This is a genomic window from Spirosoma areae (genome assembly GCF_054781775.1).
This window is the reverse complement of sequence record NZ_BAAGTT010000016.1, coordinates 230687-288357: the sequence shown is the minus strand read 5'-3', so window position 1 is coordinate 288357 and position 57671 is coordinate 230687. Positions and strand designations below refer to the sequence as shown.

43 protein-coding genes (2 of these 43 running past the window's edge) are annotated in these 57671 nt (G+C 52.3%); 28 read left to right on the top strand and 15 right to left on the bottom strand.

Annotated elements, in window-relative coordinates; translation table 11 throughout:
- The 5 genes in view from ACYVI1_RS07265 to ACYVI1_RS07245 are tightly spaced (at most 54 nt apart) and all read left to right on the top strand, a layout consistent with a single transcriptional unit that may run on beyond the window.
- Positions 1-96: the 3' portion of a helix-turn-helix domain-containing protein gene (locus tag ACYVI1_RS07265; protein WP_460908303.1), read on the top strand. Its footprint begins 87 nt before the window's first position; 96 of the gene's 183 nt are visible here — the last part of the coding sequence; its start codon lies off the left edge, out of view; its stop codon occupies positions 94-96.
- Positions 96-338 (top strand): helix-turn-helix domain-containing protein, encoded by a 243-nt coding sequence (locus ACYVI1_RS07260; protein ID WP_460908301.1) that lies wholly within the window; start codon positions 96-98, stop codon positions 336-338. The genes ACYVI1_RS07265 and ACYVI1_RS07260 overlap by 1 nt, the downstream gene beginning before the upstream one ends.
- A gap of 54 nt (positions 339-392) precedes the next feature.
- Positions 393-734 (top strand): hypothetical protein, encoded by a 342-nt coding sequence (locus ACYVI1_RS07255; protein ID WP_460908299.1) that lies wholly within the window; start codon positions 393-395, stop codon positions 732-734.
- The gene (locus tag ACYVI1_RS07250) at positions 731-1852 is read left to right on the top strand and encodes an efflux RND transporter periplasmic adaptor subunit (RefSeq protein WP_460908297.1); all 1122 of its coding nucleotides are present in this window, start codon (positions 731-733) and stop codon (positions 1850-1852) included. Before ACYVI1_RS07255 ends, ACYVI1_RS07250 begins: the two co-directional genes overlap by 4 nt.
- Positions 1849-5001, top strand: coding sequence for an efflux RND transporter permease subunit (locus ACYVI1_RS07245; RefSeq protein ID WP_460908294.1), 3153 nt, complete (start codon positions 1849-1851; stop codon positions 4999-5001). Before ACYVI1_RS07250 ends, ACYVI1_RS07245 begins: the two co-directional genes overlap by 4 nt.
- An 11-nt stretch (positions 5002-5012) precedes the next feature.
- Here the strand turns inward: ACYVI1_RS07245 and cmk are convergent, their stop codons facing one another.
- Together cmk and ACYVI1_RS07235 are read right to left on the bottom strand one after the other, a co-directional pair.
- Positions 5013-5735 carry a (d)CMP kinase gene (cmk, locus tag ACYVI1_RS07240; protein WP_460908292.1) on the bottom strand — a complete coding sequence of 241 codons (723 nt, stop codon included), beginning with the start codon at positions 5733-5735 and terminating at the stop codon, positions 5013-5015.
- Positions 5736-5813: 78 nt separating this feature from the next.
- A complete protein-coding gene (locus tag ACYVI1_RS07235) occupies positions 5814-6383 on the bottom strand; it encodes a GNAT family N-acetyltransferase (RefSeq protein ID WP_460908290.1) in 570 nt (189 codons plus the stop codon).
- Positions 6384-6571: 188 nt separating this feature from the next.
- On the opposite strand from ACYVI1_RS07235, the gene ACYVI1_RS07230 reads away from it, so the two are divergent.
- The 6 genes from ACYVI1_RS07230 to ACYVI1_RS07205 all read left to right on the top strand — a co-directional run bounded on the left by ACYVI1_RS07230 (position 6572) and on the right by ACYVI1_RS07205 (position 13055).
- Positions 6572-8761 (top strand): TonB-dependent receptor, encoded by a 2190-nt coding sequence (locus tag ACYVI1_RS07230; RefSeq protein WP_460908288.1) that lies wholly within the window; start codon positions 6572-6574, stop codon positions 8759-8761.
- Positions 8762-8780: 19 nt separating this feature from the next.
- Positions 8781-9434, top strand: a complete 654-nt coding sequence (locus tag ACYVI1_RS07225) for a hypothetical protein (protein ID WP_460908286.1) — start codon at positions 8781-8783, stop codon at positions 9432-9434.
- 98 nt (positions 9435-9532) lie between these two features.
- On the top strand, positions 9533-11008 hold the full coding sequence (locus ACYVI1_RS07220; protein ID WP_460908284.1) for a histidine kinase: 1476 nt from the start codon (positions 9533-9535) through the stop codon (positions 11006-11008).
- Positions 11009-11024: 16 nt separating this feature from the next.
- The gene (locus ACYVI1_RS07215) at positions 11025-11807 is read left to right on the top strand and encodes a LytR/AlgR family response regulator transcription factor (RefSeq protein ID WP_460908282.1); all 783 of its coding nucleotides are present in this window, start codon (positions 11025-11027) and stop codon (positions 11805-11807) included.
- Positions 11808-11921: 114 nt separating this feature from the next.
- Positions 11922-12257, top strand: coding sequence for a translation initiation factor (locus ACYVI1_RS07210; RefSeq protein ID WP_460908280.1), 336 nt, complete (start codon positions 11922-11924; stop codon positions 12255-12257).
- An 81-nt stretch (positions 12258-12338) separates the two neighbouring features.
- Complete coding sequence (locus ACYVI1_RS07205) at positions 12339-13055, top strand: SDR family oxidoreductase (RefSeq protein ID WP_460908278.1); 717 nt, start codon at positions 12339-12341, stop codon at positions 13053-13055.
- A 156-nt stretch (positions 13056-13211) separates the two neighbouring features.
- On the opposite strand, the gene ACYVI1_RS07200 is transcribed toward ACYVI1_RS07205, so the two are convergent.
- The 3 genes from ACYVI1_RS07200 to rsmA all read right to left on the bottom strand — a co-directional run bounded on the left by ACYVI1_RS07200 (position 13212) and on the right by rsmA (position 16218).
- Complete coding sequence (locus ACYVI1_RS07200; RefSeq protein ID WP_460908276.1) at positions 13212-13760, bottom strand: arsinothricin resistance N-acetyltransferase ArsN1 family B; 549 nt, start codon at positions 13758-13760, stop codon at positions 13212-13214.
- A gap of 215 nt (positions 13761-13975) precedes the next feature.
- Positions 13976-15328, bottom strand: a complete 1353-nt coding sequence (gene mgtE, locus ACYVI1_RS07195; protein WP_460908274.1) for a magnesium transporter — start codon at positions 15326-15328, stop codon at positions 13976-13978.
- A 71-nt stretch (positions 15329-15399) separates the two neighbouring features.
- Complete coding sequence (gene rsmA / locus ACYVI1_RS07190; protein WP_460908272.1) at positions 15400-16218, bottom strand: 16S rRNA (adenine(1518)-N(6)/adenine(1519)-N(6))-dimethyltransferase RsmA; 819 nt, start codon at positions 16216-16218, stop codon at positions 15400-15402.
- A 495-nt stretch (positions 16219-16713) separates the two neighbouring features.
- On the opposite strand from rsmA, the gene ACYVI1_RS07185 reads away from it, so the two are divergent.
- Complete coding sequence (locus tag ACYVI1_RS07185; RefSeq protein WP_460908270.1) at positions 16714-17658, top strand: hypothetical protein; 945 nt, start codon at positions 16714-16716, stop codon at positions 17656-17658.
- Positions 17659-17717: 59 nt separating this feature from the next.
- Here the strand turns inward: ACYVI1_RS07185 and ACYVI1_RS07180 are convergent, their stop codons facing one another.
- On the bottom strand, positions 17718-19436 hold the full coding sequence (locus ACYVI1_RS07180) for an Ig-like domain-containing domain (protein WP_460908268.1): 1719 nt from the start codon (positions 19434-19436) through the stop codon (positions 17718-17720).
- Positions 19437-19838: 402 nt separating this feature from the next.
- On the opposite strand from ACYVI1_RS07180, the gene ACYVI1_RS07175 reads away from it, so the two are divergent.
- From ACYVI1_RS07175 to ACYVI1_RS07140, 8 genes are all read left to right on the top strand, one after another.
- Positions 19839-21347 carry a hypothetical protein gene (locus ACYVI1_RS07175; RefSeq protein ID WP_460908266.1) on the top strand — a complete coding sequence of 503 codons (1509 nt, stop codon included), beginning with the start codon at positions 19839-19841 and terminating at the stop codon, positions 21345-21347.
- 95 nt (positions 21348-21442) lie between these two features.
- Entirely contained in the window at positions 21443-21886 is a 444-nt protein-coding gene (locus ACYVI1_RS07170) for a hypothetical protein (protein ID WP_460908264.1), read from the top strand.
- A 108-nt stretch (positions 21887-21994) separates the two neighbouring features.
- Positions 21995-23485 (top strand): hypothetical protein, encoded by a 1491-nt coding sequence (locus ACYVI1_RS07165; RefSeq protein ID WP_460908262.1) that lies wholly within the window; start codon positions 21995-21997, stop codon positions 23483-23485.
- Between the two features lie 107 nt (positions 23486-23592).
- Positions 23593-27027: a hypothetical protein gene (locus ACYVI1_RS07160; protein WP_460908260.1), complete on the top strand. Its 3435-nt coding sequence runs from the start codon at positions 23593-23595 to the stop codon at positions 27025-27027.
- 114 nt (positions 27028-27141) lie between these two features.
- Positions 27142-28491 (top strand): hypothetical protein, encoded by a 1350-nt coding sequence (locus tag ACYVI1_RS07155; protein WP_460908258.1) that lies wholly within the window; start codon positions 27142-27144, stop codon positions 28489-28491.
- A gap of 90 nt (positions 28492-28581) precedes the next feature.
- Complete coding sequence (locus tag ACYVI1_RS07150) at positions 28582-29169, top strand: retropepsin-like aspartic protease family protein (RefSeq protein WP_460908256.1); 588 nt, start codon at positions 28582-28584, stop codon at positions 29167-29169.
- Positions 29170-29348: 179 nt separating this feature from the next.
- On the top strand, positions 29349-30146 hold the full coding sequence (locus ACYVI1_RS07145) for an FkbM family methyltransferase (protein WP_460908253.1): 798 nt from the start codon (positions 29349-29351) through the stop codon (positions 30144-30146).
- Entirely contained in the window at positions 30112-31524 is a 1413-nt protein-coding gene (locus tag ACYVI1_RS07140) for a WG repeat-containing protein (RefSeq protein ID WP_460908786.1), read from the top strand. The genes ACYVI1_RS07145 and ACYVI1_RS07140 overlap by 35 nt, the downstream gene beginning before the upstream one ends.
- Positions 31525-31573: 49 nt before the next feature.
- On the opposite strand, the gene ACYVI1_RS07135 is transcribed toward ACYVI1_RS07140, so the two are convergent.
- The 3 genes from ACYVI1_RS07135 to ACYVI1_RS07125 form a co-directional block, all read right to left on the bottom strand.
- Positions 31574-32449, bottom strand: coding sequence for a hypothetical protein (locus ACYVI1_RS07135; RefSeq protein WP_460908251.1), 876 nt, complete (start codon positions 32447-32449; stop codon positions 31574-31576).
- A 75-nt stretch (positions 32450-32524) separates the two neighbouring features.
- A complete protein-coding gene (locus tag ACYVI1_RS07130) occupies positions 32525-33652 on the bottom strand; it encodes a hypothetical protein (protein WP_460908249.1) in 1128 nt (375 codons plus the stop codon).
- A gap of 6 nt (positions 33653-33658) precedes the next feature.
- Positions 33659-33994 carry a PKD domain-containing protein gene (locus ACYVI1_RS07125; RefSeq protein WP_460908247.1) on the bottom strand — a complete coding sequence of 112 codons (336 nt, stop codon included), beginning with the start codon at positions 33992-33994 and terminating at the stop codon, positions 33659-33661.
- A gap of 127 nt (positions 33995-34121) precedes the next feature.
- Here ACYVI1_RS07125 and ACYVI1_RS07120 point away from each other — a divergent pair, with 127 nt between their 5' ends.
- A complete protein-coding gene (locus ACYVI1_RS07120; RefSeq protein WP_460908245.1) occupies positions 34122-37820 on the top strand; it encodes a PAS domain S-box protein in 3699 nt (1232 codons plus the stop codon).
- A gap of 81 nt (positions 37821-37901) precedes the next feature.
- Here ACYVI1_RS07120 and ACYVI1_RS07115 read toward each other — a convergent pair whose 3' ends face one another.
- The 3 genes from ACYVI1_RS07115 to ACYVI1_RS07105 all read right to left on the bottom strand — a co-directional run bounded on the left by ACYVI1_RS07115 (position 37902) and on the right by ACYVI1_RS07105 (position 41288).
- Positions 37902-39032: a DUF5005 domain-containing protein gene (locus ACYVI1_RS07115; RefSeq protein ID WP_460908243.1), complete on the bottom strand. Its 1131-nt coding sequence runs from the start codon at positions 39030-39032 to the stop codon at positions 37902-37904.
- A 224-nt stretch (positions 39033-39256) separates the two neighbouring features.
- Entirely contained in the window at positions 39257-40108 is an 852-nt protein-coding gene (gene ypfJ, locus ACYVI1_RS07110) for a KPN_02809 family neutral zinc metallopeptidase (protein WP_460908241.1), read from the bottom strand.
- A 154-nt stretch (positions 40109-40262) separates the two neighbouring features.
- Positions 40263-41288, bottom strand: a complete 1026-nt coding sequence (locus ACYVI1_RS07105; protein WP_460908784.1) for an SDR family NAD(P)-dependent oxidoreductase — start codon at positions 41286-41288, stop codon at positions 40263-40265.
- Positions 41289-41530: 242 nt separating this feature from the next.
- Between ACYVI1_RS07105 and ACYVI1_RS07100 the strand changes: the two genes are divergently transcribed.
- The 3 genes from ACYVI1_RS07100 (at position 41531) to ACYVI1_RS07090 (ending at position 47276) form a co-directional block, all read left to right on the top strand.
- Positions 41531-42844, top strand: coding sequence for a T9SS type A sorting domain-containing protein (locus ACYVI1_RS07100; RefSeq protein ID WP_460908239.1), 1314 nt, complete (start codon positions 41531-41533; stop codon positions 42842-42844).
- Positions 42845-42963: 119 nt separating this feature from the next.
- Positions 42964-43731, top strand: a complete 768-nt coding sequence (locus tag ACYVI1_RS07095) for a cupin domain-containing protein (protein WP_460908237.1) — start codon at positions 42964-42966, stop codon at positions 43729-43731.
- A gap of 251 nt (positions 43732-43982) precedes the next feature.
- Positions 43983-47276 (top strand): CotH kinase family protein, encoded by a 3294-nt coding sequence (locus ACYVI1_RS07090; RefSeq protein ID WP_460908235.1) that lies wholly within the window; start codon positions 43983-43985, stop codon positions 47274-47276.
- A gap of 22 nt (positions 47277-47298) precedes the next feature.
- Here ACYVI1_RS07090 and ACYVI1_RS07085 read toward each other — a convergent pair whose 3' ends face one another.
- The 3 genes from ACYVI1_RS07085 to ACYVI1_RS07075 form a co-directional block, all read right to left on the bottom strand.
- Positions 47299-48306, bottom strand: a complete 1008-nt coding sequence (locus tag ACYVI1_RS07085) for an SMP-30/gluconolactonase/LRE family protein (protein ID WP_460908233.1) — start codon at positions 48304-48306, stop codon at positions 47299-47301.
- 92 nt (positions 48307-48398) lie between these two features.
- Positions 48399-49292, bottom strand: a complete 894-nt coding sequence (locus ACYVI1_RS07080) for an alpha/beta hydrolase (RefSeq protein WP_460908231.1) — start codon at positions 49290-49292, stop codon at positions 48399-48401.
- Positions 49293-49361: 69 nt separating this feature from the next.
- A complete protein-coding gene (locus ACYVI1_RS07075; protein ID WP_460908781.1) occupies positions 49362-50417 on the bottom strand; it encodes a sialidase family protein in 1056 nt (351 codons plus the stop codon).
- Between the two features lie 347 nt (positions 50418-50764).
- Between ACYVI1_RS07075 and ACYVI1_RS07070 the strand changes: the two genes are divergently transcribed.
- From ACYVI1_RS07070 to ACYVI1_RS07055, 4 genes are all read left to right on the top strand, one after another.
- Complete coding sequence (locus ACYVI1_RS07070) at positions 50765-53506, top strand: bifunctional YncE family protein/alkaline phosphatase family protein (RefSeq protein ID WP_460908228.1); 2742 nt, start codon at positions 50765-50767, stop codon at positions 53504-53506.
- A 161-nt stretch (positions 53507-53667) separates the two neighbouring features.
- Positions 53668-54156 (top strand): hypothetical protein, encoded by a 489-nt coding sequence (locus ACYVI1_RS07065; RefSeq protein WP_460908226.1) that lies wholly within the window; start codon positions 53668-53670, stop codon positions 54154-54156.
- A 247-nt stretch (positions 54157-54403) separates the two neighbouring features.
- Positions 54404-56899, top strand: a complete 2496-nt coding sequence (locus ACYVI1_RS07060; RefSeq protein ID WP_460908224.1) for a bifunctional YncE family protein/alkaline phosphatase family protein — start codon at positions 54404-54406, stop codon at positions 56897-56899.
- A gap of 240 nt (positions 56900-57139) precedes the next feature.
- A protein-coding gene (locus ACYVI1_RS07055; protein ID WP_460908221.1) for an NAD(P)-binding domain-containing protein crosses the window boundary here: on the top strand, positions 57140-57671 show its start. Its footprint extends 629 nt past the window's final position; 532 of the gene's 1161 nt are visible here — the first part of the coding sequence; it begins with the start codon at positions 57140-57142; its stop codon lies off the right edge, out of view.

The window sequence follows — 57671 nt, the reverse complement described above, 5'->3', positions numbered from 1 at the left end:
CTGAAGAAATACAATCAGCAAGGGCTAACCGCCTTACAAGAAGGCAAGCGAACCGGTGCCCCGCCCGTTTATCGGCCGAACAACTGGCCCAGTTAGTGAGTGAACTTAACAAAGGGGACGGACATCACGGATTCAGCAGGGCCGTTTGGACCCGCCCGCGAGTCAATACGGTTATTGAAAAATTATTCGGAGTTAGTTATGACCCGTCTCAAGTAGGCCGGATTTTGAAAAGAGTAGGTTGGAGCAGGCAGTTACCGAAACGCAGGGCTAGTCAGCAAGACACGCGAGCGGTTGCCCAATGGCGAGACGAGCGATTACCCGAACTCAAAAAAAGCTGAGGGGAAGGTCGCGTCATTTTACATGTGGATGAGTCGGCCTGCTATCTATTACCGATGCTGGGGCGGACTTGGGCACTCCGCAGTCAGACACCGGTTTTGCGGCAGCAAGCGGGTCGTGATTTGGACCATAACCTGCAAACAGAGCCGTCGTATTACGAAACGCTTTTGTATATCTATCCGCATCAGGGTTTGGTTCGGGAGCATTTGTTGGACGCCCTCAACATGCTGATTCTGGATGCGCTCGAACAATCCGCCAGCATTGCTTCAGTTATTAACGCCGTTTGTGACCAGGTGCTGGCCTATCAGTCCCAGATGAACAACGAGGAGTTGGCCAATACGGTGATGAGTCGTATCCGGCATTTTTTATACCATGGCGTTTTGGCCGTAGTCGCATGAGTGAATTTAAATGGGAAGGCTTCGTAAGCATGTTTGGTTTGTTGTTGGCTGGCCTACTAACCAACTGCCAGCCCACAGCTTCCACAGCCGGGCAAGCCGATAGCACCGGTTTGAATAAACCCGTTGCGGCTAATAACCCAATCGTCGTTTGCCAGTCCGTTCACGTTGGTACTTTCGCCCTCATCTCTGCCGCCACCGGTCTAATCCGAACACCCGCTCAAAGTAAACTGAGTTTCCGCATTGGCGGCACTATCCATCAGGTTCTGGTTCATAATGGGTCAACCGTTTCGGTGGGGCAGCTGATGGCCCGCTTAGATGACCGCGACCAGCGATTAGCTCTCCGGCAGGCGCAGGACCAATTAGCCGAGAGTCGCGTTCAACTACGCGCCTTACTTGCCGAATATGGCGGCACCGAACTCGATACAACAAGCATTAAACCCAACGCCCGTGCTTTTGTGCTCACTAAAAGCGGCTATTACAAAGCCCAAACTGCTATAGCCCAGGCCCGCCAGCAGTTGGAGTATTCCACCCTGCGGGCACCTTACGCGGGTATGGTAGCCAACCTGACCGCCAAACCGTATAATTTCATCACGTCCTACGAACCCTTCTGCACGCTGCTAAGCCGGGTAGGGTTAGTCGTTGAGTTTTCGGTGCTGGAAAGCGAACTGGTTGCGGTGCAGGTTGGTATGCCCGTGCAAATTATGCCTGTAGCCCTGCCCGGTCGTAGCTATACGGGCCAGGTTTCGGAGATAAATCCGTTTGTGAATGCGCAGGGGTTGGTCCTGGCCAAGGCCCGTATCACTCAGCCAGATAGCCGATTATTTGAAGGAATGAACGCCCGTATCAGTATAGAACGGCGGTTAGCCAATCAGTTAATTGTCCCCAAATCGGCAGTGGTCGAGCGGTCGGGCCGTAAAGTGGTTTTCACGGTTGAGGCCGGGAAAGCCAATCCAGCGGTTCCCCGTCGGGACCGGGCCAAATGGAATTATGTGACCATTGCCCACGAAAATGATACCGAAGTCGCCATTAGCGAGGGACTAAAACCCGGCGACCGCGTGATTGTTTCAGGCAACCTCAACCTGGGGCACGATGCGCCGGTGACTGTTCAACGTCCATGACCCGCTACCTCCTCCACCGCCCCATTGCCGTTTGTGTCGTCACGCTGTCACTGGCCTTGCTGGGAGTGCTGGCTTTCCGGCAGTTACCCGTCTCGCTCCTGCCCGACATTCCCGTGCCGGAAATCACGGTGCAGGTGAGCTACCCCACCGCTTCGGCGCGGGAGTTGCAGCGAACCATCGAGCAACCGCTCCGCAACCAGCTTTTGCAGGTCAATCATTTAGATGGCATCGAGTCAGTCACCCAAAACGGCCTGGCCGTTCTAACGCTCCGTTTCGACTACGGCACCAATATCCGGCTGGCGTATTTAGAGACAAATGAGAAAATCGACGGTATTCTGGGACAGTTACCCCGCGACCTGGAGCGGCCAAAGGTCATCAAAGCCGGAGCGGGCGACATTCCGGTTTTCAATCTGAACGTGATGCCCGGCCCAAACTACCGGGAGGATTTTCTGGCCCTGAGTGAGTTTTGCGAGAACGTACTGAAACGGCGCATCGAGCAACTGCCCGACGTGGCCTTAGTGGATGCAACGGGTCTGGCGCAACCCGAAGCGGTTGTACAGGTCAATCCGGGCAAGCTGGCAAGCCTGGGCCTGACCGCGCAGCAGTTGGCCGATGTGCTGAAGCAGGCGAACCTTCAGCCGGGCAATTTCAGCGTTCGGGAAGGGCCGTATCAGTACAACATCCGCTTTTCGTCGGTGCTGAAAACTCCGCAGGACGTTGAACAACTATATTTTAGCGTTGGCGGGTCGGCTGCATCGCAAACGGGAGCGGCTCAGAACGACCCACGGGTCGCGTATTTCGCCGACAACGTGCTGACCGCTCAGGAAACGCGCTCCGAATCGCCCCGCCGGCTGATTGCCCTGCGTGAAGTGGCAACGGTTTCCCTGCGCGAACGGCCACTCACGGGTGCCTATACGTTTAATGGCAAGAGAGCCGTCTGTTTAGCTATCGTCAAGCAGAGCGATGCCCAACTGCTACACCTGCGTGAAGAATTAGCCAAATTACAGGCTCAATTCAGGAACGATTACCCACAGGTTCAGTTTGCCCTTAGTCAGGATCTAACCGAATTACTCGATTTATCCATTAACAACCTCATCAGCAACCTGCTGACGGGTGCGCTGCTCACGTTCGTGATGATTTTCTTTTTTATGCGCGACCGTCGTATGCCGTTATTAATCGGCCTGGTGATTCCGGTTTCGATTGCCGTTACGTTCTTAGGTTTCTATCTGCTGGGGTTATCCATCAATATCGTGTCGCTGGCCGGGTTAGTGCTGGGCATGGGCGAGATTGTGGATAGCGCTATTATCATTCTGGAAAACATTGAGGAGAAGCGGGAAGCTGGCCTACCTGTCGAAGAAAGCTGTGTGTTGGGCACCGAAGAAGTTATTCGTCCCCTGTTCACGTCGGTGCTAACCAACTCAGCGGTGTTTCTGCCGCTCCTGCTGCTGAGTGGCCTGGCCGGGGCGTTGTTCTTCGATCAGGCGGTGTCGGTATCGCTCGCGCTGGGCACATCGCTGGTCTGTTCCTACACACTTATACCGGTGCTGTATTATCTGCTGTATCGACGGGAAACAGGCCCGAAGGCTGTTCAGATACCTACTCGGTTTATGAGGTGGTTAGACGTGGGGTATCAGGCGACATTTTCGGCGGCATTTCGGTTCAAATGGGCCTTGCTGGTTAGTTTGATTATTTTGCTGGGTGGAGCGGTCTGGATGGCCCTTCGCCTTGAGAAGCAGGGGATGCCCAACATCAGCCGAACCGAACTGGAAGTATTTATCGACTGGAACGAACCCGTGACCGTTGCCGAAAATGGCCGCCGAACCCAACGACTTATTCGTCAGTTACAAACCGCTCCTGAGTACGTCAGTGCGTTTGTGGGGCAACAGCAATTTCTCTTAAATCGCCAACTTCAGCAAAGCGAGAATGAAACCCTTTTGAGTCTACAAACCAATTCGGAACAGGCGTACCGGGGCCTGTCGGCTCAATTAATTAACCAACTGAAACAGCAGTATCCCGACGCAGTCGTTGCTGTTCGTCCGGCCCGAAACGTGTTTGAGCAACTATTTAACACCACAGAACCGGCGCTTCGGCTAAAAATCTATAATACGCAGGGCCAGCAACCTATCGACCTAACGATGGCCGACCGCATAGCCAGTCAATTAGCCTACTCGGAAAGTCGCACCTCTAACGTAGCAACAAACTCCACCGGGCAACAAAATCAATTGGTTGTGCGGTTGAGAGCCGACAGACTATTGCTCTATGATGTTGATGAAACTACCGTCATACAAACGCTAAAAACCGTATTCAACAACAATCAGGTCACAAATCTGCAAAGCGAGCAGCATTTTATTCCGTTGGTGCTTTCGATACCAGACAAGCTTAACGCTGGTACAAACTGGAAACAGTCATTCGTATCTAATCGGCAAAAGCAACCGATACCACTGCTAAACCTGATCGTCGTAACGCCCCAAAGCGATTATAAGCTATTCTACGCTGATAAAGAAGGTGCTTACGTACCCGTTGATTTCGGAGTTGACAGCCCCAATACAAAAATAGTACAGCATCAGGCAGACAGCTTGTTGCACCAGGAAACGGGGGTTTTGGCTGGGTGGTCGGGCCGCTACTTTCGTGATCAGACCTACCTGACTGAACTTCTGGCGATTGTGGCCGTTGCTATTTTGTTGCTGTTCTGCATTCTGACAGCCCAATTTGAATCCATCCAACAACCGCTTATTGTGCTGTTAATTATCCTGCTGGGCTTGGCGGGTGCAATCTGGTCGCTTTATCTGGCGGGCGAAAGTTTGAATGTATTATCCGCCATTGGCATGGTCGTTCTAATTGGCCTATTAGACAATGATTCCATTCTGAAAATTGATACTATGAATCGCGGTATAGATTCCATGCCGTTGATGGACGCAATCCGGTCAGCAGGGCAACGGCGGCTGAAATCGCAGGTGATGACATTCCTGACAACCGTGTTAGGGCTATTACCCGTGTTGTTCAGTGGCGGATTAGGGTCGGAATTGCAACGCCCCCTGGCCTTATCAGTGATCGGCGGTATGTGTGCTGGGGTGTTGGTATCCTGGACCGTAATTCCACTACTCTACTGGTGGATGGCCCGCCCTAAAGCAAATTCATCTGGCTCATAATCTACTGACTTTCAACCTCCATTCTTAATTTTCCCCTTACCTCTTTCCCGGTGCAGTTCAGCCAGCCGCCGGTCGGCCTGTTCGATAACCCAGTCGACCTGCTCCTCAATGGTCATGTGGGAGGTGTCGAGCAGGGTAGCATCGGGCGCCTGTACGAGTGGACTTTCGGCGCGGGTGGTATCAATACGGTCGCGCTTTTCGAGATTCTGAACGATGTCTTCCAGGTTGATCATTTCTCCCTTTGCCAGCAGTTCCTGCTGTCGGCGTCGGGCACGGGTATAGGTGTCGGCGGTCATGAATACTTTCACCTCAGCATCGGGGAACACCTTCGTACCAATATCGCGGCCATCCATCACAACCCCGCGTCGGCGGCCCATTTTCTGCTGCTGCGCCACCAGTGCCCAGCGCACTTCGGGAATGGCGCTTACCTCGCTGACGATGTTGGAAATATACATTTTACGGATTTCCTCCTCTACATTCAGGCCATTGAGGCAGGTTTCGTTCTTGCCGGTGCGGGGATTATGATTGAACGTGATGTGGATTTTCTCTAAGGCACTGACAACCTCCCGGTTACTGAACAGCGAAACGCGCTCCTGAATAAAAAACAAACTAACTGCGCGGTACATAGCCCCGGTGTCGATGTACCCATACCCCATTCGGGCGGCTACGGCTTTAGCTGTTGTACTCTTTCCACAACTGGAATAGCCATCAATGGCAATCACGATCCTCGGCATGAATAAACGTCCGCCGAAGCGGGAAGATTTGAGCAAAATAACCATAAAAACGGAGGATAATCAACTTAATCGCCACTGTTAGTAGTCATCAGGATTAACGAATGAATGCCCGCGATGTTCAGACCGGAGAATGGCAAAAATATGCTCGTCTAAATACGCGTTGTTTTTAACGGCTGCTTTTCGATGAACGGCTTCGTGCTGATAACCCGCCCGTTCGAGGACCCTCATTGACCCAATGTTACCTTCCAGAACACAGGCAAAAATGCGGTTTACCTGAAAATTTTTAAAGATATATTCCGTCATAATTGGCAAGGCCTCGGTCATAAGACCCCGCCCCCAATAGGCCTCACCGAGCCAGTAGCCAATTTCAGCATTGTAGCGATAAATATCATCTTTTACGGTGAAGCCAATATTACCTACCGCCTGCCGGTCGACCTCAACGGCTAAATTGTTGGGCTGCTGGTAGGATTTATTCGAGCGCACCCACGACTGAGCATCGCGAGGGGTGTAGGGGTGTGGGAAAAAGTCGCGGACATTATCCCAGATTCGCCGGTTGCTGGCATGGCGTACCAGTGATTCCTCATCGCCCTCGCGCCAGGGACGTAGTTGACCGGTAGTAAGCGGAAAGGTGATCAAGGTTGTCGTCAAGGGAAGCAGCGAGTTAATTACGTCACTAACAATGTATGAATCCAAATGTTAGCCCAAATTTATCCGGCTCTTGCCCTACTTCACTCCTCACTTCTTGCCTTTCGTCAGAAAAAGCGGGCCGCCAGTCGTTGGGCACAGTAGTTTTGGGCATCCAGTCAGCAACCGAATCGCCAGACCGCCGGAACGCCATGAAACCAATTTACTTCTTCCTCACCTTTGTTTTCACAACACTTGCCGCTTCGGCGCAAACCACATTGAGTGGCCGCGTAACCGACCAAAAAGGCAAGTCCCTGCCGGGCGCCAACGTGTTTCTGCGGGGCACCTACGACGGCGCCAATACCGACAGCACCGGGGCTTTCCGCTTCACGTCTACCCGCAAGGACACCGCCACGCTTATCGTTTCGTATATTGGCTACGAGCCATTCACCCAAAAAGTTACCATCGGGCAAACAACTCCATTCAGCATACGTCTAACCGAAGCAGCCAGCGAACTCAACACCGTTGTGATTACAGCCGGGTCGTTTGAAGCCTCCGATGAGAAGCGGATGACCATGCTCAAACCCATGGACATTGTCACAACCGCCGGGGCCGGGGCCGACATCACCGCCGTTATGAACCTGCTGCCCGGCACTCAGCGCGTTGGCGAACAGGAAGGCTTGTTTGTTCGGGGTGGGTCCAACGCCGAAGCTAAAGTGGTCATTGACGGCATGATTGTTCAAAATCCGTATTTCAGTTCGCTGCCCGACGTGCAGTCGCGGGGGCGGTTTCAGCCCTTCATGTTCAAAGGAACGTCGTTCAGCACGGGCGGGTACTCGGCACAGTATGGCCAGGCATTATCGAGCGTATTGTTGCTGAACACGACCGACAAAACGCAGAACGAAGGCCTTGGCGTAAGTATCAACTTAGCCAGCACGGGCCTTAACTACGACCATGCTACCGAGAAATCATCCGTTTCGGCAACCGCTTATTACGGCAATCTGAAACCACTTTTTGCGCTGGTTAAGCAAACCATCGACTGGACGCAGGAACCTGTCTTTGCGGGTTCGTCGCTCACGTATCGGTACCAGCCCAGCAAAACCGGGATGCTGAAGTTTTATGGCATGTATTCAGACAGTCACCTCGGCATGAACTTCCGCGACCCCGGCAGCGAAAACAATCTCACCGCGCTTAAACAACATAACCGCAACTTTTTCACGACCAGCACCTATTCCGATAGCTGGGCGGATGGCCGCTGGCTGCTGAATTCAGGGCTTTCGTACAGCTACGACACCGATGCCACCACCTACGACGCGCTTGACTTCGGGCGGTCGAGTGAGCGGGCGCAGGGCCGGGCTGTGTTAACTCGCTTATTCGGAGGCAATTCGCTGCTGTTTGGTGGTGAGGCTCATGTCATTTCATTGAAAAATAATGCGCTGGGTACGGCGTATTCCCTACATGACAACTATGGGGCGGTGTTCGCTGAAGCCCAGATTTATGCCAGCCGGAATCTGGCCGTGCAGGTGGGTCTGCGGGGTGAGTATTCGTCGGTAATTCGCCGGTTCAACCTGGCCCCCCGGCTCTCGATGGCCTACAAAACGGGAGCCTACAGTCAGGTGTCGCTGGCCTATGGACAGTTCTACCAAACCCCCGACTATCGCTACCTGTATCGCAACACTTCGTTGAATTACGAACGGGCCGACCATCTGATTCTGAATTACCAGATCATCAAAAACAAGCGCACGTTCCGGGTCGAGACTTTCTATAAAAATTATGCCCAATTAATTCGCGAGTTCACCGACCAACCCTACGACGCGAATCCCTACCGTTTCCCGTGGGGGCGTACCGACAATAACGGGAATGGCTACGCGCAGGGATTCGATGTGTTCTGGCGCGACCAGAAAACCGTGAAAGGACTCGACTACTGGATTACCTACAGCTATGTCGATACGAAGCGGTTGTTTCAGCAGTATGCCGTGAAGGCGACACCAACCTTTATCTCGAACCATAATGTGAGTTTGATTACGAAGCGGTATTTCGAGAAAATCAGCACGAGTATGGGCCTGACCTATACCATCAGCAGCGGTCGCCCCTACTATAATCCTAACCGTGGCGACGGTGGTGCGGCAACCCGACCGAACGAGGGTTTCCTTGCCGACCAGACGCCCGTTGTCAACAACCTAAGTTTTTCGGCCAGCCACATCACGAGCATCAGGAAAAATTTAGTAGTAATTTACGCATCGGTGGATAACATCCTGAACACCCAAAACGTGTTTACGTATCGGTACACGCCGGACGGCAAGACGCGCTACGCTGTTGGGCCGCAATCATACCGAAATTTCTTTGTCGGTGGCCTGATTATGCTCTCGAAGAAAGCCAAAGTGAATGTTAATGATGTCTAATTAAACCAAACAAATTTCCATGAAAACCCTTCTGATTCTCATCATCGCAGCCCTTGCCCTCAACAGCCCGGTTCTGGCGCAGCAGTCGGAGCAGTACAAGCAGGCCATGACGGCGGCTATCGGCACCATGAAAACCCAGAGCGAAAAAACGCCCCTTGCCGACCTTCAGTCCGTAGCCAACCAGTTCGAACGCATTGCCAGTGCCGAAGCGAAAGAGTGGCTGCCCCGCTACTATGCCGGTCTGATGTACGTGTATTTAGGCTTTTTGGGTAAAGACGAAGCCGCCAAAGACAAATTCCTCGACCAGGCCGACGTCAACCTGAAAGCTGCCGAAGCTATTACGTCCGACAACGACGAACTGGCTATTTTACGCGCCTACATTGCTCAGTCGCGCATGGTGGTTGACCCCATGAATCGCTGGCAGCAGTACGGCCCCCTGTTTCAGGCCGGTCTGGAAAAGGCGAAGGGTCTGAACGCCAACAATCCACGCATTTATGTGCTCGAAGGCACCTCACTGATGTACACACCGGAGCAATTCGGCGGTGGCCCCGCCACGGCCTGCCCGGTGCTGAAACAGGCGACCGAAAAATTTACTACTTTTAAACCAGCCAGCGATCTGTCGCCGATGTGGGGCAAAGAGCAGATTGAACCCATGCTGGCCAAGTGTAAATAAGTTTTCTGTTTGCAGTTTTCCGTTTGCAGTTGGTTCGCTATCCGAATAACTGCGAATAGAAAACTGCAAACGGAAAATTGTAAACAGAAAACGAACGAATGACCCGCGACCAACTCATCGGCACTATCGGCAAAAATGGCCGTCGCATCAAAATGCAGGCGTCTGACCTGGCTGGATTCGATTTCAGCGGCCTCGACCTGACCGGAGCCGATTTGAGTTTCTCCAACCTGACCCGTGCCAACTTTCGGGGGGCTATCCTGCGGAATGCTGACCTGAGTTTTTCGTCGCTCACCGGGGCCGATTTTACCGACGCCGACCTCTATGAAGCGAACCTGAATTTCAGTTCACTGGAAGGGGTAAATTTAACGGGCGCCAATGTAGAAGGAGCGACCTTTAGTTTTTCGGGCCGGACAAAGTATCCTGATGAAACCAAATTGCCCGCCGAGCCGATCACCCTGACTACCGTTCTGCAAAAGCCGGGCTGGGGCACACTGATTGGCATGGCACTGGGTGCACTACTAATTTATGGCTGCAACGCAGTCATTTATTTCTCGCATCTGATTTGGGTAGCCAAAGACCCGCTTATGGCCGGGCTGTATCGCTTTCTTATTGCCCAGAATATTGCCGACGGAGCCACTGTCTTCCTGATAACATGGGCCCTATCGGGTTGGCTGAGTCACCAGTTTCAGGCTATCTGGAAGCGCCATGTACTCATTAGTATAGCAGTGGTACTTAGTTTTTTTATTGTCAATACAGCTATGTACCTGACTTTAGGCAAGCCGTTTATTGACGAATTAATGAAGCGACCGGGTGGTATTGAGAAAACTGCACCCTGGTATATTTATGTGTTTGGCGACCTGCTGATTGCGAATATGTTCCTGTATGTTCTTCAGCAGGGGCGTCAGCTAACCCGAAAGCTCTCCGAGCAGGAGTTCAAGCTACTGAATTTAGAAAAGATGAAAACACGGGCTGAGTTAGATGCGTTACAGGCCAAAATCAACCCGCACTTTCTCTATAACGCCCTCAACAGCATTGCCAGTCTGGTACACGAAAATCCCGACAAAGCCGAAGAAATGACGCTTTTACTGTCGAAACTTTTCCGGTATTCGACCGGGCGCGATGGCGAACTTTTTGCCACCTTAGCCGACGAGTTAGAGATGGTCAGAACCTACCTGCAGGTGGAGCAGGTGCGATTCGGCAATCGGCTCACGTTCAGCGTTGAGGTCTCCGATCCAGCCTTAAATGAACTGAAGTTACCGCAATTTCTGCTACAGCCCATTGTCGAAAACGCCATCAAGCACGGCATTGCCAAACGCGCTGATGCGGGGCGAATCGACGTTAGGATTTACGAGAAAACCAGCGAATTGCATCTGTGCGTCCACGACAATGGCCCGGCTTTTCCCGACGATATGAGCGGAGGCTATGGCCTGCGTAGTATTCAGGATAAACTGAAGCTGCTATACGGCGATGATGCTCGTGTCGAACTGCAGAACTGGCCCCTCAAGCAGGTGTTGATCTCCATTCTGATGACCAAAATTCGGGGCGATCAGGCCGTTTTAATACCTAATGCTTAACCTCACCGCCCGCCTTATGACACTCCCGCTAAGAACCATACTCATCGACGACGAAGCCCTGGCGGTCAATCGCCTGCGTCGACTGCTGGATAAACACCGCGATGTATTTGAGGTTGTGGGCGACGCAGCCAACGGGGCCGAAGGACTATCGCTTATCGAAGCCCAACGGCCCGACGTGATTTTCTTAGACATCGAAATGCCCCTGCTCAACGGCTTCGAGATGCTTTCGAGGCTAACGGCCATGCCCTTGGTTGTGTTTGCAACGGCTTTCGACCAATACGCCATCCGGGCGTTTGACGAAAATTCAGTGGACTATTTATTAAAGCCTATCGAGGCCGAGCGGCTGGCCCGCACCGCGTTGAAAATAAGTGCGTTAGTGGCAAAGAGTGAGTCGACACAAATAGCCAGCAACCCCATGACCGACAATGTAATGCGCTTGCTGGCGCAGATGCAGCCGAAGAAAGAAATCTATTCGATCTCGGTCAAAACGGGCGAAAAAATCCGGTTAATCCCCCTCACCGATATTGCCTATTTTGAAGCTGAAGACAAATACGTGTTTTTGGCAACCCTGGACGGGCAGAAGTTTCTGACGACGTATACCCTGACAACGCTTGACGAAAAACTGCCCGACACGTTCGTGCGCGTAAGCCGGTCTGTGATGGTTAACCGGCATAAAGTTGCCGAAGTCCACAAGCACTTCGATGGCAAATTTATGCTGGCCCTGAGCGACAAAAAAGGCACAAAACTCACCAGCGGCAGTACCTATGGCGATGCCGTCCGCCAACTGCTCGACTTGTAGTTTAGGAGCTGGCCTTAATCCACTCATAACTTAATTCAAGTTATGAGTTACAGGGTGGAAGACTATCCGCTGATTCGGCAAATAAGGTTATTTTTGCCCCAAACCTGCCCTATCATGAGCAAGAAAACCCGAACCGGCATTATTTACTCCACCAACCCCGATTTCAATTACCAGTCCGACGAGCAACCGGAAGCGCAAACGCTGCCACCGGCCCAGCAGCATATTAAAGTCTGGCTTGTCAAGTTAGGTGGTAACAAAGTCGTGACTGCGGTGCGCGGGTTTATCGGTACTGATGCCGATTTGTCGGACCTGGGTAAACAACTGAAAACGACCTGTGGCGCTGGCGGCTCCTCAAAAGATGGTGAAATTCTGATCCAGGGCGACCACCGCGATAAAGTGCTGACGTGGCTCAGCAGTAAAGGCTATACAGCCAAAAAAGCAGGCGGGTAAAATCATGTTCTTTCTGCTAAACTTTCGGGCCGCTCTGGCGTTGTTTCAGTAGCAGGAAATCAATTTACGTCTCTCAACTTCATGGCAGATCACATCAAAACCGCGCTCATCACCGGCGGGTCAAAAGGTATTGGCTACGGCATTGCCGAAGTGCTGATTAAAGAAGGCATCAGGGTAGCCATCACCAGCCGTTCCTCCGTAGCGGCTGAGTTAGCCGCGGCTAAACTGAATGAAATCAAAGCGGGTCATGCGCTGGGTCTTGCTGCCGACGTGCGCGATCTGGCATCCCAGCAAAAGGCTGTAGACATCGTGTTGCAGCAATGGAACCGGCTCGACTACGTCATTGCCAATGCAGGTGTGGGCCACTTCGCTCCTATTCAGGAACTTACCCCCGAACAGTGGCACGAAACCATCGACATCAACCTGACGGGCGTGTTTTTTACGGCCAAAGCCACACTGGATGCGCTGAAGAAAACGGAAGGGTATTTCATCACGATTGCGAGCCTGGCCGGAACAAATTTCTTTGAGAAAGGGGCCGCCTACAACGCCAGTAAGTTTGGACTGGTTGGCTTCTCGCAGGCCATTATGCTTGACCTGCGTACTGAAGGCATCAAAGTCTCAACCATTATGCCCGGCTCCGTGGCCAGCCATTTTAACGATCACCTGCCCAGCGAAGCCGATGCCTGGAAAATCCAGCCTGAAGATATTGGGCACATCGTATATGACCTGCTAAAAATGAACCCGCGCACCCTGCCCAGCAAAGTAGAGGTACGGCCCACAAGACCGGGTGGAAAATAAGGTAGTGCCGCACCGGCGGTCCGGCAATCAACCCTTATTGAAACAGCACCAGAGCTTCTTCATTTCCCTGCTGAATGGCCAGATCGCGGGCCGTTAAACCCCGCCTATCCTGGATCGTGGTATCGACTCCTGATTCGAGTCACAAAGGCTAACGTTTTATGAGATGGCAACAGTAAACTCAGTGATGGAAATTGGTAAGGCCGGATTCGGCTGGTGAGCCTGCAAGGCGAGTTGCAACCAGGACACATCATGCCACACGCCAAATTTGTAGCCGACATTAGTGTAGATGCCAACTGGTTTAAAACCCATCGTCTGGTGAAAGGCTTCACTTTTCGGATTGGGCAGCGTTATGCCCGCATACGCATTGAAGTACCCCTGTCGGCGCAATAAATCGAACAGCGTCGTGTACAGTTGCCGGGCAACACCCTGCCGATGACCATCGGGATGTACATACACCGACGTATCAACCGACCACTGGTAAGCGGCCCGGTCGCGATGCCGTGACGCATAGGCATAACCCCGTATTCGACCATCGACCTCAGCAACTAAATAAGGCAAGCGCTGGTGAATGATTCGGATGCGTTCGGCAAATTCAGTAACGGTTGGTACTTCGTACTCAAAGGAAATGCACGAATCCGTGATGTAGGGTGCATAAATAGCCAACAGGACGGGCGCGTCGGCGGGTGTGGCAAAGCGAATCGTCATAGCAAATGCAACAAGAAAATGGGTAGTATGAGCAATTCACCAAAAATACAGATATTCAGGCTTTTTGTGTCCTTACGCAAACGAACCATAGGCGAATGCAGGTCCGACGTGGAAATAAGCCCCCTTTAGGGGCGGTCCGACGGGTCGGTTGGGGGTAAAACCGAGCCAACAGAAATCTACTTTTTAGACAGCCTCATAAGGTCAACAACTTTTATTTATACCTCGGTCAGCAGCAACTGGGCAATCAGGAAATAGACGCCAATCCCGATCAGGTCATTGGCAGTTGTGATAAACGGCCCCGACGCTACTGCCGGGTTAATGCCAATTCGGTTGAGCAGCAACGGCGTAACAGTCCCCATGAACGAGGCCAGCAGCACCACCGCCAGCAAGGATGCTGCGACCACGAAAAACAGCCGTGGTTCGCCAATGATAAACGTGTAAATGCCTGCAATGATGCCAACGACTAAGCCGTTGATGATGGCCACCAGTAACGTTCGCAGGAGTCGTTTGGCCATCGTCATACTCAGGCCCGTCGTGTCGGTCAGGCTTTGCAGAATCAGCGAGGAGGTTTGAATGCCTACGTTCCCACCCGTGGACCCAATGATGGGGATAAAGGCCGCTAAGGCCGCAATTTTGCTCAATTCGCTCTGGAATCCGTTAATGACCGTTGCGGCCAGCAAGCTCCCCACGGCTCCTGCCACTAACCAGGGCAGTTGCACTTTCGAGCGCTGCCACACGCTGTCGTCTTCTTCTACCTCACCCGACAAACCCGAAATGACCTGAATGTCTTCTTCAGCCTGTTCGGTAATCACGTCCACCACGTCGTCAATCGTGATTCGGCCCAGCAGCCGTTGCTGCACGTTCACGACCGGAATGGCATCTAAGTCATACTTCTGCATCACCTCGGCCACTTCGGCAACGGGCCGGTAAGTTTCCACAAAAACCACGTCTTCATCGTAGATGTCGGCGATTTTGGCATTCTTTCGGGCCAGCACAATCTTCTTCAGCGACACTAAGCCCACCAATTTACCCACATCATCGACCACATAAACGGCATAGACATTTTCAACATCTTCGGCCTGCTGACGAATTTCCTCGATGCAGGCATTGACCGTCAGGTTAACATTGATTTTAATTAACTCCTTCTGCATCAGCCCCCCGGCTACGCTGTCGTCGTAGTGAAGCAAATCCAGAATAAAACGAGCCTGTTCGCGGTCTTCCAGCAACGCGATTACTTCCTCGCGCACCTGAATCGGTTGCTCGTTGAGCAAATCCACGGCGTCGTCCGACTCCATCTGGTTGATGAAGGGAGCAAGTTCCGGCGAGGTGAAGAGTTTCAGCAGATTGGTGCGCTCGGTGGGGTCGAGGTTAGCCAGAATCTCAGCCCCAACGGACTTATCGAGCAAACTCAGCAGGTAATGCGCGAATTCCGGCTCTAATTCGTCCAGAATTCCCGAAATATCGGCCGGGTAGAGTTCCTCCATCTCAGCCCGCAGCAGGGTCTCATTGCCCGCTTCAATGGCCGACTGAATATGGCCGAGGTAGTCTTTGGTGAGTTCGAACGTCATTGTTTACTGGATAATGTAAAATGAAGAATGACTAATGGGTACGGCTCATTCTACATTCTACATTCTACATTCTACATTCTACATTCTACATTATTCATCAATAACGTCAATTCCACGAACTCCGCCCCGCTCAATTGCTCGGCGCGTTTGTCCATGAAGGGACTGGCAAGGGCAGCTTCGGGCGGATTGAGGGGCTTAAGGGCATTACGAAGCGTTTTCCGGCGTTGGCCAAAACCGTGTTTGACCACCTGCGTAAATTTCCGCTCGTCGCAGCCGAGTTCGGTTTTGTTGTTGCGCCGGAGCGAAATCACACCCGACTGAACCTTGGGTGGTGGGTCGAAAACGTCGGGCGTAACGCCGAACTCATACCGGATGTCGTACCACGCCTGTAGCAACACACTCAGAATGCCGTAATCTTTATTGCCCGGCCCCGATGCAATCCGTTGCGCCACCTCGCGCTGAAACATACCAACAACCTCCGGCACGCGGTCGCGCATGTCCAGCACTTTAAAAAGAATCTGCGTCGAAATGTTGTACGGAAAGTTGCCAATAACGGCAAATAACTCAGTGCTGCCGGGCTGTTTTGCCGGCAATAAATCGGGTCGAATGTTCAGAAAATCGGAGGCCAGAATCCGGCCGTCCAGGGCCGGGAAATGTTGTTTTAAATACTCGACCGACTCGCGGTCAATCTCAATGACGTAGGTGTCGAACTGCCATCCTGCTGGACCGTTATTCTGGAGCAGGAACTGCGTCAGAACGCCCATGCCGGGTCCAATTTCGAGCACTTTTTGATACCCGCCATGCCCGGTCAATAGTTCGGCGATGCGCTGGGCAACGCTCAGGTCTTTGAGGAAATGCTGACCGAGTTCTTTTTTAGGCTTTACGTACATGATGTCAGCAGTTTCAACCGCGTCGGCGGTCCGACGTAAAGGTACGGGGCATCGGGCGAATAATTGGCGAGGATTCAGCCGCAAGACTAATTTAGCGCCGTCACTTCCGGGATTTCACCTGCGGCCAGTTTACCATCAAAATAACTTACGGGGTCATAGCAATCAATAGCTACCCCTTTGCTGAGGTTATAGCGTCTGACGGTGTTCATCGGGCGCTTGCGCCCTGTTTGGCAGGGTGCTCAGAATAGTAAGAAAGAGGGAGATAAGCAGGATGGCATAGACGCTGCACTTTATAGGTAGTGCATTGCCGTTTGCGATTGGGCCACAAGCCACGGTTATTTTACAGATATATAAGTTGATAAACAGAGAGATACCTTTAAGTAAATATTAAAAACTTAATATCAGAATTTGACCAAACAGAAAGTACTTTGTAACATCGATAAATTATCTTTTTCATAAAAAAAATTTCATTACAACCAAAACCAATTAACCATTATGAACAAACTCCTCTATTTAAGTCTGTCTATTTTCTGTTTTACAATGTCGTGCCAGCCTGATAAAGCAATTGTTTTAGAAAGTGAACAGTCAGCCAAAAACAACGGCAACGCACGTTTAGCGGCTGCTGGCCTTGCCGTTAGGCGGCAGTTGGGGACGGTGAGAGATGCCAGTCTTGACGAAATTTCGGGCGTTGTGCAGAGCCGTACAAATCCGGGTTATCTGTGGGTGCACGAAGACAGTGGTAATCCTAACAAAATTTACCTGCTTGATGAGCAGGGTTTTACAAAAGCCACATTCACGTTGCCAGCCAACGCCCCGAACCGCGATTGGGAGGATATTACCATTGGGCGCGGCCCACAGGCTTTTGCCTGGTACATTTACTTAGCTGATACGGGCGATAATGGTTCTGTAAACAGCAAAATATACATTTACCGGTTTATCGAGCCGTCAATTGCTGGCAAGCCATTACCGTATAACAAAACACTTAGCGACAGTGAGGTAAATAAATTAGATTTTAGATATGCCGACGGTCCTCGAAATGCTGAAACGTTGATGATCGATCCACTCACAAGAGATCTATTTATTATCACTAAAGAAACAACAAAAGGAGGAGTTTATAAAGCCGCCTATCCACAAAGCAATTCAGGAACTACGACATTGACCCGATCTGGAACTGTTAATATTTCGACTGCAACGGGTGGCGATATTTCTGCGAATGGAAGCGAAATTTTGATCAAGAATTATACTACTGTCTATTACTGGAAAAAGTCATCAGTGTTTCAAACTACATCACAATTACTGGCCACCAGCCCCGGTACGCTCCCCTACATTGAAGAACCGGGCGGTGAGGCTATTGCCTGTAAAACGGATGGATCTGGCTATTACACAATTAGCGAAGTCAAGCAGAACATACCAGCAGCAATCTATTTTTATCAACGATAGCTGTAGGACTACCCCCAACCGACGCGTCGGTTGGGGGATGGCTGGCCGGTGGCCTTCTTCTAAAAATCCGTATCGGTCAACTCGAAATTCTGCTTCACCCGAATTGACCCATCTTCCTCGGTGCCCGGTGCATAGATAATTCGCTCGGGCTGGATTCCCTTCTGTACATTGCCGATGTCGCGCTTTCGGTTACCGTTGCTGTCGATAATCAGCCGGACGCGATATAGCCCCGGCCTGAGCCGTCCGAAACTATACGTTGGCGTGCTATAAGCGGTTCGGATTACTTTGTAGGTGTTATCCAGTAACTCCACAATGAACTTAGTGCCCGACGAACCAACGGTGGCCGGGTTAATGCGTCCGGCAATGAGGCCATAACTATCTTCTTCAGCAAGCGTGTACCAGGTCGAATAGCGGGCCAGGGTATCACCCTGAACACTGATGAATGCGCCTTTTTGCAACCTGAACAGCAAACTATCGCGCAGCGGTCCGCCGTTGCGGTTGGTGGGCTGTTTAATGACTAATCTGGAGAAATTATTGCTCCAGTTCAGGTTGGCGGGCGTAAGTTTAACCGGTTTCGTGCTGTCGGGACCAATTAGCATAAGCTCGGTGCTGAAACGCAACACGGGCTTGTTGAACACCAGCGTAAATTCTAAATTATTGTCAATCGGTTCGCTCGCCGGTGGGGAAACTTGCACGGTCAACGGCTGGCGATTTTTAGCCCGTGTTTTCAGGGGCGAAAAATAAATGCGTTCCCGTAGTTCCGTCACATTACCCACCGAGTCTTCAGCCACAACGGTCAGGTGAATCGTATCATCGGCAGCGCGGTTCGCCGGTCGGTACAGCCGAATCATTTTGGGATTTTCCAGAAACGAGACCAACGTATCGCCCGGCGATGAGGTTGTGGATACAGTTGATGAAGACGCAGCGGATGTTGATGTACCGGTGGTAGAAACGGGTTTACCGTATCGCAGTTTGTAGCTGGCGATCCCACTGCTCAGTTCCAGGCCAAGCGTTTCGTCGGTGCGTTCGCGTCGGCTGATGCGGGGTTTTCCATAGCCCCGAAAAGCCACCAGATTGACGTCCGTGTAGTTTCGGGTCAGGTTCAGCACACTATCGCGGAAAGCTACCCGTTCGCCGGGGGTGTTGTTCACTAAGTTCAGATCTTTGTCATCAAATCCATACACTTTATACGGCCCGGCCTTTACGTTTTCGATGCGATAAGTACCGTTGCTGTCGGTCCGGGCAAAATACTGCGGGCGTTTTCGATTGATGGGCAGTGTATCGGTCGGGGCAAACAACCCCACCACAAAAGCCAGCAGTGGTTTTCGGCTTTCATCGTCCACGACATTGCCCGTCAGGTAGAGTGAGTCAATAGCAGAGCCAGTGCTGAAGACGACTTTGGTATCTTTGGCAACGTTCCGTTCGGTGATGTCTTTAATGCCATCGGCAAAGTCGATTGTGTAGGTGGTGCTGGGCAGGAAGGGCTTGCTAAAATTCAGCCTTATGCCTTTGGGCAGCGATTTCACAATGAACGTGTTACTGTCCTGGGGGGTAATGGTTATTTTCTGCTGGAGATTTTCGCTGTTCACATATTCATCAAACTCCAGTTCGACCGATTTTCCTGTGTAGTTTAGCTGTCGGGCCGTAGGCATACTACTGACTAATTTCGGCGACAGCGTATCCTTCTTGCCACCTGGCGGCTGAGCAACCTGCGCGCAGTTCTGGAGAAGAATAGGAAGAGCCAGTAGAAATGCTGTTACGAAGTGGCGAAGCGTCATGATGAGATTTATTCAACGTGCAGAATAGTCCTGTTAGGGACTTAATGTTTGTAGAAATTCGCGTCATCTGTGTGCCGTAGGTACACAACAACAGCCAGTCCTTTCCTTGTTGCGTACCTATGGAACGCGAACTGGATAAAGCCATAATTTTTCTACAAGCATCCCGTCGCTACGCGACTCAGACAATCGCTAAACACAAGTTTAGGCTCATCTACACTACAAAGGTAAACGTCCGTTCATCGTTTAGTCGTGCCGATTGACATAAAATGGTGGGCTGCTTCGTTAGGTTAAAGAGAAATTTAAGAAAATTTAAGCCTCTGTTCGTAAATGGCGGGTTAGTATGTACTGGTTTGGTACATTTGCCCCGCGTCTATGGCTTGTTTAATCGCCCAAAAACCATTCATGTTTCACACCCGACCCTATTTATTGATCGTTCTGACGGCGTCGATTGGTCTGTTCACTGGCTGCTCTGGCGCGGTCGATGAGGTTGATACCCAAATCAGTGATGCACTGACGAACGATAATCAACTCGATGCGACTGAAGCCCAGGCCATCCGGTCGTTTATTCTCAAAGAGAAAAAAGACCTCGCCGACACGAAGAAAACGGCCAAATTAATTACTGCCGATGGCAACGTGGACGAGGCTGCTCTGACGAACTACATCAAACGCCACATCGACTATCGAAAGTTGGTAAAAGACGGCAAAACGCCCACAATAGCTTTATCTGGTGCCACAGCATCGAGCAAACCACTTCGGCTAAAACTTTATCTCGAAGCCAGTGGCAGCATGTTCCCCTACGACGCACCCGGCGGAGATGGAACCTTCAAACGGGCACTAAACGACGTGCTGACTGAGTTCGACGCGGTCAATCCGGGTCAGGGAAAACTGTTTGTCGTTAACACCGAAGTGAACGAGTTAGGGCTGTCGCTGTCACAGTTTTTTAAGGAGAAAAGCGTTTTTACGGTCGCCAAAACAAAAGGGAAATCGATCAGTACGGACTTTGAAGGAATTTTCAGTGAAATCCTCCGCAACACGGCCGGCGATGAGCTGAGTGTACTTGTCTCCGACCTGATTTACTCCGATCCCAACCTGACGGGCATGAGTGCGCCGAAAATCCTTGACGCGGCCAGTTCATTGCTCACAACGGTCTTCAATCCCTACGCCAGCTCCCACTCGATGCTGGTTATCAAGCTCAACGCCGATTTCAACGGGACGTATTATAGCTGGAACAACGCGAAGAAAAAATACGCGGGTGAGCGGCCCTACTACCTCTGCCTGATTGGCCGCAACGAAACCATGCAGCGGCTCTATCAGGACCAAACCTATCAGGCCATCCGCCGGTTCGACCAACTGCCTGGCTACGACGATTCGTGGTTTTTCGGACGAGATACCAAAGCCATAACGCCCTTTTACAGCATTTTAGTAACCGACCCCGCCCGCAAAGGCCGCTTCAAACGGGCTGACGACGAAGTTCGCAGTCACGCCAAAGCCGTTCACGCCCTCACCGATGTGCAACCCGACGTGGCCGACAAAAGTCTGACGATTCCCGTAGCCGTCGATTTGTCGGCGTTGCGGTTGCCTGGGTCGCTGCTAACAGATGCGAGTCAGTATGTGGTTGAGGGGAAAGACAACTTTCGGGTTTCGGCGGTGCAGCCTTACGCGGGCGCCAACGGCACGACACATAAACTACTGATGACCAGTGCAAAACCTACCCATGGCGAACGCACGGCAACGATTCGGCTGCGTCGGCAGTTTCCGCCCCGCTGGATTGCCAACACCAACACAACCAACGATGCCTCGCCCGATGCCAACTCAACCTTCGGCATTCAAAACCTATTGCAGGGTGTCGAGCGAGCCTACAACCCCAACAACCAAACCGAGTATTTCACGCTAATTATCAATTTAGAATGAGTGAATGAGCGAATGACCGGGCCGCCGATGCGGTGAATAGCTGACGCATACATTTATTCACTCATTCGCTCATTCACAATTCACTCAATAAAACAATGGAAGAATCTCTTTATAATTTTTACAATCTGTTCGTTAACAGCGCGTTGCTGGAAGATTTGTATCAGGAAGAGCTGTTATCGCCCCTTACCTGGACGGCCATTGGTATTGCCTTTGTGGTCGCATTTGCGTTCTACATCTGGCCCTTCAACCGGGTAAGTTTCAGCGGTATGGGTAGCTGGCTGCTCATGATGGGCGTGAGCGCACTCACGCTCTTCGTCATCACGCTCGTGACCTGCTACCAGAAAGCGGGGCAGGACATCCCCCGCGACGAAGCCGACCCCAATCAGGGCATCCTCTTCGACCAGGGTATCAGTATATTTCTGAGTTACGCCTTCTCGATGGCTCTGTTGAGTGCCCTAATTTTCTTTATCATCTCAATGATTCTGAAGAATTTCAGTAAAAACGCAAAACACCGGCCCATGCTCTGGCCGTCGAAGTAGAGACGCAATACTTTGCGTCTGCTGACCGGATGGTTTTGGCTGATGCGAACAATTGCTGACGCACAGGAGACGCAACGTGTTGCGTCTCTACACAAAAAACCAAAATGTATGCCAAAACTATTTGTATTCGCCATTGGCGGAACCGGCTCGCGGGTGCTGAAAGCCCTGACGTTTTTGCTGGCCTCTGGCGTGAAGATGAACAATACCGATGAGATTATTCCCATCGTGCTGGACCCCCATGCCACCAACGATGACCTCCTCCGTACCAAAGATCTGCTGCGTGAGTATGGCAACATCCGGGCGGGCCTGCAGACCAAACCCACATCGGGTTTTTTCGGGACAGAAATCAAAACGCTGAACCGTGCCATCGGTGGCAATGCGACCATTGCTGACACGTATGTCTTTGAACTGCAGGGCGTTCAGCAGGAGAAGTTTCGGGATTACATTAACTATGAGGGTCTGGATGGTCCCAGCAAAGCCTTCGCCAGTCTGCTGTTTTCGGAAGAAAATCTGGAAACCAAAATGGACATCGGCTTTGTGGGCAACCCCAACATTGGCAGCACGGTGTTAAATCAGTTTCGCTATTCCGACGTGTTTCAGGCGTTTGCCGAAAATTTTGGCGCCAACGACCGGATTTTTATTGTCAGCTCGATTTTTGGCGGCACGGGTGCGGCTGGTTTTCCGATCTTGCTCAAGAACATTCGGGGAGCGCAGGCCATCGGGCAAATTCCGAACCCGGCCTTTCTGACCAATGCTAAAATCGGGGCGGTGTCGGTGATGCCGTATTTCAGCCTGACCACCAACGACAACAAGCTCATCGACCCCGCTTCGTTCATCGCCAAAACCAAAGCCGCGCTCAACTACTACCAAAAGGGTGTGAATCCGGCGGTGAATGCGCTGTATTACATCGGCGATGACCAGACGAAAGCCTACACCTACGACCCCGGCGCGGGCGGGCAGAAAAACGAAGCTCACTTTGTTGAACTGGCCTCAGCGTTAGCCATCGTGGACTTTATGAACACCGACGACAGCAGCCTGACCAATACGAGTGGCAAACCAACGAACCCGGTCTACAAAGAGTTTGGCATCGAGCAGGATGGCATCAGCCTTCAGTTGGGCAACCTCGCCGGAGCTACGAAGCAACTGATTAGCCTGCCCCTGTCAAAAATGGCTTTGTTCAGCACGTACCTGAGCCAGCGACTCCGGCAGGCGGCTGGCACGGTGCAGTGGTCAAAAGCAAACCCCGTTATCTCGACGTCATTCCTGAATTCAGGCTTTTTCAACAGCGTCAAAAATTTCGATGCGGGCTTCCGGCAGTGGCTTTCTGAGATGCGCGAAAACAAGAGGTCGTTTGAGCCGTTCCTGCTCGATGCGGCCAACCTCGGCCATACCGTTCGGGGCTTCGAGCCAAAAAAGCGGGGCATTTTCGGGGGTGAGTCGGACGTGAAATTAGACATCGTGGACGACTTCGACCAAACGCTCAACAAAACCGCTGAGGGCAAAGCCTACGGCTCCGAAGCCGATAAATTCATACAATTATTCTCCGAGGGTACCGATCAGTTCGTTCGGGAGAAACTGCCGAAAGTGCTTGACTACTAAAAAGTTTACAGTTTTCGGTTTACAGTTTTCAGTTGGCTGGCGCAAGAGTGTATGACGCGCCAGCCAACTGAAAACAGTGAACCGAAAACTGTAAACTGAAAAAACTTATGCCAACAACATTCAGCTTACATAACCCTACCCCTGGCCTGCACTGGTACGTCAGCAAGCCCCTCGGCACCGACCAGATTGCGGCCATTCGTGACCCGCAGGGCGGCCAGACGACCAAGCAGCCGACCTCTATTCCGAGTCCGTTTGCCCGGATGGATTTGGTGCGCTCGGCTTTCCTGAATCTGGCCCTCAAACCCGACCTGAGCGGCACCGTGAACGACCAGCGTGTGGTGTCGGACTGCCTCGACGTGGGCGAGTTGTTTTTTAATTACGACAAGCTCAAAACCTACGTCACCATTACGCCCTTCGACGTTCGCACCGACCTCGACCGGTTGCGGAATTCGACCAACCAGGGCCATAAACGGCTGGGCGACGCGCTGAAACTCTTCTTAGACCAGGATGCCGCTGAGTATAACTTTGGGGCTATCAACCGGCTATTTATCCTCAGCTACCGGGGCCGCGTGGTGGGGGGCACCTCGCCCAAAACGCTGTTTTTCAGTGCGGGAAATGACCTGAGTTGGGTCGATGTCTCAATGGGAAACGATCGGCTGTTCGACCAGTCGGTTTGCCCGCTGCACCAGCGCGATATTGAGTATCAGAAATTCTGGTACGCCATCAAACTGTTCATGCCCAACTTCCGCGACCGTTTCCGCGAGGTCGATGACTACCTGAACCGTAGCCGTGCGTTGTTGCAGCAGCAAAATCCATCGCTCTTCTATGAACATATCGAATCGCCGAACGGCCAGCCGCTATTGACAAAGGAGAAATTCGAGCAGGATTTCGAGGAACTCACCACCGGGCCGGGCGATGTGGTAGAAGTGCTGGGCTTCCCGCTCCGCAAGAAAAAATCCGATGCCCGCGCCATCGACCAGGTCAGCGACTTTATCATCAAGTCCGATAAATATGCCCGGCTGAACCCTGGTCAGCCGCGCCCGATGGCGTTGCAAAACCGCTTTTTCCGGCAGTTTACTTACGTGCCACAGGCGCAGTGGAACTCGAACACGGCCGTGCCGTACTACGCCCGCGAGTCGTGGCGCGACAACCAGCGGCCGTTGCCGGGTCAGCCGGGCAATTACCCGTGGCTAACGGTCAGCGACTTGCTGGAGCCATACCTCATCCGGTTGCCCTTCCCTACTGACCGGGGCCGGTTCTTCGATGGCAACTTACAGTCGCCCGCAACGGATAAAGGCTTTCTGCTGCCGCTTAAAAAAGATTTCTTCGATTTCTTCGACGTCGATGATTTACTGACGGGCCGCGTTCGGCTCAAGATGGTGCCGCAGGGTGGTGGTGTCAATGTCACACTCGACATTCCCGTCACGGCCCCCAACCAGCCCGGCAACCAGTTCGTTACCTTTGAGCGGCTGTATGGTTCAACCGTTGGTGCTTCGACCGCGCCTAACGAAACGACCAACGAGGGCATCATTGTCGAAAATTCGTTTACGGTCAACATTTATCCGTTTGTCCGGTCGGGTTCAGTGACGGTTCCCGCCGACTATCGGGTGCAACTCATCGAATCGGGTTTCGATAGCCAGAATCAGTATGAACTGACCTATTTCCGGGAACAGGCCAATGCCGAAATGAAAGCCGAATCGAAGCACCAGCGCACTGTCCGTCAGCAAAATACCGACGGGTCGAGCGTGTATTACGTGCTGCGCGAAGAGTTCGATTACTTGCAAACCAACATTCGGGGCGACGGTCGGGAGATGCACGGCGTGCTGATCCCTCGCTGGCAATTGTACAACGGCGGCAGCAAGCAGTTTGAATTTTCGGTGGATTTCGGAACGACCAACACCCACGTCGAGTATAAAGTAGATGGGGGGGCACCTAAGCCCTTCGACGTGGCCGAACTAACGCCACAGGTAGGAACGCTGGTAAATCCATCGCAGTACAATTCAGCGCTATTCGAGTTATTTATCTTATTTGAAAAGGAGTTTGTGCCGCCAACTATCGGTCCAGGCCGGCCCGACAGCTTCCCGACGCGCACGGCTATTGCTGAGTCGATGAACCTGAGTTACAACCAGCAAACGCAGGCACTGGCCGACTTCAACATTCCGTTCTACATCGAGCGGAAGCCAGCAGACCCTAACCGCATCACGACCAACCTGAAATGGGCCAAAGCCACCGACCAGAACGAACGGCGGGTGGAAGCTTTTCTGGAAGAGTTGCTGATGCTCATCAAAAACAAAGTCCTGACCGAAGGCGGCAATCTGACCCAAACAACGATCTACTGGTTTTTCCCGGCCAGCATGACGCCCGGCCGCGTGGGCCAGCTTCGCGCCGACTGGCAACTGCTTTACGAACGCTACATTGGCGGGTCGGCGGGGCGGCTGCGCGAGGTGTCGGAGTCGGTAGCGCCGTTTTATTACTACAAGCAAAACCCAACCCTGAGTGCGTCGGCCCGGCCCGTTATTAACGTCGATATTGGCGGGGGTACATCCGACGTGGTGGTCTACGAACGGAACGAACCCCGGTTGCTAACCTCGTTTCGGTTTGCGGGAAATGCCATCTACGGCGATGCCTTCAGTGAGTATGGCGCGGCCAGTCACAACGGTTTCGTGCGGAAGTACGCTGATAAAATTCAGACGCTCTTAGATAGCCAAAGTCTGGGCAATCTGAGTGATAACAACCGGCGGATTTTGGACACGAACCGCTCGGAAGACATCATGGCGTTCTGGTTCTCGATTGAGCGAAGCAACGACGTGAAGGCCAAAAGTATGCTGTCGTTCAACGGGATGCTGGCCAAAGACGAAGACATGAAAATCGTATTCGTCCTGTTTTTTACGGCCTTAGTTTACCACGTTGCCAAGTTAATGAAGCACCGCAGCATCGGTCTGCCGGGTGCTTTCACATTCAGCGGCACCGGCTCCAAAGTGCTGACCATTATCAGTGCCGACGATCAGATGCTGGGCAAACTGGCGCGGGCGATCTTCGAGAAAGTGTATGAACAAACGTATGATACCAGCGGCCTGACGTTATTTTATGAAAAGCGCGGCCCAAAGGAAGTAACCTGCAAAGGTGCGTTGATGCAGCCCGCCAACAGCCGCCCGGTCGATACCGAAGCCATCAATTTTGTGTTTCCGGCTACGTTTAACAACGAATTTCCAACGCTGACCTACGCCGATTTGCGGAAGCCGGAGGTAGTTGATTCGTTGCTGAAGGAAACCAACGCGTTTGTTGATTTCTTCTTCGCCCTCAATCAGCAATTTAGTTTCGTCCGGAATCTGAACGTATCGGCGCGGTCGTTAGTGATTGCTCAGCAGGAATTGCGAACGCACTTAGATACCTCGCTCATGGACGGCATTCAGCGCCGGGAAAGCGATGTGGCGGCTGAGTACAGCGGCATGGCCGATGCCCTCAGCTCACCCATTGATGAGACGCTGTTTTTCTACCCGCTCATTGGCGCCCTCAATAAATTGGCGAACGCACTGGTGTAAGTAGGTAGTCATTGGTCGTCAGAAATTGTCAGGTGTTGCCAGGGGTAGTCAATCAGGACTATTGCAAATGGCAGACTACACCTGACAATTTCCTGACAATTTCCTGACAATTTTATGAAAACCGCACGAAGCAAGCTTTTACTGATACCCGTCGCTATCCTCGCGTCGGCATCCCTAAGCTTCGGTCAGAACGCCAATCAGGCGGCTGTCGATACGCTGACGAAGGATGTAGCCATTGCCGTATTTGAGAAAATCAGCCAGCAAAAAGCGCAGCCGAAAGCATTGGAAATTTACGGGCTATTGCTGAATTGTGGCGATGGCTGCGACCCACAAACCATTATTCGGACTGTTGGCGGCTGGGATCCGATTGGCGCGAAAATGCAGGAGTTGAGCGAACTAAAAAGCACGGCTCGTTTTATAGCCCTGTCGCCCGCAGAAGCCAATGCCGCCATTCGGAAGCAATTAGCTGATTTTTACGCCCGTTACAAAAAAGACAATAACTACGGCAAACCGCTAAGTTTGGCCGTTCAGTCGCAGATACTGGCTAAAATTGATGGCATGCTTCCGCCTGCAGCTACACCTGACCCGGCCCTAACAGCGTCGGAAAGTCCAGCCGCTTCGCAGCCAGAAACGGTTGATGAGACGACTATAGACCCCAGAAATTTTCAGATAAGTCAGTTAGAGCGCGAAATAACCGAACGAAAGAAAAAAGAACTCTGGACAATGATACTCAGTGGCCTTGTTGGCTTGCTCGTGGGCGCCGGTGCGGTTTATCTGCTGGCGTATCGGAATGCAAACAAAAAAATTCAGCGGTTGCTGGCCGAAAACCTTCACATAAACCGAACGTTGGAGTTCGCACAGCGGCCTCCTAAACCGACGAATGAACCCCGGCAGCCACCGGGCGACTACCGGCAGAAAGTTAGCGCCTACGATGCTATTGTGGCCGAGTTAGGCACCGACAATCCACTGACGACCATCCAGCAGTTGAAGCAGCAGTCCGCTGGCATCAGCGCAAAACCGGCACCCATCGTTCGTTCGGGCGAACCGGTCGTTGAGCCGGGCCAATGGCCCGAAGCCGAACCTGTTCAGGAGCAAGCCAACGCCGTTCAGATGCCAGACCCACTACCCGCCCCGGCACGCTCGGAGGTGTTTTACTTTCCGCCCCCCGACCCAAACGGCCAGTTCGATTCAGCCCAGCGATCGGGGTCGCTCTCGCCCGAGTCGGCGTATCGGTTCAGCATCAGTGCGGATAAACCGATGGTGGCTTCGTTTCGATTCGAGGCTGAGCCAGGCCGCGTAGCGCGGTTTCTGACGTATCGCAATTATATGATTGAACCCGCCTGCGAGAGCGAAAACAGCTATACCCCTACCCATACCCGGATTGCCATGCGTCGGGATGGCGAGGCTGTTCTCGAAAACGGCGTTTGGCGAGTAAAAACAAAAGCGTTGATTCGGTATGAGTAAAGTCGGGAAAGCATATGTTATATCTCCAGGATATGGCATATGCTTTCCCGACTTTACTTAGCCTAACCTATTTTGCCTAACTCTGGAACAATGGTGCGAATCGTCTTATTTATTCTTCTTCTGGGCAGTCTGCTCTACCTGTCGGGTTGCTCCGGCTGCTCACGGTCGGGCAGTCATCAGCCGCACCGGAGTAAGCGCAGCTCTGCCGGAAAGCCAGCCGCCGAAACGAGCCAAACGCCATCTGATACGCTCCGCACTCCAGCAAAACCGACGCTGACCCAACTGGGCAGTGGTCCGACGGAGGTAGTTATGCAGCGGGAAAACGGCGTGTATAAAGTGCCGGTCATCGTGAATGGCACGTCCATGCGGTTTATCCTGGATACTGGAGCCAGCCTGATCTCCATCTCATCGACCGAAGCCGAATTTATGATGAAGCAGGGCACCATCACCGAAGCTGATCTGGTGGGGCAGTCTAAGTTTCAGGATGCCAACGGTGATATTTCGCCGGGCGCCATTGTTCGGCTCAGGTCGGTGCGAATTGGCGACCGGGTGCTTGAGAATGTGAATGCCAACGTAGTCAGCAATACAAAGGCGCCTTTGCTGCTGGGGCAATCCGCGCTGTCGAAATTTGGAAAAATATCGGTGGATTATAAACGAAATATCGTTACGTTCGACTAATATTCGCTGTTTATCAGTCCATTCCAGTCCTCGTAAACTTTTGTTTCTGTCGATTCTGTTGAGGCTATTGTGGCTAACAATCAGGGCAAGAGAATCCGGAGAATCGACAGAATCTATTTTGCTGTAGTAGTCAATTTTAGACAAGTCACGCATCAGGCTATCTGACACAAGCAACACCTATGAGAAAACGTCTTGTCGATTCGGTTAAGTCGGTGTTTGCGTTCTTTGGCTTGTTTATCGGTCGACAGTTTCGGGGGGGCATAACCGGCTATGAACTGAAACGGGATTTAACATTGCTCATCAGTAAGGACAATCCGGTTTGCTTCGACGTGGGGGCCAACCAGGGTCAAACGATCCAACTCGTCCAGCGTTGTTATCCCAGGCCTGTTATCCATTCGTTTGAACCCTCATCGGCTACGTATGCAACCTTAGCGGGTCAATCGTTTGGCCCAGGGGTACAACTTCATCAACTCGCTCTTGGTGAACGCGTTGGGGTGGCGGAATTCCGCAACTATAAGCAGTCGGAATTGAGTTCCTTTTTTGCCATGCACCCCGACAAATCGGAAAATATATTTGCCGAAGAAGAACTGGTTTCGGTCGAATCGGTTCAGGTAGACACCCTGGATCGGTTTTGCTCCGAACATAGTATCGAACAAATTGATTTATTAAAAATCGACACCCAGGGGTTTGAACTCCCCGTGTTGCAGGGAGGATTTAATTTATTCAAAAACCAAAAGATTGGGGCTGTTTTGCTTGAATTGAATTTTTCAACGTTATACGAAGGCCAGTCTGACCCACTGGAGATTCTGCACCTCCTGCGTAGCCACAATATGCGTCTGGTTGATTACTACGAAAAAGAACGAATAGCCGGAAAGGAACTTTCGTGGACAACCGCTCTTTTTGTCCGTTATACAGGAACTATAAACCTTGACACGCCCGCTCATGACGGAAACCGAACTGACCGACCGACTTCGTGAAGCCATTGTTCTCGATGGCCCTGACATCTGGCGGACAAACGGCTATCTTCAGGAGGCACAACAGGCAGGTATATCACTGGCCGATGCCTTGAAACGAGCCAATGAAATTAGTCAGGAAGTGGCCAACAATACGCTGCTGTTTCAGAATATCCAGGCCCGTATTGCCCGGATGGCCCAGCCCTCGCGCAGCCACCTGGTCGAGCAGGACCTGGCCCAGATCCTGAACGCGGCAACTTCCCTGAAACTATCCGCCGACTTCGTCAGGAATCGGTGGGTACCCGCTGTGCTTCAGCGCCTGACAGCCACAACGGCCTCTCAAAAACCAGAGCCAGCCCCAGCCCCAGCCCCTGTCGATCTACCTGCGGTCGTGACCGAACCGGTTAACAGGCCAATTGCCTTTGAGGAGTTAATCGAATCTAAGCCAGAGCCGCCGGCATTGGAGTTAGCTCCTGCTGAACCCGTTAAACCCATTGTCCCGATTAGTGAACCGGCTGTTTTTGTCCCCCCGCCGGTGGTTGTAGTCCAACAGCCCGTAAAGACGCCAGGGATACCCGAACCGACGCCCATTGTACGGTCGTTTACGGCAACACCCGCCCGCGTACACAAAGGTCAACCTGTAACACTGGAGTGGGAAGTCGAAAACCTGCTGGCCGTAACCATCGATGATTTGGGCGAAGGCTTATCGGCAAAAAATCGAGGCTGGGTGAAACCATCGAAAAGCACGGAGTATACGCTGTTCGACGTCAATAATAATCCACTCAGCACGGTTCGGGTAGAGGTGATTCCGCGCGACCGAAGTGGCATCTACGGGGTTCTGTTCGCCTTAGTCATACTGGCCTTAATCTACTGGTTTATAAAAAGCAGCAACGCCCGCGATACAGATGCCAAACCAAAATCAAAAACCGAACAAACGACCCGTATCCCGAAGGCGGAGCGCTCAGCGAACGAATCGACCGTAAGTCGCCAGGAGCCTGAAAAAAACCAGGAAACAAGCGAAGCCAGTGACACACCGGCCGTTGTCGCAATCGATAACCCCAAAACTAACGCAGCTCAGCCTGATACGAAACCGGTTGATGAAACGCCTGCCTTACCTGCCGGATCGACAGAAAAGCCATCAACTCTGGCAGATGCCCGCTCAGGCAAATACAAAGAATCCTTCGGCGATAAACCCTACGATAAAGTGGAACTGGGAACCGACGAGCAGGGCTGGCGACGGGCTCGAAGCAATGGCCGCTGGGGATTCATCAACGACGCGGATGAATGGGTTATCAAACCAGAATATGAGGCCGTTACGCCATTTCGCGGCAATACGGCCTCTGCCTTTTTAAACGGCCAGCTCATGACCATCAACCGGGCGGGTGAGCAAGTCAGGAATTAAAATTAGTCGATAGTCGCCAGTAACTGACGTTGGCGGCTACTAACTATCTTTACGGTCCCAGTGTAACGCTCAGCTTTTGGAACGCGGTCCAGTAAGCCGAACTTATCATGCCGATGCCGTTGCCAGGCAACATTTTGAACGGATACGGGCTGCTGCGAACTTCCTGCTCATTCACGTAAAAATGCAGGGCTTCGCCTTTTCGACGGATGGTGAGCCGATTGCGATTTTTATCGACCGGGACACCAGGCGCAAAAAAATCACCCGGCATATAGTCGCTGAAGGTCTGGCCGTTCGCCACCCGACGAATCGACACTTCGCCCTTTTCATTCATGGTGAAGGCGCAGAAATTCAACGAGTCTTTCACGCCAAACACCAGCCCCCCCGTTGGAACACGGCCCGAATCGGCCAGCACATCTACTTTAATTGTGAATATATCAGCCCCATTCAAATTAATATCGGGTGGCAGGGAAACAAAACTGAACGCCACCTGCTGCGTTTTCACATTTCGCTTCCGCATGCTATAGCGGCCCAGGCCAATCTGGTAATAGTAATCGCCCTTACTGCCTGCTCGCCAGCCGTTTCGGTTGGTGGCAAAGTCGCCCGTGAAGGCCGGGCGATAATCAGAATTGCCGGCGCTCAACGGCGTGGTGCGAACCGATGCCGGTTCGGTTAAGGCCGCACCGGCAACTGGCTCAGCCCGGCTAACAGACGGAGCCGCAGGCTGTGCAGGAGGTTGGCGTACTGGCTCCGTTGACCTGCCAGCAGGCTGCATCGTTCGGGCCAGCCGGGACGTAGGCTTTAGGACTACTTTTTGCCAATCGCTGGAAGCCGAATAAACAGTGGACTTTGGGCGTCGCCCCGCTGACTGGGCCAGGCTGCTGGCCGAAAAAAGAGCGACAAAGCCAATGGTCAGGAATAAGCGCATACAGGTAAGGAGTGAAAGAGCGAACGAGCGAAAGGTGTCGCGTCAGAGTTTTCATTATTTTGATCGTTCGCTAATTTAAAACGAATACCGAACAACAGCCGTTGGTTGCCCGGCCTGAATACCTGGTCTGAGCTTAAAGCCCTGATACCGTTGGGCTGCTTTCTGCACCTGATTATTGCGGACACCTCTGATGAACGTAAAAATAACATCGGCGGCCGCTACGACAAGTGCGCCCCGCGTGGCCATAAAATAACGATGATAATGGTCATTAGCCGTTTGGTAGTACGGTTCACCGGCGATCAGATTTTTTTGTTGCTCATAGATGGCATATTCATCCCGCGCTTTCTGTCGCTCTAAAAAACCATAAACAAGTAATCCATAACAACCTACTGTTAGTAACGGACGAACGCCGATTTTAGGCGTCGGCGTTTGCACAAAAATATTCCCGATGCCCGGAGCCACTGCCGATACCAGTGCCCAGGCCGGACCACTATACCGGGCCTGTTGTGGGCGAGCGGAGTCTGCCAACACGGTTTGCGAACGGGATTGAGCAGGCCTGGCCACCGGGTCAGCCTGCTTCGTGGGTTGTTGCGGGGTTGGCGTCGAAACAACAACAGGCGTTGTTGGAGCAGGTTGTGTTGTATCGGCAGCGAAAACAGATCTTTTATTTCGCTTCGACTTCTTCGTCCGGGCGGGTTGTTCGGTTTTTAGCACCGGGGCAGGCTCCAGCGGCTTCGATTTTGGCTGAGTAACAACCACCTTTTCCGCTGGGGTTGGTTTAGGGGCTACTGGTTCAGGCTTCGGGGTCGCGTCGACTGGCTTTTGAACCACCGCAGGCTCCGATGGCGAGGGCGGAATAGTCGGTGGCGTAAGGCCGGTTCTGACGAGTACTTTTGCCTGAACTTCTTCGTTCAGCGAATACCCATTGGCCAGTGCATCCCATATAATACGCCGGTCGGCCCCGGCGGTAGTACGCATTCCAACATCCCCCCGTACAAATTCAGGCCGAATCTGCAAGGCTCCCCGCAACCGACTACGCATCTCAAAGTAAATGGAGTCGCCGGGTCGGGCATTGATAAGGTCATACCTGATTTCGAGTTGGGTCGAGTCAACAACGCGTACCCGAACGTTACGAACACGCTCCTGTGCCCGGCCCGGTAAAGCCAGTAAAAAGCCAGCACTAATGAGAAATAACAGACGCATAATGAGTTAATTACTGACGGTAATTTGCCGGGTGACTGTAAATTTATCATCGCACGCGTTGGCGAGCACAAGCGTAATGGTATAGGTGCCCGCTTTTTCATACGTGTACGTGACGCGGGTGCCAACGCGGCTTCTCCCCTTGCCGTCGCCGGGGTCCCAGCCGATGGCGCCAATGTCGCCCTGCGGATTGTCCAGAAAAAACGTAACATCTAACTTACCCGCCGTGTAGCCAATCGCTGCCGATGGCTTAGCGCAGGTCGGGAAGTTTTTTTTCTCCAGGTCGAAGGGTTCGCAGGCCAGTGTGGCCAGCAACCCCAGCAGACAGATAAAGCGGTTTACCATACGTATTCGATGAGATGTAGACAAAGTAAGCAATACTTCTTGAACGAAGTGCAGTCTATGGAGTAAATCCATTTTCTGCCGTGATTTCAACGGTTTTTTGTAAATTTATCCACTTACCAACACACCCATGACCTGGTCTGCCAAAACCAAAGATGAATTAGTGGCCGAAATTCAGCGGCTGCACCACGAACGCGACGGTATTCTCGTCTCCGACGCGTTATCGGCTTTTGATGTTCGCCAGACAGTTGACCAGCTTAACTTAGTTGGCCTGACCATTGAACGCGACGGGACTCTACTGTATGCCAACCCGTATACCTTCCGCGTAACCGCCTGGCAATCAGGCGAAATTATTGGCAAAAACTTCTTCGATATTTTTATTCCGCCCACCGACCGTGCCCGGCTTGAACTTGAGTTTGAGGAAGCGCTCCTTAAAGGCGGTTTTCCCGAACAGAAGGAAATCAACCTGCTGGCTCGCAGCGGGGCCTTACGAAGCGTGCAACTCAACTCGGTAATCGTTAACGGAGCCGATGGGCACGTTTCGTCGTTCACGGTTATTGGCGAAGATGTTACCAACAAACGACGGGTGGCATCAGCCCTTTCCAATACCAACGCCCAGTTACAGGATTTGGTCGACAACACCTCCGACCTGATTCAACTGCTAACACTCGACGGGAAGTTTATCTTCGTGAACCGGGCCTGGCGTGAGGTACTCGGCTACAATTCCGAAGAAATATCGGCCCTGAACCTGCGCGACGTTCTCCACCCCGACTACACCGAAAGCACGCTCGGGCTGCTGAAGCGGATTCAGAACGGCGACAGACTCCCCTATATTGAAACTGTTTTTCGCAGCAAAACTGGCAAAACGCTGTTTCTGTCGGGGAGCGTCAACTGCCGCTTCGACAACGGCCGCCCAACGGCTTTCCGGTGTATCCTCCACGATACTACGGGCAAAATTCGGGCCGAAAAATCGCAGAAACTCTATTACAGCATTGCCAACTGGACCATCAACACGCCCAACCTCGATGAACTGTACCACCGGATTCATGAGGAGTTAGGCAACATCATCGACGCCCGTAATTTCTTTATTGCCCTGTATGATTCCAGCAAAACGTATTTATCGTTTCCGTACTACGTCGATGAATATTTCGGTGGCAACATGCGATTCACCAAACGGAAACTGGGTAATGGCATCATCGAATACACGATTCTGGCCAACAGGCCCTTGTTTCTGTATGAGAAAGATATTCGTCAGTTGGCCGACGAGCAGCATGTTGATTTATACGGTCAGCGTCAGCCGCAGGTCATGCTAACGGCCCCGCTCCGCATCGGCGATGAAATTACGGGCATCATCGGGGTCAAATCCTACGATGATGCCCAAACCTATGGTCCCCGCGATCTGGAATTGCTGGAGTTCATCTCCGGGCAGGTTGCGCTGGCCATTGCGCGCAAGCAGTCGGAGGCTCGGTTAGACAAACAGAATGCCCGCCTGAACGCCATTTTCGACAGCAGCACGTACCTGATCTGGTCGGTCAACAGAGCGCTTCAACTCACCTCGTTCAACAAGAACTACGCCCGCCTGATCGAGTACCAGATAAACGAAACTCCAACCATTCACAGCAGCGCGCCGAACCTCGGCTGGCGCATGATTGGCGAGGAAAACCGAAAACGGCTGGAAGAAAAATACCGACAGGCGTTTCGGGGGCATCCGCAGAATTTTGAATTGTATTTTGAAACACCCCGTGGCGAAACATACCTCGAATTTCACCTTAACCCCATCCTGCTGGCTGGCGGCATAATCGACGAAGTATCCGGCATTGCCCGCGACATTACCAATCGCCGACGCGCCGAGGTGGCGACCCGCCAGAGCGAGGAGAAATTCCGGGGTATTTTTGAAAACCTTCAGGACATCTACGCCCGTGTTGACCGAAAAGGGCGCATCACAATGGTTAGCCCGTCGGTGCTGAAGCGCATGGGCTACACCCCCGATGAAGTACTGGGGCAGGACATAAGCCAGTTTTTTATTGATAACAGTTTAATTCGCCAGGCCATGTTCAAACTGGGCCGCAACCGAAGCCTGCGAAACTTTGAGGCCAGTATGCGCCGGAAAGATGGCAGCGAGCGGCAGTTTATGTTCAACATGCTAATGCTGAACGACGAGCCGGGTGCATCGGCCAGCGATTCAGTGGTGGCCGTGCTGGCCCGCGACATTACCGAACTGAAGCGGCAGTCGGTTGAACTGGTGAAAGCCAAAGACGAGGCCGAACGGTCGCTGAAGGTGAAAGAGCAGTTTCTGGCCAACATGAGCCATGAAATCCGCACGCCGATGAACGGGATTATCGGTATGATCGATGTGCTGAACGACACGCAGTTAGACGAGGAGCAGCGCAGCTACGTGAAGACCGTGAAACGCTCGTCGGAAACGCTGCTGAATATCCTGAACGATATTCTGGACCTGTCGAAGATTGAAGCGGGCAAGATGGTGCTGCACGAATCGCCGGTGGCTTTTAAAGAAATTTTCGAGAAACTCATCGCGCTGTTTGGTCAGCAGGCCAACTCTAAAAACAACGACCTGACGTATCATCTTGGCCCGGATTTACCCACATTCGTGATTGCCGACCAGACCCGGCTCCTGCAAATCCTGTCGAATCTGACCTCCAACGCCATCAAGTTCACCGAACAGGGAGACATTCGGGTCGAAGCGTCGCTGATCAGCAAGCGGGGTAAATTCAACCGGATTCGGGTGGCCGTCAGGGATTCGGGCATTGGCATCTCGCCCGAAAACATAAATCTGCTCTTCAACTCATTCAGCCAGGTCGATACGTCGTCGCGGAAATCGTTCGGTGGTACAGGACTTGGGCTGGCTATCTCAAAAGAACTGGCTCACCTGATGAAGGGCGAAGTAGGCGTTGACTCGACCGTTGGCATGGGCAGTACGTTCTGGTTCACGATTGAACTGAAAGAAACGGCCATCAGCCCAACGCAGCAGACCACCGAAGTCGCCGAAATTGCGCTGGCTAACTTCTTCAGTGCCTATCATCCCAACGTGTTGCTGGTGGATGACAACGCCGTAAACCGCAAAGTCGCCAGCGAAATCCTTCGCAGGTCGGGTTGCCTTGTCACCACCGCCGACAGTGGCCCGGCGGCCATTAAGGAAGTTGAGGAACGGGCAAAAGGCATTGTGCCGGGGGGTGATGCGGGCTTCGATGTTATTTTCATGGACATTCAGATGCCCGACATGGACGGTGTTGAAACCACCCGCCACCTGCGCGAACAGTTCGGTAAAAACCTGCCCACCATTGTGGCCATGACCGCGTACTCGATGAAGGAAGACCGCGAACGGTTCATCAGTCAGGGTCTCGACGATTACATTGCCAAACCCATCCGCGCCCAAAGCTTAGTGGCGAAGGTGAAGGAAATTGCCGACGCCCACCGCGCTAAACACGAAACTGCCCCTCCGAAAGCCAGCCCAAAGGCAGCGGCCCCAGCCGAACCCGTATTGCCTATCATCGACGCGGAGATTGTTAGGCAACTGCGCGATATTGGCGGACAGGAGTTAGTGGATAGCATTATGGAAGAGTTCGTGACCGAAGCTGCCGACTTAGTCAGCGGCTCGCTCTCGGCCTACGATCTCGGCGACATTCCGACCGTGAAAAGTCATCTGCACACGCTCAAAGGCAGCGCCGGAACCATCGGTGTGGCCCGCGTTGCCGACATTGCCCGCACTGCCGAAGGCAAGCTGAAAGTCAATGATACCAGTGGTTTGCTGGACGCCTTACACGCTCTGGAGCTGGCGTTTGGGGAGTTTCTGACCGAATTAAGAAAGTAAACGAAACTCAGTTTAATGCACCCGTTCAGGCACAATCTTACGCCTGAACGGGTGCATTAGGTCTATTGTAGCGAACCAGCTTTATTGCCAGTTCTTCACCCGGATGAAATAGGGCCGGTATCGATCTGCACTGCCCGGACTGTTGAAATTGTCGGCAAAATTAGTCGCGTTGACACAATAGGAAATCATCAAATCGCCGTTTCTCGACAGTTCAGGATGCACCAGGGCATTGTAGGTGAAAACCTTGCCGCTACCATGTTCGGCAGGAACCGTATAGAGCAGTCGCTTATTGGTCCAGGGGCCAACCGGGCTGCTCGACTCCGACAGAAACAGCCGGCGGCCAAAAATGATCTCCTGCGTGAACAGGTAGTACTTGCCACCGGATTGAAATACGCTGAACTGGTCGGAGGCATCCTTATAGATTGAATAGGGATTAGGCTGACTTCCCCACTGACTGCCGTTCCAGTATTGCCAGGTTGCTGTCAGGTCACCTTGCGGAGCGCGGGCCACAACAACATTCGTCGTTAGTGTTCCGTGCATAACACCATAAATGTAGGTATAGCCATCGGCAGCTTCGCAGAGTGCCCCGCCGTATCCCCATTGCCCCTGGTATTTGTTGACAATAATTTTTTCAATGTTTCCTCCCGTAGCAGGCGAGCAGATGGCAATATCAACCGAAGCATTCTTGAAATCCCAGGCACCTGTTCCAGTCCTTTGGATATGGCTTAGCGCTACCTGAACTTTGTTGGCATAGACGGTCGCATCCAGCGGCCAATACCAGTCGTTGCCACCTTGCTGCTGGGCATGAACAAAACACGCTTTTCCCGCATTTGTGGTATTGGCCCCCTGGTTCAGCGTCTTAAAGCCGTCGAATGTTTCGCCAGTCTGGAGCATCACCGCGTTGCGAACCATTACGTTCTGATTGGGCAATCGATTCCGGTCTGGCTTTACGAGCCCCAGGAACGTGTCGCCGAACGTCCAGAGAATACGCCCATCGGGCAGCAAAGTTGAATAAACCCCATCGCCACCATTCCAGGCAGCGTAGCGGGTGAAAAAATTAGTATACTGCACATCAACCTGGGCTTCGGGTGCCAACGCTGCCTGGCGTGCTCCGGTCAACGTATTCGGATTGGGTGATGATAGCGGATCGGGGCTACAGGCCGACAATCCTGCCAGCAGCATACCAGCCAGCAGATAAACAGGGTTCTTCATTGAGTAAGCGTTTAGTGAGTAAGCGTTTAGTCAGCAAAAAAGTAAATCGCCGGACAAAGCTACTCTACTCAGCAACCGTCAACCCTACCGCCCGGATGGGTGTGTCTGTTAGCAACTTTGATTGAATCCTATAATTATCTACAGGCAACAGGGTGCTGTTACGGACATGATAGCTAATAGCATGTCCGTAACAGCACCCTGTTTTGACCACTCCCACTACTACACTACAAATTGGAATCTTCTCGGCTGGAGAAGGTATCGCCCTGGTTGATGTCGCCGGTTTTTAAGCCTTTGGAGAACCAGTATACGCGCTGGGCTGAGGAGCCGTGCGTGAACGCATCGGGAACAACGGTACCCTGCGTTTGGGCCTGAATCCGGTCGTCGCCGATGGCGTTGGCGGCTGTCAGTGCGCTTTCAACGTCGTTTTTATCGATGGAAATGCTCTGTCCCTGGGCGTGATTGGCCCACACACCAGCAAAAAAATCGGCCTGTAATTCGAGCCGCACCGACACTTTGTTGTAGTCCCGTTCGCTCATGCGGCTACGCAGTTCGTCGGTTTTGTCCATCACGCCGATCTGCTTCTGAACATGGTGGCCTACCTCGTGTGCAATGACATAGGCCATGGCAAAATCGCCCGGCGCGTTAAATCGTTCACGGAGTTCATCATAGAACGACAGGTCGATGTATAGTTTCTGGTCGGCGGGGCAGTAGAACGGCCCCGATGCCCGCGATGCCGTTCCACAACCCGAGGAGGTCATGCTTCGGAACATCACTAACACCGGTTTTCGGTATTGACCGCCCTGGTCGGCGAAAATATTCGTCCAGACATCTTCCGTACTGGCCAATACTTTCCGGGTAAACGAAGCAGCCGCATCATCGGCCTGTGGACCGGCAGGAGCCTCCGTCGCCTGATTCGAGTTTCTCTGGTTCAGAATTTCCGATGGGTCGCCCCCCAGCAGCGTAACAATAATGGCTATCACAACGGTGCCAATGCCACCGCCAACGAGCAGCCCTCCCCCACCGCTTCCCCGGCGGTCTTCAACATTATCGCTTTCACGTCCTCCTAACCAACGCATGATTTCTTTTCGTTAATAAATGGTGATAACACAAGTAATTACTTAGTTCTGCTGGCAAGATTACTGTTTCTGCCGGTAAAATGTTTAATAACCAGGCAATTATTCGTCAAGCCAGGTCAAGCGTGCTTTTGATCCACAAATTCGTGGCGTAGGGTTATAACTCATTATTTTCCCTGGCAGCCTGATCAGTCAGCGTCGTTAGTACGGATTCTGATAGCGTTGACTCGCTTTCTTTGCCTAAAGCCCGCTGTTGGCCAATGCCGCCCGGTTCGGGTAAGGCACCATTAACAACGGTCATTAGTTCGGCAACCAAATTTGGGGCACTTCCCTGAAGCGAAGCGCCTAATTTGGCGGGCAGGCTAATAATGCGTTCGGCTTCACCATAGCGGCAGGCATCAATGATTTGGCGAGCGCAGTCGGTGGAGTCGATGGTGAAAAAAGGAATTGAACCGCTGAGTTTAAACGCGGCATATTCTTTCTTATTCTGACCCTTGAAGATGGCATTGCGCGGGCTGCCCGTGCGGATGAGTCCGGGGCAAATGGTGGTGACGTAAATGCCGTGTTTATGAAGTTCGGCCCGCAACCCTTCTGAGTAACCAACAAGCGCAAACTTACTGGTGGAGTAGGACAACAGATGCGGCACGGCCACTTTGCCGCCAAACGAAGCCACGTTCACAATGCGCCCCTCCTGCCGAAGCATCATTTGCGGCAGCACGGCATTGACCATGTGGAAGGCCGCCCAAAAGTTTGTGTCCATGGCTTGCCGAAAGTCATCTTCCGTAGCATGGTCGTAGGGCGTCACGATGATCACACCGGCGTTGTTGATGAGCACATCCACGGGTCCGATGGCCTGCCGGGTATTTTCGATAAAGTGCTCAACCTGAAGTTTATCGGTAATGTCGCAGACCTGGGTGTACACCTTACGTTCGTAGGGTTCGAGTTCAGCCTGAGCGCGGGCGAGTTCATCCGCATCGCGGGCACAAATGGCAAGGTGCGCGCCTTCCTGCGCCAGGATTCGGGCCATTTCAAGCCCCAGCCCGCGTGAGCCGCCGGTGATAACCACTGTTTTATCCCGAAAATTAATCCTGCGTTTCCAGGCCATTCCTTTTTTAACGGCTACCCATGCGCCAACGGCAGCGAGTCCCCACAACAGGGTTTTGGTTTGAATCGAAACACCCATAGCTAATTCATGTCGTTCAACTAAACTAACCGCCATTCGGGCAGAAAGTTATGAATCAGCCAAAGCTGTGATCTCACCAGCAGAACTAACTTCAGCAGGCTTAGCCAGGTAAACGAAACCCGTTAAAGGAATAATTATTAAGTAATGCACTCCGTAAGTAAACAATTCCGGCATATTTTTTTAAATAAAAATATAAAATTTGATATTTACCGGTGATTTAAATTCCTTATTTGATCTATATCATGAAAAATAGTCTACTCAGTACGTTCACGCTTTGCTGTCTGCTTTTAATCCGGGTAAATGTATGGAGTCAATGCACAGTACCAGCTCTGCCGAGTTGTGCGGGCTGTATCCCACTCACAGCCAGCAATCAGAATCTAAGTACCGGCACCTACTGCGTAACGACCTCAATCAATAATCTGAATCTGAGTGGTTCAGCCGTTATTTGCGTATCGGGCGCGGGCCAGATCAATGGTGGCAATATCAACGGAGGCACCGTTATTTACGGCGGCAGCACGGCCATGAATCCATTGAATTTTGCCTTGAATAGTGGTGGTACCCTGCGAATCCGAAGCAGCCTCACGCTGACTGCGCTGAGTGCGATCAATGGCGGGGCTACGCTCATTATTGAAAATAGTGCAACCCTAACTGTCTCTAATTTAGACGTGAACGGCAAGCTGATTGTCGAACAGGGAGGAATCCTGTATGTCAACAACAACTTTGGCATCAACGGCAACGGAAGCGTATGCCTCAACAACGGGATAGTTAATACCAATAACTTTACCAAAAACGACCAGCTTAACTCATCTACCACCAACAATAAAGGCTGCTATGCCATTCGGGGCAGCGTTGGCAATTTCAATCAGGTGCTCACCAACACCAGCAGCATCAATGTCTGTTTGTCGGGCGCCATTCCCAATCCCAATAAATTCGGCAGCGCAACGGTCAGTGCCAATTGCTCAAATTCGTCGGCGGGCGGGGGGTGTTATGCGGCACTACCGGTGCGCCTAACCTCATTTCAGGCGCAACCGTCTGCCGAGGGCGTGCGCCTGAGCTGGACAACTTCACTGGAACAGAACTTTGCCTATTTTCTGGTCGAGCGCAGTTCCGATGCCATTACGTTTGAAACCGTCAGTCCCCGCATTGCCTCCCAGTCAGACAAGGCGGGTTCCCGGCAGTATGCGTGGACGGATGGAACAGCGACGGACGGCACGTTTTATTATCGCCTGAAACAAGTCGACCTGGACAGTACGCACGCCTATTCCAAAACGGTTGGCGTTGTGTTGAGCAGCGCCGACAATGCGCTAACCTTAAAACCAAACCCTTTCGCCGATGAATTGAGCATAACGTTCAGTACACCCATAACCGGCCTTTATGTGCTTGACTTGTATTCGGCAACCGGGCAGCTACAGTCGTCGGTGACGGGCGAGAAAAACGGAGCGGTAATTACGAAAACGATTCCAGTGGATCATCTTCCTGCCGGTATTTATTTTGTCAGTCTTCGTATCGGCGAGCAGCATTTCATGCGTAAGGTTATCAAGTCAGGCCAACATTAAGTCAGTAATCAGGCGGGTCAAATTTCATTGAGTTGGGCGTTAGACACAGAATAAAGTGAATTGGGAGTAGCCAGACTACAGGCCGTACTTTACAGAGGGGACTCCCAACCTTCCCCGATATGAAATCGTGCCTTGCTTTACTCAGTCTCATTATACTTGCAACCAACCTAACGCTAGCGCAATCCGTCAACTCTACTGTATATGTATGGGCCGACGCGCCGGTTGTGAAGAAGCCCGCTACGGAACAGCGAACCCTTCTGGAGGGCACAACCACCGATTTCCGTCACCTGAAAATCCATGCCACGACACTACAACCGCATCAGGCCCCGCATCCGGCTCATAAACATGACGACGAAGAGCTAATTATCATTAAAGAAGGAAAGCTGACGGTAACCATTAAGGGCAAAACAAAAACATTAGGCGCCGGTAGCATCGCGCTGATTATGCCCGGCGACGAACATGGCTTCGATAACAAAGAAGCCTCACCGGCAACGTATTACGTTATGCGGTACGAATCGAAAGAGCCGGGCAACCTGGAACGGGGCCGGAAAGCAGGCGGTTCGTTCTGGGTAGACTGGAACGACGTACCGTTTCAGCCGCATGACAAGGGCGGCATCCGGCGGATGTTTGACCGTGCTACGGCCATGACCCAACGGTTCGAGATGCACGTCACGACGCTGAACAAGGGGTTATGGAGCCACCCGCCCCACACGCACCGGGCCGCCGAGATTCTGCTGCTGGTTGAGAATACGGCCCAGGAGAGTATTGATGGGAAATTACATGCAGCCACCACCGGCGACCTCATCTTTCTGGAGTCCAACGTTCCTCACGCCATTCAAAACACCAGTCAGAGCAATTGTACATACTTCGCGTTTCAGTTCAATTGATGCATGATACAGTAAATCAGCAGCTTAGACAACATATTATCAAGTAACCATATTATTGATATAATCAACAAAATCACAGGTATTGACCTGATTTTATACGGCTTCGGTACATTTTTTGCTCTATTTCTCCTTACAATACCGGTAAATCCGCGTTTTGTCTGCCTGCCTTCTGTCTGGCTGCATCTGTGTACTCTATTGCTATGATCCACAACAATCACCTGATTATCAGGTATTAATCCAGCCGTTCGTCCATGAAAAAATTTGTACTTCTTCTGAGCGGTATGCTAAGCATTTGTTTGACAGTGCGAAGTCAGCAGGTGTACATTAATGAGTTTATGGCCTCCAACGCCACCACTATTGCCGATGGCACCGGTGCCTACGAGGACTGGATTGAAATTTACAACCCTAACTCCTTCTCGGTCTCTATTGGCGGCTACTATGTTACTGATGACCTGAACAACCCCACCAAATACCAACTCCCCACCGGCTCGACCCAAACTACCCTTGCCGCCAATGGCTTCCTGATTTTGTGGGCCAGCGATTTTGTCAGCCGGGGCCCTACGCATCTGCCCTTCAAACTGGCTGCTGACGGCGAACAAATCGGCATTTATCGGCCCATCAGCAATACGTTCGTCGTTGTTGACAGCCTTTCCTTCGGTGCCCAGCGCACCGACATTTCGCGGGGACGCCAACCCAACGGCGCGGCTACGTGGCTATTTTTTCAGAAGAGCGCCAATAACACCAGCCCCGGAACGTCTAACAACGGCAAGACCGGCTATACTGAGTTTTTAATGGCACCGGTTTTCTCCCAGGCAGGTGGTTTTTATACCAGCGATGTTAATCTTAGTTTGACCTCGCCGGACTCCACAGTTACGATTTATTATACACTCGACGGGTCCGACCCTGACCCAACAAAGCCAAATTCGGTTACGTTTGCCTATAAAAACAGCTACCCCGAACGACCATCAGACCCGTATGGCCCTTTCCTGACAGGCAGCTATCAGACGTTCCCCTACTCGACCAGTATTGCCATCAGCGACCGAACCAGCAGCCCCAACAAAGAGTCGGTGAAGTCGGGCAGTGCTGAAACACCACCCACCTATTTTCCAACGACACCTGTCTTTAAAGGAACGGTGGTGCGGGCAGTGGCCTATAAGCCAAATGCCATTGCCAGCGACATTGTTACCCAGACCTATTTCGTTACTCCAGCTACAGCCCGCTTTTCGATGCCGGTGGTGTCGATTGCGCTTACCGAAAAACATTTTTTCGACTACAACACCGGCATTTATACGCCCGGACTTGGTTTTGATACCTGGCGGGCAACCTACCCGACCGAAACCGCCACCATTTGTACGGAAGGCAACTATTCAAAACGGGATGATGCCTGGGAGCGTTCCGGTAATGTAGAGTTTTTTGTCAACAACTCGCCCGTCATCAATCAACTCGTTGAGCTGCGAATCAACGGGGGCTGTTCACGGGCGTTTCCCCGTAAAAGTCTCCGGCTGTATGGCAACACCGATTTTAAGTATCCCTTCTTCAGTAATCGACCAGCCTCGCAATTCTACAATCGGCTATTGCTTCGGAATGGCGGCAACGACTGGACATACAGCCTGATTATTGACGCCTATATGCAAACGATGGTGCGGCATTTACGATTCGACACCCAGGCGAACCGCCCCAGTGTGGTCTTTGTGAATGGCGAATACTGGGGGGTGCATGCCCTCTATGAACGGTATGACCGGTTTTATATCAACCGAAACTATACGGTCGATCCCGACAGCGTGGATATGGCCGAGATTGCTTACGCAACCGGGCCTTTTGAAGCCACGGAGGGCGACTTAGTGCGTTTCGATGCGCTGGCTACCTATTTCGCAACGACGAATCCCGTTAACTACTCGTATGTGAATACCCAGATAGATGTTGACAATTTCGCTGATTATCAGATCGCAGAGATTTATTCGGCTAACACCGACTGGCCCGACAACAATGTTCAACTCTGGCGAAAACGCACCAGTCAATATGTACCCAATGCGCCTATTGGACACGATGGCCGCTGGCGGTGGATGATGAAGGACATGGATTTTGGCCTTTCGTTCGCGCAGTCGTTCACCCACAATACCGTCAATCTGGCAACGGAAACGAACAACTACACTCTTGTTTTTCGTCGGTTGCTCGACATTCCTGCCTTCAAATCCTACTTCATCAATCGCTATGCTGATCTGCTCAACACCACGTTTAACCCAACCCGAACGGTTGATTTGTTAACCGCTTTCAAAACAGAATACGATCCGGCTATGCCTGAGCACTTCGACCGGTGGAAGTCGGGCAACACGTATTCTGGCTGGCAAACAAACCTAAATACCATTCAGACCTTTGCGGAACAGCGGCCCGCCTACGCCCGCGATCACATCCGCACGAAATTCGGTCTGACGGCCAATCGAAGCCTGACGGTCAATGTGTCCAATCAGGCTCAGGGGTACGTTAAAGTCAACACCATCGATATTCTGCCCTCCACCGTTGGTGTAGCCGCCACACCCTACCCGTGGACGGGTATTTATTTTCAGGGTAATCCAATTACGCTGGTAGCCAAAGCGCAACCCGGCTATATGTTCCTCTACTGGAAAGAAGCCAACACCATCATTGCGACCGATACGGCCCTGACTTTCAACCCCACCGCCAACCGAAGTCTGCTGGCCGTTTTCGACCTCGATACTCGCTTCGATGCCCGGCCCAACGCATTCAATTTGTTAGCCTGCGCGTATCGCTTTGACAGTTGGGTACCAACGTCGCTCTCGGCTACCTACCCCTCAAATATGCACTTTGTTTCTATGGACGCAGTTGATCCACCCTTAACTGCCAGTATTGCCGATACGGTCACGGGGGGCTACAACTTTAGTTCGCGTACTCGCATTACAGGCTTAGGCGCGCAGGGCATTTCTTTCATCAATACCGGCAACGCCAACCCAGGGTATATTGGCGGTCAGTTGGGGGGCGCGTTACTGGCCCTGCGAACCACCGGGCTAACCCAGGCCTCCATTCAATGGACGGGCGGTACCGTTACGCCCAATGCACGCCAGTACGCGATCCGGTTGCGCTACCGACTGGGCGATAGTGGCCTGTTTCAGGATTTACTGGATGGGGCCAACAATCCGGTCGAGTATGTCCGCAATGCAACCGCTGGTCATAGTCAGGTTATTGGCCCGGTTGCGCTTCCGGCTAATCTGCTCAATAAACCCTACGTACAATTGCTATGGCAGTACTACTGGACGAGTGTGGGCACATCGGGGGCACGCGATGAACTTCGATTAGACGACATTATTATCAGCCGGGGTTCCTGTGAGAGTGTAGCCTCGGGGAGTTGGAGCGCCAGCAGTACCTGGAGTTGTGGGCGTGTGCCTACCTTGTGCGATGCAGTCAGAATTAACGATGGGCACATTGTCACCCTGTCGATTCCCAATGCGGTGGCGAAACAGGTCGAGTTTGGCTCAAATGCAAAGCTGCAACACACGACCAGCACGGCCGCCCTCTTTCTTCAGCAAAACTGATACGGATGGGAACGCGGATTTCTCAATTAACGGGCAGCACCAAAATGGTTGGTTTTTGCGCCGGATAGTTTGGAACGGGTTTACCAGCCTCATCGAAGGCATCCCACTGGCTGTTGGCGATGTAATAGAACTGTCTGTCAACCAACACCCCAAGCGTCGGCTCACCAAGAAGCGGATGGCCCATCTCCAGCGTTTCGACCCGCTCGATAACGGGTTCTTTTGCAGCCAGATGCAGCCGGACGATGCGAAACGGTTTCACCCGGTTCTGAATAGCAATCAGGCTGTTCTGATAGACATACAACCCATCAATGCCACTTAGATCAACGGGTTGCCTGCACAACAGGCGCGTCACCTGCCGGGTGGCCATGTTAACAGCCAGTGGCCCGCGCCGGTAATCGGCAACGTATAATGTTTGTTCATCTGCGGAGAAAGCTAAGCCCTGCAACGAGCGAAATAAGGAATCGGTCAGGAAAGGCGTTACGGTTTTTTCGCCAGCCGCCAGCCGATAAATCCAGGGCGTCCGGCTATCGGTACTGTATACGGTTCCGGTGGATGCCACGGTCAGATCGCCCAGCAAATGGGCTTTCCCATCGGCTGCTACCGGATATGCCTGCGCTAATCGATTGGTTTCCAGATTATACGACACGAGTGCGGTACGCCCCTCGCTTGCGGCAGTAATCCCTTTAGCCTGTGGCAGCGCTGAACTACACGCCCATAATAACCGCCGGGGGGCGTCAATTTTCAACCCGAAAACACCCCACAAACTATCGCCTGGCTGCGAGAAATCCGTGGCTTCGCGTTTAGCTGAATAGCGGATTAGCTTACGTTCATGAACGCTGCTCACATAAAACGACCCAGTCTGCGGATCGTAGGCAATACCCTCGGTAATGAGTCCGGTTTCCGGTAATTGAAACGCAATTTTACTACGATGAGTATCGGAAGCCGCCGTACTCTGCGCCTGGAGTGAGAACGGGCAGATGACTGGCGCGGCAACGATCAGCAGACAAGAGAAAGTAGTATTTCGGCGCATAATCTGAAGGTGTAAATCGCTTAAAGGTACGCACGATTGATTAGGCCACCACGCTTTACCGGCCGTAAACAGACTGTTCGACAGAACCCGTTTTACTTACTCTGCGCTCCCACTAAGTTGAGCAAATCGCGGTAGATGATGTTGTTTTTCCAGAAGAGTTGCGTAACCATACCAACGTGTTTTTTGCCGGGCATAACTGTAAATTCATGCTTTACACCAAAGGCCTGCAGTTGCTCATTGAATTTCCGCGTGCTGCTGGCAATGCCCGGATACGTGCGTTCGCCTACATAAATTAGCATGGATGGGCTTGTGGCTTTAAGGTAATAAAGGGGCGAAACGTCGCGCCAGATGGCGGGGTTTTTACCGAACGGAATGAGGTAGTTGTCATCGCCGGGATACGCCATTTTTTGCAGATAATCGAACATGTCCAGGCCGCCGGGATCGTCGAGAATAGCGCCTTTCACGGGGTTCTGACTCAGGCCAATTTTAGTGAATAATCGATCATCGGTAGCCAGCAGAGCCGCCAGGCCACCACCCGCCGAGTGACCCATCACGAAAATACGGGCAGAATCGCCCCCATAGCCGGCAATGTGCTGTGTAACCCACTGCATGGCGCGGGCACAATCATGGGCCATTGCGGGCACCTGCACACCGGGCGCAAGCCGATAATTGATAAGCACGGCCACTACGCCCTGTTTTGCCAGCCGCCGACCCACAAATGCGTAGAGGTTTTTACTGCCACTATCCCACGCTCCTCCGTGAATAAACATCACCACAGGCCGGGCAACCGCCGATGCCTGTTTAGGCGCATACACATCGAGTCGATGACGAATGGCATCAAAATCAGGCGCATTTGCCGAGACATAAGCAACGTCTTTGGTGCGTCGGCTGGACCGGGCAACGGCGTATTCATTCGCGAGCAGTAAAATCGTCAGGAAGAGAACCAAAACGGCAGGAATCTGCCAGAGTAAACGGAAATGAAGCATGGTAAAAAGCCTTGTCATAAGTCCTTGAAGGGCGTGTGGGAACTGGGTTGGCAGCGTGTCAGCTATAGGCTACGACGCCTTCTTCGGGTCAAGAACGACGTGCCGGATGCGCTTGCGTTTCCAGGTGTACGTTACATGTACGCGACCATCAGCCGTCTGGATTACTGCCGGGTAGGAATATTCACCCGGTTCGTTTTCGAGTACGGCCAGGGTTTTCCAACGTTTGCCATCGCTGGAAATAGCCACGTTCAGGGGGGTGCGCGGTCCCCCGAACTGACCCGGCGTCGGTGAGCTTGGGTTATAAACCACCACCTGCCGCCCATCGGCCAGCGTTACGGCATCGGTGCCGGAGTTCGGATTGGGCAGTTCTGTTTTTTGCAGCGACGACCACGTTTTACCACCGTCTTTCGACCAGGTTTCCAGAATAAAGCCGCTTTTCTGACTGCGGCAGAGCGCCTGTAATTGCCCGTTCGGATGAAACAAAACGCTGGGCTGAATGGCGCCATCATCAACTCCGTCGTTGATGGGTGCCGATTTTTGCCAGGTTTTACCCCAGTCGCTGGTTTGTTCGAAATGCACCCGCCAGTTATGGTCTTCCGAACTGCTGGGGCAAAGCAGCACGCCCGAAGGGAGCAGCACCGGCTTGTTTTTGATAGGGCCGGCAATTCCATCAGGCAATCGCTCGGCGGGCGACCAGGTTTTGCCCCCGTCGCCCGACCGTTTCAGCATCCCCCACCAGGTGGACGGGCTGGGGCCAACTTTGTAAAACAAAAGCAGGTCGCTTTTGGGTATCTGAAAAAGCACCGGATTCCAGCAGGGCAGTCGTTTACCATCGGGCTGTAGGCCCGTTGCCACCTCAACGGGCGCCAACCAGCGTGCTGATTCCTGACGGCTCAGCCAGATACCCACGTCGGGGTGACGTTCGTGTGTTCCGCCAAACCAGGCAGCCACCAACCCCTGCGGGGTTTCGGCCACCGTAGACGCATGGCACTCCGGGAACGGGGCCTGTTCATAAATCCACTCTTTCTGAAGAACAGCCGGGTTGGCTGGCTGGGCAAAACTGCCTGGGCTGGTAAAATAAAGTGCAAGCAGGAGGAGCCTGATTGTGTAGAGCGGGTTGATCATCATACTGATTTATTTTTTAGCGGTGAGCGGTGCACTGGGCATGACTACTGAAGGTTTATACGAACAAATAACGTGAATCCGGAAGTAGATTTTTCCGGGAAGTTCCCACCGCTCCGTACCAAACAGTATAAGAAACAACGTAACGACTTCCTTAAAAACAGGCAATGACACCTCGGCCATGAGGGCTGTGAGGTCATTATCGGGCATTGCATACCAACCGATAAATAAGGTTCACGATCTATTAATCCAGGGCAACGTAGCTAATGCGAATGAACCGATACGTTTGCCAAGAGGCCAATACGTTCGGCCCTGGTATCCTTTACTATAGTATCTAACACCTGTTCTCTATGAAAAGCAACGTTACGTCGATTACTTACCTGTTGTCTGCTCTTTTCAGTTTGTTTTTGCTGGACGGATGCCGTCGTGCTGGCAGTATGGCTGGAAGTTCGGGAAAATTGGCTTCTTCCTATAAAACGGCCACCGACGACAGTACGCTGTTCGGCGATACGTCGCCCTTCATTATGCCCTACAACCGCCTAATCGACGGGGCCGGGCAATCCGTTCGTTTCGGTGATGCCAGCGTTGAAAACCACAGCTTAGACGCCGTACTGCTGCCTGATGGAAAAACGCTGGTTGTTGAAGACCGCTTCGGGCTGGCTTTTTTCGACGTAAAATCGCGCCAACTGATTTCGCGCTGGGACTATACCAAAGGGTCGGCGCTGAGAGGAAGCATGAGTTCATTTTCGGGCATTAAGGCCATCGTTCATCACGATTCAACCTATATTTTCTGGGGCGCGGGTGGCCGCGGAAAACCGAATTCCTACGTGATGCAGGCCGTTTGGGACGGAGCAAACGCCCGGCTGGTTCGCACCATTCCGTTCGAGCCGGTTGCCCCGGCAACCATTGCGTTACCCAACGAAGTCGCCATTCGGGAAGAGACTGGCGAATTGTATCTGTACACGGTTTTGAATGGCAACAACCAGCTCGTTAAAGTTCGGGTAGCGGATCAGCAACTTGTCTGGACAGTTCCCACCGGGGTGGCTCCCTATGGCCTGGCCCTCGTTGGCGACAACGCCTACGTGACCAACTGGGCCGGGCCAGTTCCCAATGCCGCCGACGGGCTGGAAACGGCCGGTATTCCCTGGGGCAGCGCCTACATTGACCCGAAAACGGGCGCGATGGCGCGGGGAACGGTATCGGTGATTGACATACGACAGGGAAAAGCCGAGCGGGAATTGCCCGTCGGTCTGCATCCGAACGCCATCATCAGCAGCCCCGACGGGCGATTTGTGTACGTAGCCAACGGCAACAGCGATTACGTTTCCGTTCTTGACGTGCAGCGTCAGCAGGTTACGGATTCTATTTTTGTGGGCCTGTTTAACCGGGGCAATGGCTACATCGGCAGTACGCCCAATGCGTTAGCGATTAATCCGCAGGGCACCACGCTCTACGTAGCCAATGGGCTTGATAATGCCATTTGCGTGGTTGGGCTGGGCAGTAAAGCCGCTACGGCCGGTACGGGCAGTAATACCATCAACGGCTATATTCCGACACAGGCGTATCCGTCGGGACTTGTGCTGAATAATAACGAACTCTACGTAACCAATCTCGAAGCCGTTGGCGCACGGGTCGCCAATCCGGTTGACCTGAGTGGACAGCGTAGAAATTCGGGGCAGGCACCCATTAAAGCCTACAATTCGCACAAACAATTAGCCTCTATTTCCTTCATTCCCGTGCCGAATGAGACTGAATTAGCCGCGTTTACAGAGAAAGTAAACCAGCAGAGCCTTCAGTTTCGCCTGGCCTTAACCGAGCAGATGCCCCGCCCGAATGTGGCCCCCAAACCGGTGCCCGAACGCATCGGTGAGCCATCGGTTTTTAAACACGTCCTGTATATCATCAAGGAAAACCGCACCTACGACCAGGTGCTGGGCGATATGCCGCAGGGGAGTGGAATGCCTTCGCTGTGCATATTTGGCGATAGTATCACGCCCAATCAGCACCGTTTTGCCCAGGATTATCTGCTGATGGACAACTACCACGTTTCGGGCAAATCGTCGGCAGAGGGGCACCATTGGGCAAGTGCGGCAATGGTCACCGATTATACCGAGAAGAGTGTGCGGGCCTGGTTTCGGAGTTACCCGCACGTACTGTATGATGCAATGGTGTACGACAAAAAAGGGCTGATCTGGAACAACGCCCTCGACCACGGCAAAACGGTTCGCATCTACGGCGAGGCCTGCACCTGCGAGTTTGACAAAAAACAATACAACTGGAAAAACCTGTATCAGTCGCAGCAGGCTGGCAAACCGTTTTCCTACACCAACACCACAACCATTTCGCGGGTGAGGCCCATACTGGCCATGAACTTTCCGGGCTGCGACGACGAAACCATCAGCGACCAGATGCGGGCCGATGCGTTTATTAAAGAACTGAACGAAACAGCCGCCAACCCCAGTGCCGACCTGCCCAACCTGATGGTTATGTCGCTGCCCAACGACCATACTGCCGGTACGAATCCGGCCTTCCCGACCCCACGGGCCATGGTTGCGGATAATGACCTGGCCGTTGGCCGAATTGTCGACGCAGTGACCCACAGCCGGTTTGCCGCTTCGACCGTTATTTTCATCACGGAAGACGACTCGCAGGCGGGCTGGGATCATCTATCGGCCTACCGGACAACCGGGTTCGTCATCAGCCCGTACTCGCGGCTGCAAAAAACCATTCACACCAATTACAACCAGACTTCCGTTGTTCGGACGATGGAGCAGATTCTGGGTCTGCCGCCGATGAACGTCATCGACGCCACGGCCCTGCCCATGTTCGACTGTTTCACCGACAAACCGGATTTGTCATTCGCCTACAAATCGTTGCCCAACCGCATCGACCTGACCGAAATGAATCCATCGCCTGCGGGCCTGAAAGGCGACGCGCTGCGGTTTGCAAAACAATCGATTCGCTACGGCTTTGATTTTATTGACCGGGGCCACGATGACCTGCTCAATCGGATTTTGTGGTTCACGGCCAAAGGCAAAAAACGCTACCCCGCCGAGTTAGCCGGTGCCGAGGAAGAAGACGATGATGATTAGAAAACAGGGTGAATTCTGGAATTCAGTCGTTTCTATCCGTTAAGGTATGAGATTAACGCGACCGTATAGAAGACTGGTATTTTTACAAGTTAATTCATATACAGAGGATTACACAACAGAAATGGACTACCTTAAGCGGAAACACTTTAAACGAATAGTCCATGACTACCAGAAACCGTCTTTCAGCTATTGTATTTACCGTGTATATTTTTCTGGCCTTTTACGTGTTTGGCGCTGGTACCACCAATTCATTAGTGGCTTACCGTACCTGGCGAGGGGTAGGAGCCAAAGAGTTTCCGGCCTTTCATCAAATTGATAGTGCCCTCATTATTCCTTTCTTTGTTATTTTCTTTTTCTTATTGGCCATTCCCCTGTTACTCTTATTTTGGTTTCGACCACCCCTTATCCCTCAATGGATGATTTGGGTAGCCTTACTTTTTTATCTAATTACCTTACTGTCAACAGTACTGATTCAAATTCCTATTCAACTTGAATTAGATAAGCGCTTTTCTCTGGCGTTAATCGACCGGCTTATCGCAACGGATTTGATATATCGACGCCTTCCCATGTCCCTCTTAGCGGGCGTCAATTTTGCCATGCTCTATAAAGTCCTCAAGCAGTTAGGTACCTGGGCACCGGCTTCGCTATAGGAAACTGAGAGACCAGCCGGTAGTCAGCGCTTTCAGGTTGGTAACCGTATGTTTGCTGACGCCTGGATTCACGTTTATTTAGTCATTTTAGCTATGCGCTCCTGCAAAGGCTAATGTCAGCCTATACTTCACAAAATCGTAATGTCACTTATACAGGCTGAAGCAATAGCTTTGTTCTACTTAGGGCATTCAGTAGAATCTACCGAAATCCCGATTATACAGTAACAACTTTCTGGGTATCTCTTCCATGACAAAACACTCAACCTTCACCTACACGGTCAGCGCCCTTCTGCTTCTGTCAATGACGGTCGGCTGCCAGCGGAAAAGCGGCTCAACGGCCGCATCGGAAGAGACCGAAACGTATAAAAAATTAGCGGCTGCCCGCGTTAACTTACCGAATGGCTGGGCGCTCACTCCGCCGGGCCGAAGCCTCGACCTGGACGATTTACCACTGAATTTAGTCGTCTCCCCGTCGAAAAAATACATTGCCATTACCAACAATGGCCAAAGCACCCAAAGCATTACGCTGATTGACGCAGGTACCGAAAAAATTCTTGATACCGCAAAAGTTGGCAAATCCTGGCTGGGGCTGGCCTTCAGCGCCGATGAGAAGCGGCTGTATGCGTCGGGCGGCAATGACAACAAAATTCTGGCTTATAAAATTGAGAACGAGCAGTTGATACCCGACGAGCCAATCGTGCTTGGCAAACCCTGGCCCACCAAAATTTCGCCAGCGGGTTTGTGCGTCGATGATGCCCGGAACAGACTCTACGTGGTCACGAAAGAAGACAGCTCGCTCTACATCGCCGATACAAAAACCCGGCAAGTTCTGCATAAACTAAATGTTGGGGCGGCTGCCTATACGTGCCTGCTTTCAGCGGATAAGACTACCCTTTTCGTGTCGGTCTGGGGTAGCGCCAGCGTGCTGGTCGTTGATGTCAATACGCAACAGATCGTTAGCAAAATTGCCACAAATAAAAATCCCAACGACCTGCTGTTGACCCGCGACGGCCAGCATCTTTTTGTTGCAAACGGCAACGACAATACAGTTGCGCTGATTGACGTGGCGAAGCGGCAGATTATCGAAACGCTGACAACTTCACTCTTCCCGAATGCTCCCGTAGGAACCACCCCGAACAGTCTGGCCCTGAGCGATGACGAGACTACGCTCTACATCGCCAACGCCGATAACAACTGTCTGGCGGTGTTCGATGTCAGGCGGAAAGGCCACAGCCAGTCGAGCGGATTTATTCCGACCGGCTGGTATCCAACGTCGGTGAAAGTGATTGGTTCCAAATTATTCGTTACCAACGGGAAGGGGTTTTCCTCGAAAGCCAACCCCAGAGGGCCAAATCCGGTACGAACCCGCACTGCTCAACAGGTTGGCCCAAACCCACAGGCTAACCCAGGACCAATCCAGTACATCGGCGGCTTATTCAAAGGCACACTCTCCATCATCGACATACCCGACAACGAGGTTCTGGGGGCCTACTCACGGGTAGTGTATGCCAACACGCCCTACACAAAAAACAAAGAGTTAAACGCGGAAGGCGAAGCGGGCAACCCAATTCCGATGCGGGTAGGCGATAAAACACCCATCAAGTATGTGTTTTACATCATCAAGGAAAACCGCACCTACGACCAGGTGCTGGGCGACATGAAGGAGGGGAATGGCGATGCGTCGCTTTGTTTATTTCCGCAGAAAATAACACCCAATCAACACGCGCTGGCGAAAGAATTTGTCCTGCTGGATAATTTTTACGTCGATGCCGAAGTGAGCGCCGATGGGCATAACTGGTCGGCGGCCGCCTATGCCAATGACTACGTCGAGAAAAACTGGGTCAACAGTTATGGTGGTCGGGGTGGCACCTATGACTACGAAGGCCAGAAGGAAATTGCCCACCCGCGCGACGGGTTTATCTGGGACCATTGCCTGCGGGCGGGTATATCATTTCGCACCTATGGGTGGTTTGCCGACGATGAAAAGCCCAATATTAAAACAGTGGATGGTAAGTTCTGCCCAACATTTAAAGGCTATGGTCTGGGCTATATGGACAGCAGGCGGCAGGAAGCCTGGGAAAAAGATTTTGATGCATTGGTAGCCGCCGGAAAATTACCGACTCTCAATACGGTGCGGTTTGGCAACGACCACACGTCGGGTGCCCGCATTGGTATGCCCACGCCCGAAGCCGCCATTGCCGATAATGACCTGGCGGTAGGTCGATTTGTCGAACACCTCTCAAAAAGTCCAGTCTGGAACGAATCGGTCGTGTTTATTCTGGAAGATGATGCCCAAAACGGTCCCGACCATGTGGATGCTCACCGCTCAATTGCGTTTGTGGCTGGTGGTTTTGTGAAACGCGGTTTTGTTGATCATACCATGTATTCGACCTCCGGCATGTTGCGAACGATTGAATTGATTCTGGGCCTGAAACCCATGAGTCAGTACGATGCCGCAGCTACGCCCATGTGGCGGTGTTTCGACAAAAAGACGAATCCAGCCTCGTTCACCGCCCGTGAACCTGGCATCGACCTGAACGAGAAAAACGTAGCCGTCAACCGAAATTCAAAACGCTCGTCCCAATTCAACCTAACCCGCCCCGACGAGATTGATGACCTTATTTTCAGCGAGATCGTCTGGCAAACGGTGCGCGGCTCAACCAGCGTCATGCCCGCTCCTCGTCGGGGAGCCTTCGTGCGGTTAGGGAAAGAAGAAGATGAAACGGGCGATGACGATGATTAAAGGCTACACGAGCTGGCCGATGTAGGATAGGCGCTTAAAAAAGCCAACTGCCACCATCGTCACAAAGCCAAAAATAACCGATCTAAGCGGGTTTACTAAGCTAACCGATTGAGTGGCAAGCCCCAGGACGTTGGCAGTGGACTGGCTACAGTTGACTGAACGACTTTTTTAGGCAGTTTTAGGGCTATTAACCCTGTTAGTGTTTGTAACCCGGATTGGCTATACTCCCTAACCCGAACTATGCATCAATCAACGCAGACGCTAATTATCGGTGCAGGCCCCTTTGGTTTGGGCTTAGCCGCTTATTTACAGCACCGTCGGTGCGCGTACCAAATCGTGGGCAAACCCATGGAATTCTGGAAACAACATATGCCCCAGGGAATGTTGCTCCGCTCAAACGCTACCTGGTATCTCGACCCCGATCACCAATGGACCATCGACCGTTTTCTGACGACTCACTACCCATCCCGCCTGTCGACTGACCCGATTTCGCGGGAGCAATACATCGCCTGCATAGACTGGTTCAGCCAACAGGCTGGTATTGCCGTAACACCAACCTGTGTTCGCCTGTTAAGTCAGCATGACCACTCGTTTACGGCTGAGCTGGATAACGGCGATACGATTCGGGCCCAGAGCGTCGTGCTGGCCATCGGTTTCCAGTACTTTACCTGTTTGCCGGCCAATCTGGTGGCTTTGTTGCCAGCAGGGCGTTATCAACACACTTGTGATGCGGTTGATCTGGCCGTCTTTCGGGGTAAGCGGGTGTTGCTAA

What these genes read in the sequence shown, in the direction of transcription:
- ACYVI1_RS07255 (WP_460908299.1), top strand. Translation starts at nt 393, where the DNA reads ATGCTGGGGCGGACTTGGGCACTCCGCAGTCAGACACCGGTTTTGCGG.
- ACYVI1_RS07250 (WP_460908297.1), top strand. Translation starts at nt 731, where the DNA reads ATGAGTGAATTTAAATGGGAAGGCTTCGTAAGCATGTTTGGTTTGTTG.
- ACYVI1_RS07245 (WP_460908294.1), top strand. Translation starts at nt 1,849, where the DNA reads ATGACCCGCTACCTCCTCCACCGCCCCATTGCCGTTTGTGTCGTCACG.
- cmk (WP_460908292.1), bottom strand. Translation starts at nt 5,735, where the DNA reads ATGCCGAGGATCGTGATTGCCATTGATGGCTATTCCAGTTGTGGAAAG.
- ACYVI1_RS07230 (WP_460908288.1), top strand. Translation starts at nt 6,572, where the DNA reads ATGAAACCAATTTACTTCTTCCTCACCTTTGTTTTCACAACACTTGCC.
- ACYVI1_RS07225 (WP_460908286.1), top strand. Translation starts at nt 8,781, where the DNA reads ATGAAAACCCTTCTGATTCTCATCATCGCAGCCCTTGCCCTCAACAGC.
- ACYVI1_RS07220 (WP_460908284.1), top strand. Translation starts at nt 9,533, where the DNA reads ATGACCCGCGACCAACTCATCGGCACTATCGGCAAAAATGGCCGTCGC.
- ACYVI1_RS07215 (WP_460908282.1), top strand. Translation starts at nt 11,025, where the DNA reads ATGACACTCCCGCTAAGAACCATACTCATCGACGACGAAGCCCTGGCG.
- ACYVI1_RS07210 (WP_460908280.1), top strand. Translation starts at nt 11,922, where the DNA reads ATGAGCAAGAAAACCCGAACCGGCATTATTTACTCCACCAACCCCGAT.
- ACYVI1_RS07205 (WP_460908278.1), top strand. Translation starts at nt 12,339, where the DNA reads ATGGCAGATCACATCAAAACCGCGCTCATCACCGGCGGGTCAAAAGGT.
- ACYVI1_RS07200 (WP_460908276.1), bottom strand. Translation starts at nt 13,760, where the DNA reads ATGACGATTCGCTTTGCCACACCCGCCGACGCGCCCGTCCTGTTGGCT.
- mgtE (WP_460908274.1), bottom strand. Translation starts at nt 15,328, where the DNA reads ATGACGTTCGAACTCACCAAAGACTACCTCGGCCATATTCAGTCGGCC.
- rsmA (WP_460908272.1), bottom strand. Translation starts at nt 16,218, where the DNA reads ATGTACGTAAAGCCTAAAAAAGAACTCGGTCAGCATTTCCTCAAAGAC.
- ACYVI1_RS07185 (WP_460908270.1), top strand. Translation starts at nt 16,714, where the DNA reads ATGAACAAACTCCTCTATTTAAGTCTGTCTATTTTCTGTTTTACAATG.
- ACYVI1_RS07180 (WP_460908268.1), bottom strand. Translation starts at nt 19,436, where the DNA reads ATGACGCTTCGCCACTTCGTAACAGCATTTCTACTGGCTCTTCCTATT.
- ACYVI1_RS07175 (WP_460908266.1), top strand. Translation starts at nt 19,839, where the DNA reads ATGTTTCACACCCGACCCTATTTATTGATCGTTCTGACGGCGTCGATT.
- ACYVI1_RS07170 (WP_460908264.1), top strand. Translation starts at nt 21,443, where the DNA reads ATGGAAGAATCTCTTTATAATTTTTACAATCTGTTCGTTAACAGCGCG.
- ACYVI1_RS07165 (WP_460908262.1), top strand. Translation starts at nt 21,995, where the DNA reads ATGCCAAAACTATTTGTATTCGCCATTGGCGGAACCGGCTCGCGGGTG.
- ACYVI1_RS07160 (WP_460908260.1), top strand. Translation starts at nt 23,593, where the DNA reads ATGCCAACAACATTCAGCTTACATAACCCTACCCCTGGCCTGCACTGG.
- ACYVI1_RS07155 (WP_460908258.1), top strand. Translation starts at nt 27,142, where the DNA reads ATGAAAACCGCACGAAGCAAGCTTTTACTGATACCCGTCGCTATCCTC.
- ACYVI1_RS07150 (WP_460908256.1), top strand. Translation starts at nt 28,582, where the DNA reads ATGGTGCGAATCGTCTTATTTATTCTTCTTCTGGGCAGTCTGCTCTAC.
- ACYVI1_RS07145 (WP_460908253.1), top strand. Translation starts at nt 29,349, where the DNA reads ATGAGAAAACGTCTTGTCGATTCGGTTAAGTCGGTGTTTGCGTTCTTT.
- ACYVI1_RS07140 (WP_460908786.1), top strand. Translation starts at nt 30,112, where the DNA reads ATGACGGAAACCGAACTGACCGACCGACTTCGTGAAGCCATTGTTCTC.
- ACYVI1_RS07135 (WP_460908251.1), bottom strand. Translation starts at nt 32,449, where the DNA reads ATGCGCTTATTCCTGACCATTGGCTTTGTCGCTCTTTTTTCGGCCAGC.
- ACYVI1_RS07130 (WP_460908249.1), bottom strand. Translation starts at nt 33,652, where the DNA reads ATGCGTCTGTTATTTCTCATTAGTGCTGGCTTTTTACTGGCTTTACCG.
- ACYVI1_RS07125 (WP_460908247.1), bottom strand. Translation starts at nt 33,994, where the DNA reads ATGGTAAACCGCTTTATCTGTCTGCTGGGGTTGCTGGCCACACTGGCC.
- ACYVI1_RS07120 (WP_460908245.1), top strand. Translation starts at nt 34,122, where the DNA reads ATGACCTGGTCTGCCAAAACCAAAGATGAATTAGTGGCCGAAATTCAG.
- ACYVI1_RS07115 (WP_460908243.1), bottom strand. Translation starts at nt 39,032, where the DNA reads ATGAAGAACCCTGTTTATCTGCTGGCTGGTATGCTGCTGGCAGGATTG.
- ypfJ (WP_460908241.1), bottom strand. Translation starts at nt 40,108, where the DNA reads ATGCGTTGGTTAGGAGGACGTGAAAGCGATAATGTTGAAGACCGCCGG.
- ACYVI1_RS07105 (WP_460908784.1), bottom strand. Translation starts at nt 41,288, where the DNA reads ATGGGTGTTTCGATTCAAACCAAAACCCTGTTGTGGGGACTCGCTGCC.
- ACYVI1_RS07100 (WP_460908239.1), top strand. Translation starts at nt 41,531, where the DNA reads ATGAAAAATAGTCTACTCAGTACGTTCACGCTTTGCTGTCTGCTTTTA.
- ACYVI1_RS07095 (WP_460908237.1), top strand. Translation starts at nt 42,964, where the DNA reads ATGAAATCGTGCCTTGCTTTACTCAGTCTCATTATACTTGCAACCAAC.
- ACYVI1_RS07090 (WP_460908235.1), top strand. Translation starts at nt 43,983, where the DNA reads ATGAAAAAATTTGTACTTCTTCTGAGCGGTATGCTAAGCATTTGTTTG.
- ACYVI1_RS07085 (WP_460908233.1), bottom strand. Translation starts at nt 48,306, where the DNA reads ATGCGCCGAAATACTACTTTCTCTTGTCTGCTGATCGTTGCCGCGCCA.
- ACYVI1_RS07080 (WP_460908231.1), bottom strand. Translation starts at nt 49,292, where the DNA reads ATGCTTCATTTCCGTTTACTCTGGCAGATTCCTGCCGTTTTGGTTCTC.
- ACYVI1_RS07075 (WP_460908781.1), bottom strand. Translation starts at nt 50,417, where the DNA reads ATGATCAACCCGCTCTACACAATCAGGCTCCTCCTGCTTGCACTTTAT.
- ACYVI1_RS07070 (WP_460908228.1), top strand. Translation starts at nt 50,765, where the DNA reads ATGAAAAGCAACGTTACGTCGATTACTTACCTGTTGTCTGCTCTTTTC.
- ACYVI1_RS07065 (WP_460908226.1), top strand. Translation starts at nt 53,668, where the DNA reads ATGACTACCAGAAACCGTCTTTCAGCTATTGTATTTACCGTGTATATT.
- ACYVI1_RS07060 (WP_460908224.1), top strand. Translation starts at nt 54,404, where the DNA reads ATGACAAAACACTCAACCTTCACCTACACGGTCAGCGCCCTTCTGCTT.